We start from the raw sequence: 57,671 nt of genomic DNA, 5'->3' as shown, positions 1-57,671 counted from the left end.
GGCTTGAGACAATTCGGTCTGGATATCGGCGAAATTGTTTTGTGCCGTTTTAGTGGCTTCCTGAGCTGAGATAAACAGTATAACTACAATTGTGATTAGTGCGATGGTCAAAAAAATCCCAGCGGCTACCTTTAATGCCGTTGATGCATTATTCATCTTTTTCTCTCCTCAACTTGTAATATTGGTTAAGCATTATTGAACTTACTTACTGAATTTTTTGTATTTGCTCATAATAGCTATCCATTTGAACAAAGCTCATTCCAATCAGTGGAATTACCAAATATAAAAAGATAAGACCATACATTGGGGCAAAACCAATCATCCTCCCCCAGATCGCCTTGCTGTCTATTATTTTTTCATACTCCTGTTTTCTTTGTTCAAAATAGTAGGACATATGGGATTCCAAATCATCAAATGCCTCTCTAATGGTAATTTTACCCAAAGATAAATGGAGCTTGTCCACCAGACGTTGAAATTCCGGCAAAGGTGCTTCTTCTTTCAACAAATCGAGAGCTGCCTCTGGCCCATGTTCATAATGAAGCAGACATTTTTGCAGAGGTCTTTTGAAGATTACTGAAAATCTATTCAGCCACTCCAATATTTCCTCGACAGACATTCGTTCCATAACCCGTAAAATGGAAATAACCGTTTGAAACTGATAGACCTCATGCTTCATGTCCAAATGACGCATTTTCCGTTGCAAATATAATAAAAGTATGGGCATTTGGTAGGCTACATACCCAGCAATCATACTAATCAGTACTTCCCACCACTTTATATATTCTTCATTCCAATCTTTCAGCTTTTGGAGGATTCGATGAGTATTCCTGGATAGCTGCTCTGGAGTAGCTGTGCCATTAGCATAATGTTCTAAAGAAGCGTACGTTCGCTCGTATGTGCTGTCCGCTTTCATGTTCAACATTTGCATGATTTTGCGGTCAATCTCACTCTGCTTCAAAGCTTCCTTTTCCTCTGTCGGACTTAAACGTCCAAACATTTGCCCCGATTGTACTGGCGCGTGAAGGATATGCGTTTTTTCAGCTCCATGTAAAACAAATATAGTACTAATACTAAGCACTAATCCTAAGATAAAAAGAGCAATTCTGCGTATGTAGAGCCACTCGAGCTTTACCTCCGCACCACTTTCCTTTAAGAGTCGGGTTATCTGGAAATAAGATGACATATGCTGCCGAGGAATTAGAGAATCCACCATATTACGAATGATGGGCATACGATATAACCTCTGCTCCCACACCCTCCGCCCTTTACCCGCACGATATCCTGTCTCGTCGGACTGTTGCAGTTTCTGTAACAGAAAGTAGGATAGGATGATAACAATGTAAACGGTCAATTTTGTGATATAACCCAATTTCCCTTGATAAAACTCATCCATGGATGGAAAGCTGGATCTCGCCCATCTCTCGATTGGGGTAGTAAAGAAAACAGGGGCCAGAGCGATCACGTTTAAACTTTTTAGCAGGTAGTCCAGTTTATTTCTCCTCAGCAACTCCAACTGAATTTCGCGTGCAAGACTGCTTAGCCCCTTTAAATAAATGGAACCACCATCCTCAACCCGATCACCAAACTCCATGACCATATACGAGATACCAGCAAAGGCTTTTAAAAACCGATTTGGAGCTGATTCATAATATCTTTCGAGGGCCTCGTGGGGATCAGCATCTGTCAGCGCCTCATGGATGAGCCGTGCATGTCTTCCAGCCTCTGCCTCTGCTAAATCGCCTGCTTCGGATATGGCTTCTTCCACCATACCGTGCTGATGATAGTGATGACGTACATTGGCGAACAATTCGATCATTTGCCCAAGTAGCCTTTTTTCCATTTGGCTCGTGGTCACGTCTATAATAAGGCTGTTGATTACCACTCCGCATAAAACGGCCAATACAGCAAACTCTATTCCTGGTTTCATCATCAACAGCACAACGCCGCTGCAAGCAAAAGCCCCCCAAATGAACAGTATCATCTTCATGGTCTGCAGACGAAGCTTATACTCATCGTATGCATGCTGACCAGCTAGTCGCTTACGAACACTTGTGATGTATCCAGCTGTGATAGGGACCCTCATAAACAGCGTATACAATTTATGCATTAAAGTTTGAAGTTCCCGTTGAAGTACCGCTTTTCCCTTTCGTGCTTCCTGTACAGAATGAATTCTACCTCTGCGAACTGCATAGCTCTTATGCTTATGCAACCCATACAAAGCTGTATATAGAACTGCAAATCCCCCACCTGATATAAGCAAAACCCACAATAAAATTTCTTTAAGACTCATAGTCTTCCTCCCAATAACGGGTCAAAAAACTGCGGAAATCTGCCGCATCGTTTGCATTCATCTGCTCACACATTTCTTCTACACTTTTAGCTGTTAAGGGCTCCATTGGTATATAGCTTCCATTTCGATATTCCATAACATGGCGATAGCTATAGCTCGATGAAGCATTGGGACCTACATTCGTATGCTCCTCTGAATTACGCGGTACACATTCGGTGATCCGTTCGATATAACGCCGCCCTTGCGCATCACGCTTGAGATGAACATCAAAGTTAATGACATGCACTACCTGTTCTTCAGCAATACCTTCATGCTGAAATACTCCTGTTTTGAGCAGTGAATTACGAAGTGAAAATACAAGATCACGAAATGTTTTAGCATGGTGAGTAAAAATAGTGAACAAACTAGCAACCTGCGACATTTGAATCATCCAAGCAGCTACTTCATCACTCGCTACTTCGCCTAGAATATTAACGGTTCCATCTGTTTTTTTCTGCAAGTCAAGACCTTGTTGCCCTGAAATATGATCTGTTTCTCGAAAAGTAAGAATATTACGGCGACTGTAAATGCTGCGTAGATGCAGTTCAAAGGCCATTTCCTGAACGCGAAGCGTATACGAAGCGTAAATATGCTTGACCATCGCCATTAACAATGTTGTCTTACCTGAACCCTGCGCACCTGTAATTGCAGTAATCCGACTGCCTTTCATTAGATATGATAGTAGCTGGATTGGAACATCAGCGTTTTGTCCCCTAATTAACTGTTCGAGCGAAGCGCTTTGAATATCAAATTTACGAACAAAGAAAGCCCATGATTCAGAGAAAGGCGGGCGCACTACTACTACCCGTGATCCATCCTTCATCTCATTGACCTTATAACCATTCGCTTCAGAAAGCTGTCCTGGGTAATTGTATTTGTAAATATTTTGACATACCCTTTTAAGCTCACGTTCCGATCCAAAGGAGAGGAATGAAAGGTGGATAGTTTTACCTTTGTAGAAAATCCATACACTCTCATATCCATTCATTATGGGCGCAGAGGTTTGTTCAAATGCATACCTATCTGAAGGCCACTGTGGTGATGAAGAAATACTCCCTTCCGGCACACCACTTACACCCCCACTTACACCATCGATCCTCTGGTCACGAATATCATCAATGACAGAAAAACCTTTGTAATGTTGATAAATCCGCTGCACAATAATATCCACTTTCTCCATAAAGGAAAGGGGACGGTATTCACAGTCATAGATATAGCGGATATCCTCTGTCGTTACGAAATAGCTTCCATCCTCTTCACCTTGCTGTGAATACCTCATTTCGGCTAAGTCATAAGTATCCAGCAAACGTGATAGTGCATCCGCGCCAAATTTCTGCTGATATTGGTAAAAAATAATTTCGAATTGATCTTGTGTGCTAAACAACTCAGGTCTGGAGAATGGCATAACAGTATCGGCGATTTTCTCGTTCAATCCGTAACCGTTAATCAGAAGCTCACTCATCAGATTTTTAACAAAACGTTTATCTCCACTGCTGCCATTGGCACAGTCCTTTAACGCCCTTCGTAGTTCTGCCCTTTGATGGATACGCCGCCTATATTCCTCTTCATGTAATCCGGCATCCGCCATCTGGCTATGACTTAGTTCATGAAGCGCATTTTTGATATACTCTATCAATGTTTCGAATGTGGCATCTTCGCTCTTTGGTTCTACCCGAAGAGCTGAATGTTGCGAGTGAAGATTTCCTCGATATTTAAAAATAATCAGTACGATGCACAGTAGCACAATGCAGGTAATAATTAATCCGTTGATCATATGAGCGGACAGCATTAAGCGCCCCTCTCCAAAGCCTTGAGCCGAAGATCGGACTCTGCCGCCTCCAGAATAGCTTTGCTAATCTGCCGTATGCTCTGCGCCCATCCTACAGACATAAAAGGCTTACGTTGCTGCTCTTTTCCACTTCGCACCTCGCGTTGCACATGACCAATCACATCCCTGCGGTTCCATGCATCCATAAAGTCGGTGCTGTAAGGGACTGTAAGCAAAGTACCCTTGTAGCCATATCTCCTGCGGATATTCGCTTCATTCGCTTGTGAATGCACATCATATTTTCCAAGGACAACTAATATGGGTAATGACGAATATGTGGATAATGGAGACACAGATTCAAAATAAGCGTCCAACTCACGCATATTCTGAGTGAGCGAAAGAACGGCCAGTTTGGCTTGTGCACATGCTTCATGCTGTACAGCCCCCCAGCCTACTCCACTCCCTGCATCAATCAGCGTTAAATCATAATATTGATTTGCTGTATCAATTACCACTTTTACAAGATCAGGGGAAAGTAGCGGCGGTGCAGCTCCAAAACCAGAGGTTCCCTCAAGTACATCCAGAGCGTGTTCTAGTACAGGTGTCGTATAGTTACGAATATTTTCTCTAGACAGCGTCCCTCTCAGAACTAAACGTGAAACAGCATCCCAGCCCCCTTCCTGAATCTGTAGACTTGGATCGTCCATGCCATACTCCTGTATAGGAAATCCTGATTCAATACCGGTATGCCTACGGCCCAAATGAGTCAACAAAAGTCTTCCTCTATATAAATTACCTATGGTAATTGCTATTGCTACCGCTAATGAGCTACTTCCACTCGCTCCCTTAGTGGGGCTCCAAAACAAAATGGTGCTCATGCTCTCCTCCTTTCCGCACGCTTTAGCGCACGACGACTTTCTTTTATCTCCCAACTCATCCATTCTCCAATACAACGGCACAATTCTCTCTTATATATTCTGGATAGAGGTTTTAACAGAAGCTGTTTTTTATGCTCATTTTCCAGCTTTAGAGCAAGCTGTCCTTCATCCCATGGCAGTACATACGGCTCTGGTTGCCATAAGGCAGGAAAGCGATTCATGTATTCCCACAAATACGCCTCCTCCACACCGCAATCCACTGCCTGTATAAATAGCTTGTGAAATACAAGATCTTTGGGAAATCCAGGTTGGCCAAACAAATGCTCAAGCCAATTCTGTCCGCTGTGCATTAGCATGTGGCTATAATCACTGACCCAAACCCGGAGTTCCGAAATTTTCCAAACAGAAATTGGACAAAAATCAGGTAGCTCTACATCCAAAATAACAATGTCATAAGTCTGTTCTGCCTTTTGATCAGCCAGCATACCGATATGCAGATCTTCCCATGCTGTAAATCCAATCGCCACATCGAATCCACAAAACTGTGTAATGGGTAGTGGTTTATCGAGCATTCCTATGCTGTACCGATATTGTCCCCGCAGTGTAGCGTCCACAAGCAGTACCTGTTGGCCTGAAGCTGCCAATACGCTGCTGATGTATAATAAAGTATCGCTTTTGTCACAAAGACCGGCAAATATCCATGTTTTCATACTTCCGTTCCTTTTCTCTCATTTATTTGGCATACGGATCAGAGCTACCACCCTGCGTTAGAATCTTCGTTTGTTCTTCGTGGTCCTGTTCCTCACTCCCTGTATCATCAATTCCACTTACTGCATCTTCAATAGTTGTGCCTGCATGCTGAGCTGCAACCTCCTCACTTAGACCTTTTTCCACAGGTGTTGAAATCACATTGTTTGATGAATTAATTGCATTTTCTAGAGAATTTCGTAGCTGCTTGGACAGTTTTTGTTCAGCAACACGGACTAAATTCGGATCACTATTCATTAACGCTAACACCTGTGCATTAGGCGGATAGGTCGGTATGGCCTTGGGCTGAAATTGGGGATCTACATATGTCAGAGCATAGATGGATGCTTTATGCAGAAAGGCATCTACAATAGCACTCGAAAGGGATAGTATTTCCTGCTCATTCATAGTAACCCATACGGTTGGGCCTTCTAGCCGAGAAATCTTCTTTTTGGATAATAGAATGTAATCCTGACCTGTTGGAAATTGAATGCGAATATCTACCTCGTCCCCTGGCTTCAGGCTGCTGGGCAGTACCACCACTTTTAACTCACGGTTGCGTAGATCCTTAGGTGTAGGTTCATCAGCAGTAATCATAGCTGATGTAAGCACAGCTCCTTTTTTTAGTTCTATCTTAGCTGTAGTGCGAGAAACTTCACTTTTATTTGTCAACAAATTAGACGGGGCTTGAGAACCAGGAACCTTAATTCCCTTCAAATCATTAGATGTAATCTGCTCGCCTGGTGAAATGTCACGAACAACCGCCCAGCCTGTTTTCGCAGTCCGTTGCTCTTGTTCATACAGTTTCCATTTCTGCTCTGTCTCCACCTTTGCCTGCTTCCTGATCTCACTCATTTGATGGATATTCGCCATAAGGTAGCCCACAAAGATCATGCCTACAATACCCGCGCCAACACAACCTGCGTATATTTTTTGTTTGCTGCTTTTTCTTAGCTTGGACACACAGCTTCTCCCCTACCTCTTTAGATCTATACCTGCCTATTTAGTGCTGCTGTTTAAGGAATCTGAAACGTCTTTTCCGAGTGTCTGTAATGACTCCACGAAAAAGCTCGTCCAATACCTGATCCATTTCATCATCCCGTTCGAAAGGATCTGAATGGAACGGCAGCGCAAATACTTTATCGTGATCTAGCTCCTTTCGTAACCTGCGGACAGCTCCCGAGGGTGCCAATGGCAAGCAGTAATTCCATTTGTGTTGCGGATGACGCTGAAAAGATCGGGCTAGACCCGTTATATCCTGAACTCTCCATTCGGCCCCTGAGCCGACAACTAGCGGATAATCGGCTCTCAAAAATTCTTCCAGTCGTTCATTGTCCTGCCCATTCCCCAAGTCCAGTACGATAAATCTGTAGGATCCTCCCAGCAAGGAAATGACATCTGCACGAGATGTTTGCCGCCAATAATGAACTCCATCGACTTCAAAACGCCGACTTGAACTTGCTTGTCCAACAGGTATGCCTTCCACGACTTCTTGCAGTCGGGCAAATGCCTTAGCTGTACTATGCAGCTCAACCAAGGCTACGGAGTGGGTCTTTCGAGCCAAGTAGTGGCTCACTGCAATTGCTGTGTGCGTAGCACCGGAGCCGGAAGACACACCCAACACTGCCACTACCCTTGTTCCAGCATAATCCGATGAAGCATTACTAACAGATTTCCCTGGTTGAGCAGACTGAAAATTAGCACTGCGCCTCAGTTCTCCAATGACCTCCTCAGCAGACTGAAATCGTTCCTCAGGATGATGCCGCAGCAGCTTTCGAATTATCGGAATCAAATGTCGAGGCAATTCCCCGCGAATATACCCTTCAACTCCTGCTGTCCACTCGCTATATTTACCACCTGTACATAGATACAATAGTAACGCCCCTAGACTGTACAGGTCCGAGCGAGCATCCGTCTGTCCTGTTCCATATTGCTCTGGGGCAGCAAAGCCCACTGTGCCCAGCTTTATCGTATCCTGATCCAGCTCGGACTTATAACTCCTCGCTATCCCAAAATCGATCAGTTTAAATTCCATTTCCGGTGTCAGCATAATATTCGCCGGCTTGAGGTCCCGATAAATGACTGGCAATTGGCGGGTATGCAAATAATCAAGTACATCCAGTACCTGCAGAGCGAATGGAATGATTTGCTCCTGTGGAATACAGCCTTGGTATCCCCTCATGTATGCTTCCAGTGTAATTCCTTCGATGTAGTCCATAACCAGATATACCGCACCAGATGGAGGATACTCAAAAAAATCAACAATCCTCGGTAAACGTGGATGGCTTAGCGAAATCAACATTTCGGCTTCCGTCCGTACAATCTTCATTATTTTTGGATCGGCAATCGACTCCTTCACTGCCCAATGCTTGCCCGGCAGCTTTAAATCTTCGGCCATGAACACGCGGCTCATGCCTCCCGAACCTAACGTACGAATAATTCGGTAACGTTCACCGACAATTGACCCGAACTCTAATTGTGATGGTTGATTCATCATTCTCTTACCTCCCTTCTACAAGCAGACAACGCAAAAAAGGGAAAGCCACCGCAAAATGAAGTCTTCATAATGACATGAAAACAATTTTCGCGGGATGCTTTCCCTTGATTTAATACAAATATTTTTTAAAGGAACAATTTGGATTTATTATATAGCACACTGCATCTATTGTAAAGAATTATTTTCCATACTTGATCATATACAGGGTAATCTCATCTCGGTTATGGAAAAGCTGTTTGGCTCGCTGAATCTGCATGCCGGACTCCTCAAAGGAAGCAATCACATCATGAATAAGCGCCAAGGGCTTTTTATGCATTAGCTTGACTGTTACGATAGCCGTACCACCACTCCGCAAACTATACAGTAAATCAGTAACGAGCCTTGCCATCTGTTTTGGACTCCAACTCATATCACAAACCAGCAGATCGAACGAATTCTCTTTAAATTTGACTTCACTTGCATTTTTACGCAAAAATGTCAGATTGGCGTACTTCATCAGCGATGGCTCCATCTTGGCCGGATCAACCGCTGTAACTTTCAGTCCACGCTCCAGCAAGAAGGAAGTCCATCCACCCGGTGCTGCCCCAATATCCAGTCCCTGATGGAAAGCGCTAAAATCAATGCCGAACGTTGCTTCTGCTTCCAGTAGCTTGAATTTGGCACGCGAGATCTGTCCGTCTTCCTTCTGAAAACGAACTGCACCTCCGCTCCAATCTGATAGGTTGTCCTGAGGATGTGATACGCCTGCGTACCACGTATCTGTATCTGCAAAAACGGACACAATAACATCGGCGCCTTGTACTACTAATTCCATAGGTAGATCACTTAATTGTTCACTCAAAGCCAGCTTGAGCGCACCTGCGCTTTCAGCCCAACTGCTATTAGATCCTTTGCGTACTTGCAAAGAAACACGTTGATCTATCAATTCCCTGCGGTTACGGATAAATGCAACCAGACGCTCTTGCACTTGAACCAGATCCGTACCTTCCTCCTGAAAATGAACAGGAAACAAGTGACGCAGAAACATCGGTGGCTGGCCTGTAATCGTCTTCACTGCCTCATTTTCTTGCGCAGGTAATGTTGCTAGAAAAATTTCACCAGGTAGAAGCATCGTGCTTTTCACAGAGCCAAATAATCTTCTAAGCTCCTCCTGAGCATAGGGTGCAAAACCATGGTTGGCCGTACAAACAAATCTCGATGTCGACAAAGTGGACTCACTCTGTTCATCTGTATTCACGTATAGTTCCTCCAAAATAACGTTACCCTCCAGCGCACACCCGGATCCAGGGACGTTCTCCATCCCATTCCAGCTCAACTGGAACTTCATAAGTGTGCATAATCAATTCTTTCGTTAAAACTTCTTTTTTCAATCCAGCAGCTGCGACCTTGCCATCCCGAATCAACGCAACATGCGTAAAGAGAGGGACAATCTCCTCAATGTGATGAGTTACATAGACCACTGATAAGTCTCGCTTGCGAAGCCGATCAATCTCGACCAACATCTTTTCCCGTTCAAATAAATCCAATCCGGCACAAGGCTCGTCCATTATCAGTAGGCGAGGTTCAGCCATCAGCGAGCGGGCCAGCATTACCTTTTTACGTTCTCCTTGAGATAAGGTACCTAACGGGTGATGAATCAGATCGCCTAAATTCATACCCTCCAAAAGAGATACGGCTTTTTCTTTTGCCTCCGTCGGAATCTCCTGATAAAAACGCAAAAAAGCATACGCACCTGTAGCTACTACTTCCCAAACGGGATCTTTTAGCGCCAGCTTTTCCAGTAATGTCTGGCTAATGTATCCGATCTGCTTGCGAACTTCCCGCACATCACATTGACCATACGTTTGCCCAAGCACCTCAATCGTACCACGACTTGGAAACATATACCCTGTCATCATTTCCAACAATGTTGTTTTGCCGGAACCATTTCGACCCAGAATAGCCCAATGTTCACCTTCTCGTATTTCTAGGCTTACATCGTCCAAGATACGTCTTTCTTCCCGCTGTAATGTAATGTTCTTCATGGATATCATTCCATCACGCTCCTTATCCTGCTCAGCAAGTGTTCTACAGATTCCATTTTGTAGATGATTTCAGGATTTTTGTTTTCACCATTATATATAAGAAGCGCGGGGACACTGGAAATCCGATACTCCTGAACCAGTTCAGGAATATAGTTAATGTTGCTCTGCACCACTGCTCCTTCGGGGAGCAAATGCTCTGCTACCTCTAACATTCTACGGGCAGCCGCGCATGTTCCGCACATGGGAGTGTATACAAACAAAGCCAGCTTGCATCCCTCCCATATGGCACGGCGTGCTTCTTTTTGTCCGATCTCTTTCATCGCTTAGACTCGTTTATGATCTCTTGCATACGCACCTCAGGAATCGGCCCGTTATGCACAGTGACTCCCTCCGGCTTATTCGCATAAAGCAGTTCATACATGGCTCGGCGCCCCTGCGGACTGGAGGAATGCAAGTAAATTTCACGCGGATATAAATGTTTACTTGCAATAGCAGCAGCTACATCCTTTCCCGTCGGTTGACCCGGACCCAAATCATAATCTAACGATAGTATCGAAATTGGGTATTCATGAAGCAGAAGCAGACACTCATTCGCGTCCCTTGCCAGCTTAAAACCTGGAGGACAAGGTCGATAATCGTCCATAAACAAATACACCAACTTCTCCTCCTTCTTCCCAAAAAAGTAAGCTTACATAAGCCTCTAAGATAACTATTATTTATTTAAAATAATTTACTCCCAGCTTTGAATCATTCGAATGTCCTCCTGATGTGTCCCATCAGGTCCCGCCTCACTCTCCAAAACGACGGGAATACCTCTTACAGCTTCTTGTTCTGTTATCCAGCGTATGCCTTCAATACCAATGTAACCTTGCCCTACGCGCGCATGTCTGTCTTTTTTAGAGCCGTACGGGTGTTTGGAATCATTCAAATGAACTCCGTACAGCGCTGACCAATAACCGAGACGGTCCCCTTTTTCAAACAAAGCCTCGTCCACTCCACCGTTCCACAATCCTGCTGCATACGCATGACAAGTATCCAGGCAAAATCCGATGCTGCCAGGATCTCGACACAATTGGCGAATTTGGACCATTTCCTCGAGCGTGGTTCCCATGGGACCGTGATCCCCAGCTTGATTTTCAATTAATATTTTAGCATTTCCCTGCCAGCCTTCGAGCACATCATTAAGGCAGTTAATAATATTATGATAGCCCTCCAGCGGGTCAGACGAATGCATATGCCCAAAATGAACAACTATCCCCTTCGATCCACAGGCTTCAGCAATATCCAAATCGTTGCGTAATGAAGCAACCATCAACTCATAAAGTTCCTGACCACGTTCGCGACCATGAGCTGGATTAACGGGATATGGCGAATGAGCAATAGATTGAAGCTGGTGCTCTGAGCAGTAATCTTTACAAGCAGCAGCATCTATGGAGTTCCATTCCTTCAGCTTGAGACTACGAGGATTTTTCGGAAAATATTGAAATGAACGTCCTCCCTGCTCTCGTGCACGTATAGCAGCTTTGGAAAAGCCACCCCGCGTACTCACGTGAGAGCCGATAAGCAATTTAGGCATCATGCTGCTGCACCGGGCAATAAAATGCTTTTTTCCCCGCCAGCTCGACTCTTACAATTTTCCCACCGCTTGGAGATTCTTCTCCTTCACGGTCATATACTCGACACTGATGATCAAAGCCACCTGTGAGCGTGTCTCCCTCCATTAGAGGCATTTCCATATAACCGCCCTCCGCAGTAGCTTCACGAAGTACGGATTGAGTAGCATGATATAGCTTCTCCACTTTTTCTGGGGATTGCACAATATTTTGCACCTTGGAACCCGGTGTAAATCCGGCGATATATGCAATTTCGTCCGAATAGCAATTGCCAATCCCCGAAAAAACCTGCTGGTTTACCAGTGTTGTTTTCAAAATTCCCCGTCGCCCTTTTAGACGTGCTGTAAAATTTTCCAATGTCATACGACGGTCTAACGGATCAGGTCCCAGGTCTGACAAAGCTTCATCTGTTTCTTTAGCCGTCAGCAAGTGCAGATAACCTAAGCGCAGTCCGATAAAATAAAGCTTCGCTCCGCTAAAATCCAATTCGATCTGAACCGTACGGTCTGGACGTTGCTCCTCCGTTCCCAGATACAACAATCCTCCCAACATGAGATGAAGCACAAGCCGTTTACCCGTATTTAAATGAAAAATCAAATGCTTGCCCCGACGCTCTAAATATACAACGGTCGCACCCAGCAATTGCTTCTTAAAGGTTTCCACTTCAGTATTAATGGACTTTTCACGGCTAACCGCCACTCCAGTAATCGGAATGTCCAAAATTTGTTTTGATAATAAGATTCTGTAGTTTTCCATTTCAGGAAGTTCCGGCATATCAACATCTTTCCTTTCGTAGCTCATAGCTTTGAATTCTCATATATTTCTAAGTCATATCCTTTTATGATTTCAGCTCTTTTTGCATCCATTCCTGCAGTTCGTCCAAACTTTCAAACATCAGGTCAGGTTTTACTCCAACGGCACGAATATGTTCATCCATATTAGCGCGAGTCGTCACACCCGTCAGAATCAGAGCTGTTTTACAACCTGCTGCTGCACCTGCCGCAATATCTGTAAGCATATTATCGCCCACAACCAGAGCTTCATCCGCTCTAATGTTCAAGCGATTTAGTGCATAATTCATTAGCACGCTTGAAGGCTTGCCGATGACGACCGGTTTGACCTGTGAAGCAGCTTCAATGGCAGCTCCAATGGTACCTGCACCTGGTATAAGCCCGTCATGCGAAGGCAATTGTAGATCCGGATTTGTCAAAATAAATGTAGCTCCCTCACGAATCCAACGCATGGCAGCTGCCAGCGTTTCATATGTAAATTGACGATCTATCCCCTGTACCACATAATCAGGATGATTCTGAACAAGCTGCAAGCCAGCCCCTGTGAGTGCCTCGCGTAATCCCGTTTCACCAATACAATATACATGAGCTCCAGGGCTTTGCTGTGCAACATATTGTGCAGCTGCTAACGCTGAAGTATATACTTCATGACTAGCTGCTTCAATTCCCATACCAATCAAATGCTCGGCCACCGATTCGGGTGTGCGTGAAGCATTGTTGGTGACATATGCATAAGGTATATGCTCTGAACGCAATCGCGAAATGAACAGATCCGCACCCTTGATCATCCGATTTCCATGATAAAGTGTTCCATCCAGATCAATTAGTAACGATTTTATCGCAATCCCCTCCCCCGCTTCATTTCATACATCATAACATTGAAAATAATAATTCACCCCATGAATGGTATTCTCCTTTTTATTTAACCACCTGAATGACTTAGGGCATTAAATAATCGGTCATTTCCATTCCTCTCATCTATCTTAAGTCAAAAATGCTTATGAAGTCCATGTATTGCTGGTAAACCATCCAAAATAGCGTCATCCCTCGCTAAAAGCCGTCGCTTCCACATAGCATAAGATCATTTCTTCGTCGAATCTCATCGAAGATGCTACGTCTTCAAAGGAAATTCCCTGTATTTCCTGGGCGTACTCAAGCAACTAAATCCTTTAAATTCGATATATAGAAGCTCCAATATGACATGCCTCCATATGTGGTAGAACAAATTCGTTCATCCCATACTAATGCCCGTTTCACCTCTTGTCGCATCCTGCGCTTTCCCGGAAAATAATTTCTAGGAAAAAGAAAAGCACCGGAGCAAGCCCCGGCACCTATGCACATATCTTCTCTCCAATCATTTATTGACCGATATCAGGTACCGGTAACAACACATGCTGCTCCGCAAGCAATGAATTGGGGAATAGGCTTCGCGCTTCCTCCAGCAAAGGCTGAAGCTGCTCTTGATCTTTATACCTAGAACTAAAATGCGTCATAATTAACTGCCCTGCGCCTGCGGCTTTGGCAGCTTCCGCTGCCTGAAGCGCCGTACTATGATGATACTCGTACGCCGTATCCGCCAGATCATGCAGAAATGTGGCTTCATGAACGACGACAGTTGCATCTCGTGCCAGCACTACTGTATTCGGACAAGGTCTCGTGTCACCTAAAATAGTGACGATCCGCCCTTTTTTAGGTGAACCCAATACATCCTGAGGATGCAGAATAACTCCACCCTCTACTTCCACACTTTCTCCACGCTTTAATTTACCGTACACTGGGCCAGGCTTGATCCCGTATCGCTCCAACAGTTCTTGGTTAAGCTTACCGGGCTTATCCATCTCTACAATTCGGTAGCCATAACTGTCGATCCGATGATCCAACAAAGCTGATTCCACCCGAAATTGACCGTCATCGAACAGAACCCCGCCCGTATGCTCCACAATATGTAGTGGGTAATTGATACGAGATTGGCTGATCCCTAAAGATAGCTCAATATATTGCTGAAGACCAGGCGGTCCATATACCGTCAGAGGTGCCGTACCTCCCTGATATGCCCTGCTCGACAAAAGACCCGGCAGACCAAAAAGATGATCCCCATGCAAATGAGTGATAAATATTTTTTCAAGTCTGCTCAGCTTGAGCGGCGAACGCAATACCTCCTGTTGAGTGCCTTCACCGCAGTCAAACAACCACATGCTTCTTCGTTCCTCCAGTAAACGAAGAGCAATGGACGTTACATTTCGCTGAATTGTAGGTACCCCTGCATTTGTACCGAGAAAATATAATTCCATGACATTTACCTTCTTCCTGCTGACCAGCAAAAAACCTCCGAAGCTCGGAGGGTTTTTGCTATCCCATCTGATAAAGGTGTTAAACCTTTTCGACGTTAAAATACTGCGCCTGAGGGTGGCTGAACACCATGGCTGATACTGAAGCCTCCGGTTCCATCATAAACCCTTCCGTTAGCTCAACGCCAATGTCCTCAGGTTTTAACAATTGGAACAACGGTCCCTGATCCTCCAGATCCGGACATGCCGGATAGCCAAAGGATACCCGTATACCTTGATATCTGGCGCCGTGCCGCTGTTTCATCGTCATATCGGCAGGGTCCGGGAAACCCCAGCTATCCCTGATAATATGGTGAAGCCGTTCTGCTAACCCTTCTGCCACTTCGAGCGCTACCGCTTGAAGTGCATGTGAGCGCAGATAATCTCCGTTGTCTTTCCATTGGGTAGATAGCTTCTGAATGCCATGACCAGCGGTAACAACCATAAAACCTACATAGTCCATAACCCCTGATTCCACTGATTTCAAAAAATCAGCCAGACATAGATAAGGCTCTACCTGCTGACGTGGAAACGTAAATGTGTGCAGTACCTTGCTTACATCCGATGGATCATAGATTAGAATTTGGTTTCCTTGGGACTGAGCTGGGAAGAACCGATACATAGCACTCGCCTGAATAATTCCGTCTGTAACAGCTTCAAACATGATGCTGTCTACGGTTTCCTTCAACTGAATCGCTTTCGGATCCCCCGAAGCTAGCAGTTGCTCAACATTGCCTTTTAAGCCAAGATGATGCCCCATTAGCATCTGCATATTCACATAAGGCAGAATATAATTCAGTGGGTAGTTACGCAGTACATGGCGATCCGTATCCGGCGGGATATAGACGGGCAAATCCTGAGCAATGTTAGAACGTACAGCCCGAGTTAGCTTAGGGAGCGGCTTGACCTCCACGACCGTTGCCGCTTCCGCCTCCTGCTCAGCCTTCATGTCCTCGGCCATTTTTTTACGGGACTCAGGGTCCATAAGCTTATTGGCAATATCCAGTCCATCCATAGCATCTTTCGCATAGGCTACCAGCCCATCATACTCAGGACGAATACGATTTTTAGTAAACTTACGCGTTAAGGCAGCTCCACCAACCATTATTGGAATATCAATGTTCGCATTTTTCAAATCCTGCGCGGTTAGCACCATTTGTTGTGCCGATTTAACAAGCAAACCGGACAGGCCGATCATGTCAGCCTTTTCTTCACGATAAGCCTCAATGATGCGTTCTGGTGGTACTTTTATACCCAGATTTACAATATGGTAACCATTGTTGGATAGAATAATCTCCACCAAATTCTTACCTATATCATGCACATCACCTTTAACCGTAGCCAACAAAATTTTACCTTTTACTGAGGACTCATTCTTCTCCATGAACGGCTCTAAATAAGCCACGGATGCTTTCATTACTTCAGCGCTTTGTAGAACCTCCGCAACAATCAGTTCGTTGTTGTTAAACAAACGTCCTACTTCTTCCATCCCTTTCATTAGCGGTCCGTTAATAATCTCCAGAGAAGAATATTTAGCGAGCGCTTGCTCCAGATCCGGGATCAGTCCCTCCTTACTTCCCTCCACTACATAGGAAGCCAGCCGTTCTTCGAGCGAAAGGTTTGATATCTTCTCTTTTTTCTCCACTTTCTTGTTACGGAAAGCTGCTACAAATGCAGATAACGTATCGTCATTTGTTTTATAGATCAGGTCTTCCGCCAATTTCCGTTCATGCTCGGGGATCGATGCATAGCGTTCAAGCTTCTCCGTATTTACAATTGCATAATCCAGTCCCGCTTTGGTGCATTCGTACAAATAGACAGAATTGAGCACTTCACGACCCGCTTCCGGTAAGCCAAAGGATACGTTACTAATGCCCAATATAGTATGAACCCCAGGAAGCGCTTCTTTAATGATACGTATGCCCTCAATCGTTTCCTTAGCCGAACCGATATATTGCTCATCCCCTGTTCCTACTGGGAATACGAGCGTATCAAAAATGATATCCTCCGCTGCCAGACCGTAACGGTTCACCAACAGATCATAAGAACGCTTAGCTACCTCGAGCTTATCCTCACGCGCAATTGCCTGTCCACGTTCATCAATCGTTCCGACAACAACAGCAGCGCCGTATTTATGAATAATAGGAGCCATTTTCTCAAATTTCTCTTCACCATCCTCCAAATTAATGGAGTTAATAATTGCCTTACCTTGCGAATATTGAAGTGCTTTATCAATAACTTTAATATCCGTGGTATCAATCACCAATGGTACTTTCACCTTGTTTACAACCAGTTTCAAGAACGCTTCCATATCTATCATTTCATCACGGTCCGGATCTTGCACACAAATATCAATGACATGTGCTCCGCTTTTTACCTGAGCGCGCGCAATTTCAGACGCCTCTTCATATTTGCCTTCCACGATCAAACGCTTGAATTTCCGGGAACCCAGAACGTTTGTTCGCTCACCAACCATATACGGACGATTATCCTGTTCAATATATACTGGCTCAATGCCTGATACGGCAGGAGGATGATGACCTACGAGCTGACGAGGCTCAAACTGCGCCATACTTTCACTCATTACTCTTATATGCTCTGGAGTAGTACCGCAACAGCCTCCCGCAATATTCAACCAGCCTTTTTCAGCGAAAGCAGCCATTTTACGAGCTAATGAATCCGGCGATTCATGGTATTGACCATTTTCATCGGGCAAGCCCGCATTTGGATAACAGCTAATAGCTGCAGAGGACATTTCAGACAAAGAACGAATATGATCACGCATAAACTCTGGACCTGTAGCACAATTCAGTCCAATCGAGATTGGATGTAAATGTTCGAGTGATATGCAGAAGGATTCGATGTTTTGTCCTGCCAACGTTGTTCCCATCGGCTCAATCGTGCCAGAAATCATTAACGGAAGCTCAATCCCTGTCTGCTCAAAAGCCTGACGAATTCCAATGCTACCTGCCTTAACGTTAAGCGTATCCTGTGAGGTCTCCAACAGAAGAACATCTACCCCACCTTCAATAAGCGCCAAAGCCTGCTCCTGATAGCTTTCAATCAGCTCTACAAATGTAACACCGCCTGTGACAGACAAGGTTTTTGTAGTTGGACCCATAGCTCCTACAACAAAACGAGGCTTGTCCGCAGTGCTGTACTTATCCACCGCGTTACGCGCCAGTTTGGCCGCCACCAGATTAATTTCACGGGCACGTTCTGGTATATCGTAATCCGCCAAAACGACGGATGTCGCTCCAAATGTATTCGTTTCAATCAGGTCTGCTCCGGCCTCCAAGTATGCTTCATGAATCCCTTGAATGACATCCGGTCTTGTTAAGACCAACATCTCGTTGCAGCCTTCTAACTCTTCCCCACCAAAATCAGCGGCAGAAAGGTCTTCCTGCTGAATCATAGTGCCCATAGCCCCATCAAGAAGGAGTATTCTTCGTTGTAACGCATCCTGCAAGCTAACTTTATCCAAAATTTCTTCACCCCCGCAAAACGTTAAATCCTAGTTTAGCAGAAACCGTATCATTTAGATAGATTGAAGTAAAAACATACGTTTTATGCAGGCTATTCTTCTTTACAAACGACTTAGCTGATCTATTTTTGTAGTATGCATCGTTATAGACGAACGTCTTTAAACTGTATCGTATTACTATAGTCGTTCCCATATAAATGCTTCAGCCTGTATTGTGCAACTGGTTAAGACATGGTATTCTTTATACAACATTAATCCAAGTGGAAAAGAGGGATTTGTGCATGGCAGAAATTTTTATACGCAATACGAATGAGCGAATTAGTGGTGAAGAGCGAGTACGTGAATTTTTGGAGAGCTACCAGGTATTGTATGAACACTGGGATGCTTCCAAGCTGCCAGGGGAGCTGCAAGAAAACTTTACTTTGACAGATGATCAAAAAGCCGCTGTTCTTAAAACATTTGAACCTGAAATCAAAGATTTAGCTGCACGTCGCGGATATAAAATCTGGGACGTCATCACTTTATCTGAAGCAACGCCGAATTTGGAGGAGCTGCTGGCCAAGTTCGAGCAAATTCACACCCATACCGAGGATGAAATCCGCGCCATTGTTGCTGGTAAAGGGATTTTTATCATTAAAGGCTCTGAAGAGATCGGCTATTTTAATGTAGAGCTTTCACCAGGCGACGTTATTTCTGTTCCTGAAAATACACCGCACTTCTTCACTTTAATGGAAAATCAAAAGATCGTCGCAGTCCGCTTGTTCATCGAAGAAAATGGATGGATTGCTGAACCGTTCGAAGATCCAACATTCACTACAGCATAATTACGATGTATTGTGTCAATAAGAAAACTCCCTCTGCTCTGTAGCATATCGAGCGAAGGGAGTTTTCTTTATACTTGTTTAGAAGACTGTAGATTATTTACTTTAAAGATTGAATAATTCCATGCAACTCAGACAAATGCTTGATTTGGAACTTCGGCTTGATCTCTGTAGTATTGGTTTTATCGTTCCGATTCAACCACACCGAATGTACACCAGCTGACAAAGCCCCTTGAATATCAGTCGTCAGCTTATCTCCTACCATTAAAGCTTGTCCAGGTTCAATTCCTAGAAGTCCCAAAGCATGCTGGAATATAGAAGGATCAGGCTTGCCCCGACCAAAAGAACCTGAAATGACAACATGATCAAAAAAAGGAGCCAATTGAGGAACTCCATCCAGCTTCTCCTGTTGTAGATCAGGGGAACCATTTGTCAGCAATAGCAGCTTGTATTGTCCCTTCAATTGATCCAGAATTTCAAACGTTTCTTCATATACATGTGGACGTGCACGTCTTTCCGAAGCAAATTGGGCAGCCAACTTTTCCGCCAACTCCTCATTATCTATCCCCAGTTGCTGAAGCCCTCTGCGCCATGATTCCTTACGATAAACAGGAGCCAACTGTTCCAATTGGCGGAATTCAGGTTGCTCACCTGCTGTAAAATTCGCCCACAGTCCTTCAAACGGATTAATGCCAATCATTTGAGTAAAACTAAAGGTTTCATAGGATTCATACAAAGCGCGCGCTTCCTTGCGTACGGCTTCTTCCAGCGTTTTCGGATCAGCGCCTGTTTCTCGGGAGCCTGTTTGACATGCTGCATCAAATGCCTCTTCTACACTACGTTCATCCCACAGAAGGGTATCATCAAGATCAAACATTATCGCCTGAATCGTCATACGAATTATCCACTCTCTTTCCACTGTATATGTAAGCTTGTCTGTTTGGTCACGAATCAGATCATTATGTGTGCCCATATTAAGCAAGTGGCCGCACCATGTTATATGAAAAATAACATCATACGGCCTTACTTACAGAGCTACAGGCTAAATCGGTTATTTCTTATCTACCTGTATCTGATTGGATAGTGCAAATTTTTCAAGGCGCTCTGCGATGGCATCTGTATCATAGCGTCCCAGTGATTTTGTGAAAATAAAATTACCGCCCTTCCCTTTTCTTTCAACGGTAACGTAACCCTTTTCAATTTTGATGGCTTTCATGTCCCCTGCCGTCATCGGCCGTTCTCTGCCACCTTTTAACATATAAAGGGTATCTTTTCCCACTTTTAAATAAGGACGGCGAATGAAGAAGATAACAGCCAGCATCAAGTACAAGCCAAATACCAGCCAATCCATTCCCCGCATGCCGGTCTTAGTCAAAAAGTAACTCATAAGCATGTACAATACAGCAAGACCAGCTAGCATGATTGGCACAGTAATATTACGGCCACGGAAAATGTCCATTGCTGAACCTGCGCCGTTAATGGTTTGAATGCCTTGTTTCTTGCGCGTTTTATTTAAATGCGCTGTGTTTTTACGTACTTTTCTTTCAAATGATCGGGCCATCTCTCAATTCCCTTCCCAATAAATATTACATTAAAACAATTGCCTTAAAGCTGATCTATATAGATACCAAGAAAGATACCTAATAACAAAAGGCAAATGATGCAGGCTTTAGCAACATTAATGCTTCAGCCCGCCATTTCCCTTCGACGTATCATCGTCCACAAATTCAATGGTTTCAAGTTGCTGCCGAAAATTACGGCGAATGTTGCCTAAATAAATTTCCCGAAGCTTGGCGCGCTCCGTGGTTTCCTCTTCCGTCAATCCTTCGGCTTTTGCTTTGCGCGCTAATTCATTAATGCGCTGTACCAAACTGTCTATATCCAAATTGTGTCCCCTCCATAAAAGCAAAGATATAATACACTTTGACATGTAGAAAAGAGCTTGTCAAGGCTCCCTCATTGCGCTCCTTGACAAGCTCTATAGTCTTATAGATCAGAAGGGTGGGAGCTTAAGTACCTGACCTGCCTGCACCCCCCGATCCTCCAAATCGTTAATACGTACAATTCCTTCAATATATACCCGTGTATCCATTCGTTCCGGTTTATGATTCACGGCAATCTTCCATAACGTATCTCCAGGTTGTACAGTCAGCTTAATCATTTCTTCATTGGAAACTGGAGGTGCTGCAAAAACCGTAAGTACACCTGCCCCTGCAACCCAAACGATAATTACTAGAATAAGAAGCTTGAGTAAAAGAGTATTGGTAAGAGCCTGTAACAAACGTACCTTACCCTCTTTTCGGGTCTCCTGTAAATTCTCTAAATTCATCGGAAAAATACTTTGATAAGTGCTATATTTCATAATTGGCCGCGTCCTCCAAACGTTTGTTCTTATGTTTTTCACAATATAACACGAACGTTTGTTTTGTTCAATAGAAAAGAGAACAAAAGTTCGTGAATATTTTTAGGGATTATTTAGAACTTATGTTTGTACGAACGGAGGTTCTATGCTATAATTTTCCCAAACGTTACTAAATGGGGTTGATACGGTATGTCTAAGATTTCGAGCCGCCAGCAGGCCATTCTTGAATTTATCCGCAATGAAGTGCGTCTAAAGGGATACCCCCCTTCTGTGCGCGAAATAGGCGAGGCAGTCGGATTGGCCTCCAGTTCTACGGTTCACGGTCATTTGGATCGTTTGGAGAAAAAAGGACTCATTCGCCGCGATCCTACGAAACCACGGGCTATTGAATTACTCGGTCAAGACGAATCGGATAACAGCAACTTGATTAATTACTCCATTAGTCGTGTTCCCGTCGTCGGCAAAGTAACCGCTGGTCTTCCTATTACGGCGACAGAAAATATTGAAGATTACTTTCCTCTTCCCCAACACTTTGTTGGTGAGGATAAAATATTCATGTTATCTGTTGTAGGCGAAAGCATGATTGAAGCTGGTATTGCTAACGGAGACTATGTAATCGTGCGTCAGCAGCAGACCGCTGATAACGGAGACATTGTAGTAGCTATGACAGATGAAGACGAGGCTACAGTTAAAACCTTTTACAAAGAAAAAGATCATATCCGGCTTCAACCTGAAAATCCAGCCTTTGAGCCACTTCGACTGACACACGTCAGCATATTGGGCAAGGTTGTTGGACTCTTCCGGGACTTCCACTGATTTATCGTGCTTTCTTCCCCGTTATACTACCACGAATATAAAACCGGCCGCCTAGGCGAGCCGGTTTTATATTTACTATGTATCTGTCTCCAACTATTCTTTCCTTTTCAGCAACCTATATTGTCTCTACTATTATATCCGCCCCATATCCGAGATAGTTCCACTCTGATCTTAAACTGTTTACTTTTATTAGCTAAACAAATGGAAATTTGACACATATGAACCTACGGTGGCCTTCCTCTATAACGTAAAGTTGGGAAGGCGAACGCAGGCTAGCATGAGCTTTTTTTGTTAAACATTTAGGAACATAGGTACTAGCTTCTTTTTGTCTTTAGTAGATTTATGCTGATACATTACTAGCACAATTGACATATGTATATAGCAGACCTAAAGCAAAGGAGTTATGCAGATGATCAGAAATAGAGTTAAAACGTATAAGCATCGCATCGGGAAAAACAGATATCTGGTCGTTAAAGTCTTTCAAGCCGCAGCTGCTAAAACAGGAAGCGGAAATGCACTCGCAACTAACGCATTAAATATCAAAATTTCCAAGCGTAAGCATAAACATCATTAAGATTTAACCGTACCTTCATTTCTTTGAAGGGAGGTGATATTATGAGCAGAAGACACAGCAACCGTGAATTGAGAAGAAGAAGATTAAACATCCGTTCCAACCAAAGAGCCAATGCGCGTGCAAGAGGTAACGCACTGGCTGTTAATCTGTTTAGCGTGAATGATGGACAACGCAGACGTTAATAATTATTTTCAAGCAAAAAGCAGGAAGAATTCTTCCTGCTTTTTTTGTGTTAAATAATACACCAAACTACCAATCCCGCCAGTTATAGCTTCCTCAAACTTGTATCCGATTTTCATAACTTAAGCATTTCTAGCTGTAAAACCATTCATTAGCTTAACATTGCTGCAATGGATTTGCTCTATTATTTAATTTAATACTTTTTTATAAGGTCCCACTTGCCCGCTTTTCTTTATAAACTTTATAAACAAGGCTCGAACAACAGGACCCATAACCAATAATTGTAATGGATAGGCCACAACAAAGTTCTTTATAAAAATTTCTAAATATGCTTCAAATAATGAATGATCGCCAATACCCTGACTCAGAATTGAAGTTAATAAACCGTAGAAAGACATAGAACAGGCCATTCCGAACACCATACATGTTGAAATCGTGATAATTAAAAATATTTTTTTGGATTTATCAAAAGGTAGACTTAAAGCAACTTTTTTTGCTACAGGACCCACGATATATAAATCTAAAATGAGCGCTATAATAAATCCAATTAGAAATTCAACAGCAATGGTAATCAAGCTAATTTTTCCAATCAATCCGTTAATCAAAAGATTATAGAAGGTCATAATAACGACCATTCCAAAACACATAATAACCCCAAAGTAAAAGCTTTCCTTTTTAGTTGTTGGCATTTAATTCAACCTTTCATTTTTGGATGTGATTATTTTAGCTGCAACCAAATTTTCATGTAAGTGAACTTTTTATGAACATATCGTAACAAACAAAGACAAGTAAGGAATATTCTTCACAACTAATGAACTATGTACAAAATCATTACACATTTATAACATTAAATACAAATAATAAAAAATATCTCTATTACTTTGTATGGCTCCAATGGAGATTATGCTACCGCTACACTCGATGGAAGTTTTGAAGGCCCTACCCGTTGGCTTAGTGATGGCGTTTTTCCAGATTTCGAAACACTTTTCCCTTCTTAAGAACACTACTTTCAACAATTTTCTAAAAGACTCTGTCAATAGTTGATGAAGTCTTATTTTATATTGAAAATCCCCACTACCTTAGCTGGTCGGCGGGGATTTCGCTTATTTATAGTATTTACTTATACTACACATTCTAATATTTGATTATAGCTGATCCTGCTTTAACCCACTCTTTGGATTCTAGTTGAATCCATCCATATACAGGTGAGTCAGAGTTGATTTTTTGTTTTATCAGTGAAAGGTTTTCATAGTTGCTGGAACTGTAAAGCGACCCTGTCTTTGGCGCAACTTTTACTGTCAGAATATTTTTTATATTTGGTTCTTCATCAGTACTAGTCCAGACTAATCGATTGTAATAATTAATGTTAAACGGGTTTTCTAAACCACTAATCGAAAATTTCACTCTTTTCCCGACAATAGATACATCTGTATATGCTGTGTCATCTTTAAAAATTACTAATTGAGATGAAACTAATTCCTGATTTAAAGAGTTTGTATAGGTGTCATGGGTGACGCTTGCTACATCTGCCGAGGCTGATAGCGGGGACAAAACTGAAAATAAGAGAGCAATTGTGGAGAAACATAAAGTAGTTTTCCTTCCTAATTTCATACTCATTATTTTCATCCTTTCCTTCCTATTTATCATCATCCATAAACATACTGCTTATTGATTGTCAAAGTAAGGGGAGCTTTGTCTGACATAAAAAATACACATTCGGGTAGATTTCATTATCCACTTCTACTCTATATCCAAACTGCTTATGAAAAAATAAAAGCCGATATCTTAAAGTGACGATATTGTTTGCAAGTGTTTATATGCGGGTCACTTCTTAAGGTTGTGTTCCGTGGCGATGGAGTCCATTAAATTGCCTAAGCATTTGGTTAAAATTATGAAGCTCAGCATCTTCCCAGTCCGAAATTCGTTCATAGAAAACGGACTCTTTCTCCTTAAGCGCATCAATTAATTTTTGCTGTCCATGCTCAGTAAGAGATAATACAATTCCTCGTCCATCACTTCGGGAGGCCTCTCTGTTCAAATACCCCAAAGACTCAAGCTGTTTGACAAGACGACTCACTGAACTTCGATCCATCGCAGTTGATTCCGCTAAAGTGGCGGCATTTGTTGGGCCATAAGAATACAGCCAACGAACAATATGGAAGGCGGCAGGTTGTAAGGAGGAGTCAAATTTCGCAGCAGCTCTGACATTCAGGGCGTGTGAAGCGCTGATAAGTGCGTTAAGCTGCTCGCCCAACTCAATCTCCAATTTCTCCCTTGGTTCATTTTTTACTTCATTATATTTCATCTTCAATCACCTTTCTCTCGTTCAAAAAACCACAAGTCAAATTTGATTGACATATATCAACCAAATTATTATAGTGGACATATGTCAATCAAATGTACTAACTCACCGAATTGGCTACTCCAATAAAATTGTAACACATGAAGGAGAAATGACGATGTCTAAAAATACTACTGTTGTCATAACAGGTGCCACCAGTGGTCTTGGACAACTAGTCGCAGTTGAATTGGGAAAACGCGGCTGCTTTGACCTTGTTTTGACTGCCAGGAGTAGGGAACGTGCTGAAGCTACAAGAAAACAGATTGAGCTGGTTAGCCCATCAGCGAAGGTTGACTTTTTTTATGGAGATTTATCGGTACTGAAGGATGTTAAACGAATCGGGGATGAGATAGCCGCCGCATACTCTAATATTGATGTGCTGTTAAACAATGCGGGTATCCATGCTTTTGAGCAACGCGTCACTCCCGAGGGGTTTCCTGAAATGGTTGCCATAAATTATTTATCGCCGTGGCTGTTAACATATACACTAAAACCGTGCCTGCAGAACGTAGGCAAGGCCAGAGTTGTCAATGTTGCCTCCGAAGCTTCACGCCGTCATGGAGTTTTGAAGCTCCCCGAGGATTTAACGGATACAACTGCCTTTACCGCTCGTGGCTCATCGCCCATCTATGGAAAGACCAAATTATTGAATATTATGTTCACTGCTGAACTGGCAAGACGATGGTCGGATACGGGAATCAGCGTAAATGCACTAAATCCAGGATTCAATGTTACCGGATTGGGACGAGAACTTTGGTTTGCCCCTCTATTAGAACGATTGTTGAAAATCCTTCATCTTGGAGATCCGCGAAGAGGAGCAGATATCATCACCCGATTAATTGTAGATCCGGAATATCATAAAAAAACAGGTGGATACTTTAACGTCGGAACTGGGAAATCTATTCAACCAGTCTCACCTGGAGGAGATCCCAAGATGCAGCAAAAACTGTGGAAGGTCACAGAGGATTTGCTGGAACAGAAGGGATTCCTTCCATAAGAAATGATTGATGAAGGGATAAGACGGCAATGAATGAAGCATTAATCATCAATAATGCCAACCCCGCACTACATACAAGCATATCTTTTGCTAAATCAATGAACGGAATGAGTCACCAAAAAGCAGCAGCGAACCCATTCAGCTTTGTGATTTCGTTCTTTATAACGTTGATAGCCCACGCGTTATCAGTCACACTGATAAGTTCGTAAATTGGTACACATAAAAATAAGCCTCAGCTTAATCTGAGGCTCAGTGTTCCATACAGTATCTATTTACACTCCAGGCGGCGTAACACGATCTTTTGGGTCACGGCCCCAGCTTCAATATGATTACGGTATGCCCTGTGTCACTCTTGTCGCTTCATACAATATATTATTTTCTCTATAGTAATCTATTTTTTGTAGTCTATTCTCCCGTTTGCTTCTGCAGTTTCATCACCAGTAATAATATCCCCTCTCAGAATATTGGAATGATTACATAATAAATCTACTATTCTAAGTGTGTCGAAGTAACTTTGTGCCATCAAAATATTTATATGTATGCTTGAAAACTGATCACTTCAGCGACTCATTCGGCGCAAAGTGTAACAATTCCTTTAACTAAAAAACTCTGCTAACCATAAGGCTAGCAGAGTTTTGTGCTTAAGCACCTCCAATTTGTACAAGGATCTGAATATGTTGCGTCAGGACGGGACCAGTTATAAAAAATAAAAAGCTACTCGCAACGATTAACAGTGCCATTTTTTTCAACATTGTCTAACCACACCTTTTCTAATAGTTTAAAATACTCTTCTCTGGTCTCTGGAGACGCATATGCTTGGAAATGTGCAAAGAGACCTGTACAGTTTATGAAATATGTTTCATTGTTTAGTATATGTGCTTTTACCATTGCACATAATAATTGTTTAAAACCATCACTGTACTTCTTCCTATTTAAATTATAATAGGCCATTTCATAACAAAACAATGCAATATAGTCAGGTACCACTTGTTGGGTGTACATATCAGTAGATGTCGGGAGTTGAGTAGAGGCATCAATGTCTATTTTAAATTTTGTAAGTACACCATCTATATCCAAATTGTATCGGTTAGCTACTATAATAATGTTCAACAATTTTGAGAGCTTCTCACTTTCATTGGCGGTTGTTCCTATATATTCAACAAAGTCTAGAAGCACACTAGTGTTTCCGGACATAAGTTTATTAACATAAGTATTACCTTCTGCCCAATGCTGAAACAAGCTAATCCAGTATTGGGTATCTTCGTCAGTCTCTTTGACCCAATCCAAATCTGTGTAGGCGTATGTATATTGTAAAGCTTGTTGATAGTCGCCTCGGGCTTCACAGACACTTGCACACAATAAATCGGCATAGGTAATGTACACAAACATGGGGCGAGTTAGCTTCTTAGTAGACTCAGTGCGTTCTCGGCTGCTCTGTTGATGTTTCAAAGTGTATTGGATTTCCGCTTTAGCTCTCATTTTTCTCGCTATTTCATCAACCTTATCCCATTTACGCAAAGACCTATACACATTAGCTAAGTCCTTTAATGCATCAAGTTGTTCTATTTCGTCTAGGCGCTCGACATAAGGCTCAAAAAGTATGGCTGCCCTAAGATTGCGGCTTTGATCGTCATCAATCTGAATCGTGAAAATCCGATATTGACAGATGGCCAAACGTTCAGAATGTTGATATTTCTCCACTTCTGCTACACTCTCATAGAGCAATAGTGCAGCATCATGTCGTTCCTGCGCTAATAATTCTTCTGCAATGTCAAATAGTTTGGGTGAGTAGAGTAGATTGTCCATGATAGCTCCCACCACTCGACGGATCGCATCCAGCTTGTCCAACTCTGCACAGCGATACAAAAATGGTTCGATTCTCCTCATATTGGGGGGAATGTCGATAATATAGTTTTCTACATATAAGTCGTAAAAATAGCCTTCTGGTAAACCCATAGCCTCTGTAATTCTATCAATTTGGTTAACAGACATAGAACTATTGCCTGTTACAATGCCACTAACTATTCCCCTATTAATGCCTGCAATATGCCCGAATTGCGTTAGGTTCAGACCCTCTTGTTTTAGGTATCTTTCTAGTTCCGCCCGAATCGTAGGTGTATGCTTCATGCCATATCCACCCTTCACATAAAAATTCCAAAATTTTTATATTGTTGTAGTCTATTTTTCTCTAAAATTGACCATATGTCAATATATTATGCGAATAATGTAAGATTTCAATGTATAGTCCATGCTGTTCACTGACAGCAGAACCCAATAAGCGCAACAACCTATTATGGCAGGGTCCCCTAAGTACGCTGTAAAAACTTAGTTAACCAAAAGGAAGAGATTACTATGGCTACTGCCAAATAACCTATGCGCCATTGGGTTCAACTTTTACCATCTAAAAAAAGTGAAGTGTGTTGCCTAACAGTTTTTTCATAAAATTAAATCCAAAATGCTTTAGTAATTATAACCAAGAGGATAAAAACTTCTAATATATGTATAGCTGCGTTTTGTGACAGGGCATACAGACAAACAAAACAAAGGCTCAACCAGCTAAACCGGCAGAGCCTAATCACCTTTTTGCAAAAACTTCAAAAGCTTGTGCTATTAGAGTATCTTCTTTCCAACCGGATCACTTGCTTAACTCTCTGTTAATAAGGAATATGGGATATGCACCGTGAAAACGCCATGTTTAATAGTTCCTGGTTATAAACTAAATACTTACTGTTTTGGTCCAGCACCCAGTTGGCAAAACCTAAAGCTCTGGTGTAACTATCATAATCGTAGGGATTAATTTTAAACTCAAGAATATCCAGCATAATCTGGTTCTCTTCATCTGATAATTCCAAGCCTAACTTACTAAACTGTCTTTGACGAATTCTCCGAGCAGTAGCATCTTGTATAGCTCTATGCTGATTGGACACTTGTCCATTATGTTGACGATAATACAATACGTTTATGGGGATGTTCGCCATTTGTACTTGGAAAGCTAGTCGGTTCCACAACTCGTAATCTTCGGCATGGGGATAATTACTATCATATTGAATGCCAAGCCGACGGATCATGCTATTGCGCATGATTATAGCAGGATGGCAGATACAACAATGAAATAACAACCATGTTTTTATTTCGTCATGACTGGCCGGATTTACCTTTATTGATCCCCCACTAGATGAAGTAAAAGCAGCACCGCATACATCAATCAATGGATTTTGATCCATAAATGCGATTTGTACAGCTAGTCGATCTGGCGTAGAAATATCATCGCTATCCATACGAACGATATATTCACCATTGGCCTTTTTTAATCCTTCGTTTAAAGAAGCGATCAACCCTCGATTGGTATTATGGAAGATTTTTATCACTCTAGGGTCTGATATTTGTGAAATAAGAAAGGTAGATCCATCTGTCGAACCATCATCAATAACAATTAATTCAAAATCCGAATAAGTTTGAGCTAAAATACTGTGTATTGCCTCCAAGACAAAAGCTGCATTATTGTAAACTGGCAGTATGACCGAAGCTCGTGGCACAATATTCCCTCCATTTCATATTTTTCAAATGGAATCAGTATTAAAATCACAAAGCAGCTTCCCTATTTTTTTGATAATGGTTCCCTCTATATTCTCATGTTCTAAGATATGTTCTGAAATATATTTCGAAGCGGCTTCCCGGTAATATAATATGCCCTTTTGAAAATTTAGAAGCTTCCAGTCCTAGAAGCTAGTGCCATCAAAGATTGATTGGTTTGAATATCCCTGCTTCAAAGTCGGGCTAATTACTTCTTAGACGAAGTTGACAATATAAGTAATAAATTTGTACAATTAGGAAAAATATTTCACTTAGATTCCATTCTTCATCGGTAACAAACAAATATATCTAAGTGGAAAACGGACTGTGAGATTCAGCCTAAGATAATATCTGCATCTTAAAAAGGGAGATAGAATGATGGAACGAAATGTAACATCCGTAGAACACTACACTCCAATTTTGATTGTTGGTACGGGTATATCGGGGCTTGCTGTTGCTTATTATTTATCAAAAAACAATATCAAGTACACGATTACAACAAAAAAGAATGCGCCCAAACAGAGCAACTCCTTTCTTGCAGCCGCAAATACACGTGTTCCATCAGAGAATGATATTAATAATATTATTAATCTTACGGTTGATAAATGTGGAGCAGATCGATCGGTTATTGAAACGCTATATAGAAACTCCAACATAGTCATAAATTTTTTCGAGGAATTAGGAATCTCTTATGAGAAAACATCCTTTGGTATCATGCCTGAATGTTTGATTAAATCACAGGGAGGAAAGAAATTAATTAATTGTTTGTTACAACATATTGAACAACCGCTGTGTAATAAAATTTTGATTCATTTGGAAAAGTATAATGAAGGAATTATCGCATTATTTTATGACATCCAATTAGATCAATTTATCAGGATATATACTAATTATTTGGTATTAGCTACGGGAGGATATGCGGGGCAATTTAACTACAATGATAATTCACCGGGTTCGACTGGAGAAACGCTTATCTTAGCTAAAAAAATGGGTGCAAGATTAAAGGGAATGTCTACAGTGATGTCTCATCCTTGGTCAATATACAATGGAAGACAAATTTTATTGGGCGGAGTTGTTTCTTTAAGTCAAGGGAAAATAGTAGATGAGGAAGGAATTCAACTATTAAAAGATGAGTATATATGTGATGCCATTGCTCGAGATGATTACCATGAAATGATTGACGAGATTTTACATTTTGAACTCGATTGCATCAAGCAAAAAAAGGATATGTACTTGGATATGAGCCATGCTGATGAAAATATATTGAATGAAAGATTTAAAAAATATGGATTTAGCACTAATGTGGTTAAAAATAAAAGAATCAAAATTACACCAACAATGCACTATTCTTCAGGAGGAATCGAAATCAATGCGAATGCTGAAGTTATAAACTTGAATCGTGTTTTTGCTACTGGAGAAGCTCAATTTAATGGTGTTCTTGGTATGGGAAGAATCCCTGGGCAAGCATTTGCAGCGGGTATCGTTTTCGGTAAATTAATTGCTGACAAAATAGCTAATGAAGGTGTCTTCAATACTCAATACCCGATTACATTTAAAGATCCACCTGAAACTATGCAGCTGTACTCAAAAGAAAATAATGACTTTCCAATTGAAGAGTTTCAGAAAAAGTTGTCCACTCTAATGGTGGATCTGATCGCTCCCGATTCATCTGTGGTTTCTCGATCACTCCATAAAAGAGAAATACAAGAAAGTCAAAACATAATATTAAGTAGAGCAAGAGGATCAGGAAAACGATATGAGGATATTTTAACATTATTTTTTGGATATTTTGTTGCGTTAGAAATTATAGAAGATCTTGAAGAAAAGGCATTCGGTATAGGCTAATAAACCCTTCAGATGAGACAATCTCCCTTCCGATAAAACCCAATAAGCGCAAAACTATTATGGCAGAAATTCAGCGAGCACCCACCAAAAGAACAGCGAATGCTGTGGCTATTGCCAAATAGTTTATGCGCTTATTGGGATCAACCTTTTACAATCCATGAGTGAAGTGAAATTACCCAGCAGTTCTTTTCACAAATTAAACCCAAAGTGATTTAGTGATGATAACTAAGAGAATAAAGAGCACTAGAATTGCCGCTGTAGAAGTCCATACACCGCCGCCGCCATTACCTTCATATGCACCCATGCCTTTTAACCTCCTTTATCTGTCGTCACTTTAATATATGTAAAAATACATTCTGTGGTAGGGCATACTGGTAAATAAAAAACACCACACTAGCAGGACCAGCTAGAAGCTAGGGAAGGAAAGCATTGCTAGTTCACAGAAACATTTTTCCCCTATTTTGAATATATCCACTCTTATTCTCGTTTTCATTAATATTGGACGCAACCTCTCCGTTAGAGCAGGCACCAATGAGAATAGGTGCTTTATCCGGCTCGGTCGCTGCCTACTGTAGTTCCAATCCCCATAACGATCGTACCAATTAAAATCTTATGGACAACTTTAATTTTAAGACTCAGCATTCTGTGACTAAATTTCCACATACCCAACATCAATTAACCCCTCATTTTAAAATATTAGATTGCACTATACTTTGGTAATTGTAACTAGAATATAAAGTGGATATCATAGCGCATCTGAGTTGTTAAAGCTAGTCGAGAAGATGTTCAAATAAAACAAGCTCTACTGACCTTAATCGGTCGGCAGAGCTTGTTATCTAATCTGATTTCGGGCAGATTACTAAAGAAATAAGGGCATTGAACTTGAATGATGGGGTCTATATAATTTTCTTCGCAATATTAAACCCAGCACGATTTAAGGATGATAACCAAAAGGATATAGAGCACCAAAATTGCCGCTGTAGAAGTCCACACACCACCTGCACATCCACTCATAGCTTAGCCCTCCTTTAATTGTTTTCACCTTAATATATGTATAGCTACGACTCTGTGACCGGGCATTCAGTTAAACAGAAAATATACCCAACCAGGCGAATCCAGTGAAAATGAAGTTGTAGACTAGGCATCGGCGTCAAAGTAACTGGCAAGTTAGTAGGTGAATTGTAAATTGACTCACGTTACATCGCGTGTTAGTATGTTTTTAGCCAATAACTGAATAAAAACGTTTTCTAGGGTTCCGCAATCACAAGATTGGTCTGGTCCGAGAGAAAACGCACAGCCATATGGCTGTGACACGGAGGGATAAAAGCCTGGGAGATAAACGCATTGTGCGGTTTATTTCCCAGGCTTTTATCTTTTTTCTTTTATGGCCCAATTTTTAATAAAAAGTTTAAGGAGGAGTGTGTTATGAACAAAACGTGGATTTCAGTCATTGTGGCGGCTATATTCGAGGTTGCTTGGGTTAGTGGGTTAAAGCATGCGGATAGTTTTTGGGAATGGAGTGGTACAGTAGTCGCTATTTACATCAGCTTTTATTTGATGATCAAGGCGGCTCGTTCATTAGCGGTTGGAACTGTATACGCTGTATTTGTCGGACTAGGAACGGCAGGAACTGTAGTAGCTGAAATCCTATTGTTTGGCGCAGACATAAGTGTTTCGAAAGTAGCTTTGATCGGGCTGCTGCTTATTGGAGTGATTGGTCTGAAAATGCTTAGTAAGAAGAAAGAGGAGGTAAGTGGACTATGAATTGGGTGTATTTGATCTTAGCAGGGATTTTTGAAATGATCGGGGTTTTGCTTATAAACAAGTTCAATCAAGCCCGCAGTTGGAAATCGCTGACTCTTTTGATTACTGGTTTTGGCCTAAGTTTTATATTTTTGTCGTTGGCAATGCAAACACTCCCGATGGGAACGGCTTACGCTGTATGGACTGGAATTGGCGCTTCTGGAGGTGCTATCCTCGGCATGATCTTTTATAACGAGCCACGCGGATTAATGCGTATTTTGTGTATAGGGTTGGTCCTTAGCTCTGCTGTAGGGCTGAAACTAGCCAGTTAAAAATATATATTGGTGTAGCTCTAAAGGTCGTTTCCTGAGCAAACTAACGATGAATGTTAACTTTGAAAAAGCTACGGCAGTCTGGGACTTTATTTCCTTGTCCATGGCTGCCGTTGAAATAAAATTCTACCATATTTGCTTATGCTCCCCTCTACTTTTCCATTAATTTATTGAATATCTCTCTATCTTTGGAAGTAAATTCGGAAATCCATTGCTTTTGCTCATACGTGTTGGTACTTGAATCCAATTTAATGAAGCTATTTTCACCAACCACATATACAATATTTTTTCTATTTTATAAGACCGAACGTTATCAACAGTATTTTCCAGTGGGTCCCATAATCCATTACCTTCGAGTCTTATTGACATGACATGTATGTAGCCTCCTGATGTGTTATGCGGAAATTATATTTTGAGTACAAAAAATAAACTCTGGATCATTGGAGGTTTAATTCCGTATAATGCCTATTTTCAGACGAGGAAATGTAATGATCTTTTGGTCACCATCCCAGCCCTCCATGATTACAATATAGAGCGTATCCGTATACTATACAGATCAGAACAATGAACGACGAAAGCGGACACAACTATTATGCGGCAATAGCGGAATAGACGGTTGCCAAAGTTACACTAAACTTTTGCAGAAGTTTACGATGGCGCACGATAAGCCATGGAAAGAATATGGGGGCGATATTCCTGAGCCAGTAGAATAAGACAAGAAAAGCAGTAAATTTAATGTGTTTATTCCTAAAAGCCTACGTCGTCATTGCCAAAAGAAATTACCGAAAATTCTCTCTTGAACCAGGATTGCCAGTTCGATCCCCCCATTAACCCAGCCTAAACAGACGCATCGCAGTTCGCTCCAACCTCAAACGGCAGGTCATTAATCGCATTGGTGCCCAGATGCCAAAGGCTGAGAGTAGCTGCGAGTTCCCAAAAAACAGTTATCAATAAAGCGTACAATCGCAACACGTTAGATCCATTTAAACTAATCAGGAAATTATCCAAGTAGGAGGAAATAACCATGGCATTTGAAGGTTATGGAGAAGACAAGCGCGAACATTGGTTTGACTGGCCGTTCCCCTTATCGGTATCAATACTGTATGTGGATGCAGATGTAGATGAAACAGAAACGAAATGGTACCTCATTGACGAACAAGAAAAACACTTGATCCGAATTAGGGATGAAAAGCAAATTGAACTGCTTCATCATTGCATGTATGGAGTCTTGTTAAATGACGAGAAGATCAACTGGATTATTAATAAAAATGGTGGTAGATTTACCTATCACGATAGTGTGCAAGATTTTATCAAATTCCAGAAAGACTACCTTGATACACTATAAGAGGCGTGAACAGTTAAAGCTCTACCGACCCATTAAGGTTAGCAGAGCTTTCTTTTACTTTAGAATCCACCTATTTGTACAAAGGTCTGAATAAGCTGATCATGAGTGTGAGCGGGTACGATTATAAGAAACAAAAAGCTACTCGCAACGATTAACAATGCCATTCTTTTCAACATTACTTAACCACACCTTTTCAATAAGATTGTGAAACTCCGTTTTGACTTCAGGAGTTGCATGGACTTGAAAACGCACAAACAGGCCCATACAATTTATAAAGTAAGTTTCATTATTTATTATATGTGACTTTAGCATTGCATACATCAAGTGTTTGAAGCCATCATTGTAGTTTCCTTGCTGTAAATAATAATGAGCAATTTCGTAACCAAACCACGCGAAATAGTCTGGCATTACTTGTTGAGTATACATATCATCAGATGTGGGCTGCTCAGAAAACGAATGAATCTCCGTTTCAAAACGAGAAATGACATCATTCACATCTATTCCATATCGGTTAGCCGCTATCATAACGTTCAACAGCTTTGAGAGCTTCTCATTTTCGTTATTGGTTGATGTGGCTACTATATATTCAACATAGTCCGGTAGCACGCTAATATCTCCAGACAGAAGCATATTTACATACGTATTACCTTCCGCCCACTGACTGAACAAGTTTACCCAGTATTGAGTGTCTTCGTCAGTCTCTTTGACCCAGTCTAATTCCGCATAGGCGTATGTATATTGTAGAGCTTGTTGATAATCGCCTTGGGCTTCACAAACACTTGCACACAACAAATCGGCGTAAGCAATATATCCAAATAGTGGGCTCTTTGTCTCCTTTTCATGCTCTTGAGACTTTCGTTTTGCCTGATGTTTTATGGAATATTGAACTTCCGCTTTCCCTCTCATTTGCCGTGCCATTTCCTCAACCTTGTCCCATTTACGTAAAGACCTGTACACGTTTGCCAAATCCTTCAATGCGTCAAGCTGCTCTATTTCGTCCAGACGCTCAATATAAGGTTCAAATAGTATGGCTGCTCTTAGATTACGGTTTTGGTCCTCACCAATTTGAATCGTGAAAATACGATATTGGCAAACTGCCAAACGCTCAGAATGTTGGTATTTCTCCGCTTCAGCTACACTCTCATAGAGCAGCAGTGCAGCCGCATGTCGTCCCTGTGCCAATAATTCCTCCGCAATGTCAAAAAGTTTGGGCGAGTAGAGTAGATTGTCCATGATGGTTCCCACTACTCGACGGATCGCACCCAACTTGTCCAACTCTGCACAACGATACAAAAATGGCTCGATTCGTCTCATATTCGGGGACGTGTCGATGATGTAGTTTTCTATAAATAAGTCGTAAAAGCAGCCCGCTGTTAAACCCATAGCCTCAGTCATTAGGTCAAGCTGATTAACAGACATAGACTTATTACCTGTCACAATGGCACTTACTATTCCCCTATTAATGCCTGCGATATGCCCAAATTGCGCTATGCTCAAACCTTCTTGTTGCAGGTATCTGTCTAATTCCGCCCGAATCGTAGGTGTATGCTTCATGCCATAGCCACCCTTCGCTTGAATATTCCATATTTTTTAAAAACATACTTCATTTTTCACCATAATTAACCATATGTCAATATATTATTCGACTAATATAAACATTCAATTTTTCGCATGAAATGAAATAAAAAACTCATCGCATGTCTCAAATAATAGCATTCCACCAACTATAGATGAGAATAATTAGCATATTAACAGATGGAATTAAATCAAAAGCCACAATAATATCTCACTAAACGTAAAAGTACCCCACTGGCTTTGGCTAGTAGGGTTTCACCGATACTTTCGGATTGCACAACGGGATTCTGTAAATACAATACATTAAATTATCATGATGCATTAGAATTTTGAATAGAAAAATACCGCATTTTCATCTTTGTATTTTGAGTTTGAATAAAGCATAGTGTCCACTGCTCCAATATCAAACCCATTTTTCAAATAAAATCGGCAAGCGAGTAAATTAACATCCTGCGTCTCAAGCGTAAATCCCTGCATTCCTTTTTGTAATGCCCACTCCCTTGCCTTGTTTAACAAGGCAGTTCCTATTCCTTTTCCTCTGCTACTTTCTAATACAATAAGCCTGTCAATAGAAGCAAATTTAGTTTCCTCTACCGTCCCCAGTCTTATATGTCCCAAGCATTTCCTTCCGGAATAGTATAAGAAAGCAATACTGTCATTGCTATTAATATATTCATCAAGATCTTCGTGTTCCGGGTATTTTGACTCATAAGGTTGTTCATAAAGTTCTTCATGATAACTCCATATGCCATTTTCTAGTTTGGGGATAAGTCTCCCTATGACCATGAATGGTTGATCTTTGCATTCGTAATCATCCTTGTTATCAAATGTCATTTCAACAATTTCAATTCCTCTAATTTGCTCCAAAATATCTCTCCTTATTGCTGGACTTTAATACTTGATTGGATTCAATTATAGCATGTTTGTCTCGAATATAATTTCAGTTTACTTCATTCCTTTCGCCTGTTCATATTCCCTCCTGCTAGACATTATGATACTTCCCCAAACGCAAAAAACACCCACCGGCTTGAGCCATAGGGTGTCATCGATGCTGTCGGGTTTGCTCTGCATCCGTCGCGTCAAGTATAATCCGATTGGACTATTTTGTGAATATTAATAGAAGATCTTCTCCTGGTCATATATACTTTTGATAAATTTCCTGATTGCCTGCTAATTGAGTTTGAAGTTTTCTACAAGGAAACAGAATTACTACCTGGTCACAAAGTCCAGACATTTGAATTCCGTGATCATGGTTTACTATTTGAATAGGCTAAAATGAAAACCATCCAGCTTAACAAAAAAGGAGCGATGATTATGAATTTAGAAAGATTCCTAGAAATACATCGCAGGAACATACAAGACAAATTACAAGAGGAACGGCCACGAACTGATGAACAAAAGCAAATAGTGGTAGCATTGTATATCGCCGAAGCGCTGAATCACCTTCGTAATAACCTGACAATGGAAGAAGTCTTGGGACTAACGGAGATATATAGAGATTACCGCCAAACCAGTGCAATGAAGTGATGACATTAAAAAGCTCTGCTAACCTTAATGGGTCGGCAGAGCTTTTAATTTATTTAGAGTATTCACTTACTTCAAACATTAGGATACGATCATACAGCATGTAGTCCTTACGGCTACTGAATGGACCTTTATTGTTATCATGTTTATTGATTGCATAGGATGCTGATCCAGAACCAGCTTGTTTGCCTTCGTACCATGCAATAAAGTCATTGACTTCTTTCATGCTTAGGTCGAATTCTTTCTCCAAGCCAGTTGTCATGGTGACTACTAAAATTGCACGATCCCCGTTTGGAGTCGGTTCCTCTGTTCCTGGGTTAGGAGTGGAACTTGATGCTTTAGACATCATTTCTAATTCGCTAAGAGCTAAATACTGACTTCCATTATTACCTGTAATATTAATTCTATAATCCTTGTATAAATTAGAATTAGAGAAAGTGAATTTTTTGGGAGTACTATCCACCCATCCAGTGATATTTGACTGAGTATCTAGCACATTCCAAGTAATCCCATCATTTGAGCCTTCAAAAGTCCAATCTTTAGGAGCTCGGTCGGTTGCCGTTGTCTGTGGATATATAACGTATTGTTCAATAACTTCAGGTTTAAGAAAGTCATATCTTAACCATGCAGTAGTTTCATTAGATCCCCAAGCACTAGAGATAGTAGCAAAATCTCCGTCAAAAGATCTATATGCGTATGAAAATTCATTGCTCGCACTAGCTACTCCAGATGGCAAAGTGTTAGATGTCATTTTGGGAATTAAATTTTCTGAATACTCTACTTCAGCTGCAAAGACATTTGACAAGGGAAGCGATAAAAGAACTAAAAATAGAATTGTTATACATGCTTTCTTCATTAAATAATCCTCCAATATGTTTAATAGAACTAAGAATAATTTAATTGAGGAAATGTGTCTAAACATAAACTTGCTTATCTATAAATATGTTCTATATTTTTGCATATTTTTTTTTTATTGGGTATTAAAAAAACTCATGCCAGTGCTATACTGGTTGAGTCCTTGTTTTTATTTCACGATAAACCTTACTTTAGTTCCATCAGCACCTGCGTCACCTTCTGCACACATGCCATTGGCGATACTTACCTACCGTTTAGATACATTTGCTTCGCTAAGGGACGAACTTACTCCCACCGCTTTGGAAGAGATTATTTATTAGTATCTGGGCTTAATAGTGAAAAAAGAATACTGGATGCCCGTATTCAAGAAGTGCTCGATATCCTTGTAGAACAGTAAACTGAAGATCACCAAATCAAGGATTTGGCTCGTGGAGTCCGCCTTTCCCTTTCAAGAATTTCCCATCTATTTAAGCAACAATCTGGAAAACTTCTGCAATATACTTTTCGCCCCATCACGAAAATGCGCTGGATGTGGGTTGTCAATCCCCTGATTATTTCTCAAAACAGTTTGCATCTTTTTATGGTCTATCCCTTCAAACTACCGCAAATTGCATCGGGATAACTACTAATCTTCGTGCAATTCTTTCACACAGTAAATAAAGATACACCCCTTAGAGTGGAGATTAGAAGCATCATTGCTCACTCTAAGAGATGTGGAATACATGATGGGCTCACTTGAAGAAGGCGGAATATAATTTTAGTTTCACCCTAGTCAGTCCATTTTATATTTATTTAGTAACAATAGGAGTTCCAGTGCTACTGCTCATTTTTTAAAATAGTAAGATGGCAAGAAGTAAAGCAATGCTTACAGCGGCAAAACCCAGCCAATTCAAAAACAGGACAGATGTACGACTAATGACAATCCCGCCTAATCCAGATCCCAGTGCAAAACCAAATTGGATGAACGAAGTATTTACGCTAAGGGTAATGTCCGGATTTCGAGGCGCTAGAGTAACTAGATATAGTTGCTGGGCGGGGGAAATACTCCACGTTGCTAACATAAAAATCATTAAAACCAAGATTAATACCAAGATATTGACACCCGCTAGAGCGAATAAAAGAAGAGTCGCCCCTTGTAACAGGAGTCCGAAACAAATTGTAAATTTCGATCCTTTTGCATCTGCCAATTGTCCGCCCACTCTTGATCCAACAAAGCTGCAAATTCCCGCCAGGAATAGAACACCGCTAATTTCGGTTATGGAAAGAGAGGATGTGGCTTGCAAGAAAGGCGTAATATAAGTGAACAGTGTAGAATAGCCGCCGATATAAAGTAAAGTAATAACCAAAGCAGTCAGAATTGTTGAATTCCTTAAAATGGAGAGCTGCATTCTGAGGGTAACCTTTTCTTTTTCTTTGATTGCCGGCACCTTTTTATAGATGATAAGTAAAGGAAGAACACTTAACAAACCGATTAAAATAAATAGAACTCTCCATCCAAACATCTCACTAAAAAATGTGCCAATGGGAACCCCGAGCACTAGCGAACTGCTAAGCCCCATCAAAATGATACCGATGGCATTCCCCCTTTTTTCTTTTTCAACGAGTCGTGTCGCTACTGCCATGGCTACCACCGTAGTAATTCCTCCGCTAGCTCCTTGAATCATTCGTACCCATAGTACTGTTTCGTAAGCAAGATCTACAAACATAAGTCCGTTGCTGGCAATAAACACACTAAGGGTGGCCATCAGTAGCTTCTTGCGATCTGCATTTATCGTTAATGCAATCAAAATCGGAGCGATAATAGCTGCTGCGAGAGCAAACACAGTCACCAGTAACCCAGCTTCGGAAGTAGATACTCCTAAGTCCATAGCAATCATTTCAATGACTCCTGTGATAATGTATTCAATGGTTCCGATCAGAAAAACAGCCAGTGCCAGGACATAGATGATCAGTTTATTTTTCAATTCACTCCACTCCTTCTCCAGTTATTTATTTATAATTGGAATTTGTATTTCCATGAATTGTGCATCTTGTTCTGGAGATAATGGTAAATATATTTCCCTACCAGATTCGTTTTCCTTGATCTGATAGTTATTTTTCTCAATCCACGTAGCTAAATGGACACAGGCTGTACAAGCAAAGTTAGAATTTGAACGAAAAGCCATTGTGGCCATCATCGGCTCAGGAGGAAGAGTCCGTAGCCGAAATGGGTCTGGAGATAATAGCAACTCACAGGTTAAAAAGTAACCGACTTCAAACTCGAACTCATCCTCTTTTCCGTCTATTTCTTTCCACAAAACAACCTGCGGACCTTGAGTCAACTGGCGAATTTCCTTTGTTAATAACTGATTAAATTTACGAAACAGGTCTGGAATGTCCTCTTCTCTCCCGCATGCTTTCTGAAAAAGAAACTGCCTGGCACCTTCTGCTTTGACTCTGATTTCTTGCCCTGTTTCGACTTGCCCCTCTTTTTCTATAAGCTGCATACGTTCCTCAATCCTGACAAGTTTGGCTTGTTCCGTATCGATGATTTGCTGGATTTCGCTTCTTTTCAGCTTAAACATCCCTTGAATATTCTCCAATGTAATATCTTCGTGGAGCAACTGTGTAATTTGTGGCAAAGTGAAACCCAATTCCTTATAGAATAGGATTCGGTTGAGCTCAAGAAGCTGATCTGCGGAATAGAAACGGTAGCCAGTATCGCGATCCACCTTTCTCGGCTTCAGTATGCCAATCTGGTCATAATAGCGAAGAGTTTTTAAAGAGACCTTGCTTAGCCTGGAAAACTCACTGATTTTAAACAAAATATCATCTCCAATCTATAACATAATGGGAGTATACAGTTTCCCGTGCAGGGGAAAGTCAAGGGTGTGAATGTTTCTCCTTTTCATATCTAAGATCGATTGCCTTCCTTGTCTCAACCTATGTTGGTGTAAAAGGTCGGAACCACCGTGGACCTGCACCACCTGAAAACCTTTTATACACTTGCTTCCACTCTTTTAAAAATACAATTAATCCTCTTGCGATTTCTTTTATCATACGATACCTTCATAGTATTTAAACACAACACCTGATCCATCAACAAAGCCCGATCCGTCTACAATACCTGGATCATCGGATACAGATAGATCATCGCAACCAACTGGTGATCGCGCTATTTTGACTGTAACAATGGATAATGGATTTGATAAAGAATTCGAATTGAGTAAAAAAGAATTGAACACCTTCATCGCTTGGTATGACGCTAAAGATGCAGGTAGAGGCCCTTCATTCTTTGCCATTGATAAGCACAATAATAACAAAGGACTCCATACTGGTTACATACCAGCGGAATCCTTTCTCACATTTGCTCTAAATTCAAATTGATTAACGAAAAAAGCTCTCCCACCAATTAAGGGGATTAATTCACTTGCTGGCTTGAACAAACACATATTTAACCTTCCGCATCAAATGGCCAGAAGGACAAGTTGTATTCCTAGAGTAATTTAGAGGTTTCCAGGCTGTGAATCAGCTACTCCCCATGTTTCTCCGTCAACTTTATAATCGCTGCCTCTCCACTGAAGTATGTAGTCTCCAGAACGCAATCCGTCGCTAAAACCTTGGTCTGTAGATTTCCAAGTCACTGTGTCGTGAGGAACGATTATTAAACTTTCAATATATAGTTTGTTTGAACCGCTGTGAGTTAAACTTACTCTTACTGGATGATCAGAGTGATTCTTCATACAAAGTTTAACATGACCCCATCCTTTAGGGACACTAAAGGCTTCTTTTACAGTTGCGCTTCCACCCGATCTTTGAGAAATTATATTGTTTCCACTAGTTTTACTGGGTGAAGCTGGAACTGCACCTACCGTAGTTGCTATAGATAAAGATAAAATCAAGAACTGAAATATTCTTTTTTTCATCATTTTCCCCTCCTATTTTTGATATGGTCTACCTTAAAGTGACGACACCATCTACAATCTGGTAGGTCCTTTCACTTCTACTCTAAATTCAAACTATTACGAAAGAAACACGATCCATTAATCTTAACCGACTCCAGTGTAAACTTCTCCACCGTAGTCCACAATATTTATCAAACCCTCTCCCAACGGCTGTACTACACATACTCTTACTATCCTAATGCAGCTGTAAATAGTTCTATACCCGGCTTTAACATTTTATATGTATGGTTCATACTGATCACCTCAGATAGTTATTCTGCCGTATGTGTGGTAATTCCTGCACTAAAGAAAGCTCTACCAACCATAAGGTTAGCAGAGCTTTAGCTTTAAAATCCTCCAATGGTAACGTTAGGCTGAATACTACGGTGATGGTTAAAGGCTTGATCCGGCACAGTAACAATCAACAAAAAGCTAGCCGCAATGATTAGAAGTACCACTTTTTTGAACATTGTTTTCCCACACCCTTTCAATAAGATTGAAATACTCAGCTTTAGTTTCAGGAACCGCATGGGCTTGAAAACGAACAAACAACCCCATGCAGTTTATAAAGTAAGTTTCATTATTTATTATATGTGACTTTACCATTGCATTCATCAAATATTTAAAGCCATCAATGTACTTCCCTCGATGTAAAAAATAAAAACCTAACTCATAACCAAACCACGCGATATAATCCGGTATCACTTGTCTGGTGTACATATCATCTGATGATAGTTGTTGTGAAAAGTCCCGATAAGGGTTTCAAATCGTTTTAGTATATCGTCTACATCTATGCTATATTGGTTTGCGGCAATTATAACATTAAGCAGTTTTGATATCTTTTCATTTTCGTTAGTCTCTGATGTCGCTACAATATATTCAACATAATCATGCAGCACATTTATATCTCCAGATAAAAGCTTATATACGTAAGTATTACCTTCTGCCCACTGACTGAACAAGTTCATCCAGTGCTTAGTATCCTCGTCGTCCTCTTTAACCCAGTCTAAATCAGCATAGGCATATGTATATTGTAAAGCTTGCTGATAATCGCCCCGGGCTTCACAAACACTGGCACACAATAGATCAGCATAAGCAATATCCAAATAACGGTCCTCTTGTTTTCTTTTCTAGCGTTCCATCTTTGTGTTGCTCGTTATGGACAAACGAGTATTGGATTTCAGCTTTAGCTCTCATTTGCCTTGCCATTTCGTCTACCTTGTCCCATTTACGCAAAGACCTGTACACGTTAGCTAAATCCTTCAGCGCGTCAAGCTGTTCTATTTCATCTAAGCGTTCGACAAAAGCCTCAAAAACGGCTGCTACCCTAACATTTTGGCTTTGATCGTTCCCAATCTGAATCGTAAATATACGATATTGGCAGACTGCCAAACGTTCAGAATGTTGATATCTCTCCGCTTCAGCTACCCCTTCATAGAGCAGCAATGCAGCCTTATGTCGTCCCTGTACCAATAATTCCTCTGCAATTTCAAATAGCTTGGGTGAATAAAGTAGATTGTCCATGATGGCTCCCACCACTCGACGGATCGCATCCAACCTGTCCAACTCCGCACAACGAAACAAAAACGGTTCGATTCGCCTCATATTGGGTGGATGGTCGATGATGTAGTTTTCTATAAATAGATCATAAAAGTGACCTTCTGGTAAACCCATAGCCTCAGTGATTAAGTCAAGCTGGTTAACAGACATAGACTTATTCCCTGAAACAATGGCGCTTACCACTCCCCTATTCATGCCTGCTATATGTCCAAACTCCGTCATGCTCAAACCTTCTTGTTGTAGGTATCTGTCTAATTCTGCTCTAATCGTAGGTGTATGCTTCATGTCATATCCACTCTTCATACATAAATTCCAAAACTTATATATTATTGCATTCTATTGTTGTTCATAATTTAACAGTTGTCAATAAGTTTTGAAATATTTGTCATGCAATACTTAAAAGAATTATATATTTCCGAATATTAATTTTTTTTACCATTTTGTTAATGAAAATGTACATTTTATTCCTTTTTATGTGCTATGATTGGTCAGTAGTACAAATTATACCATTCGGGAGGACGGTTTTTGATGAAGCTTAAAAACACAGCAATCATTCTTACAGGTCTATTGGCTCTTACGGCAGTAGCTCCGCTGGCTGCTTCCGCCACACCAGTTATGGGGGTTGAATTACCAAAGAGGCATGGAGGTATAGTTATCCAGTCAACTGGTCAAGAAGTACATGAGGTTCTTGGCGGGACAAGTCCGACGATGGAGTTTACTGTCAAAAAAGGTTATGGACATGTAAAGATTAAAGTGAAGAATACAGGAAGCAACACAATTTCGTGGAGCTTGCAGGGTAACGGGAGAGAATACCTTAATAAAACTGTTGGCAAAGGTGATACATTAACGTGGACTAGTCTTAATTCATACCCTAACGGGATGCCATCAGGGGAATACGTAATTCAATTCCGAGCTGGCGGTAACAGAGTTGAAGGCGAAGCTTGGGGTACTACCGGTCAGTACCCATCAGACATTAACTAACCAACCTCAAGCAGGGGAGTATCTTTGGAGTTATATCCGAGACACTTTATGAATTCAATTTTGCTATACTTAGTGTCTACTAAGCCCAGCTAACCTTAATAGGTCGGCCGGGCTTTTTACTATTTAACGATAAATTCAACTTTTGTTCCGTTAGCATAGTCGTCCAGCTTGTGACCGACCCACGATTCTGCTCCACGATTATCCTTTGGACTTATGTACTTAATGTCTGCACCTTCGGAACACATCGCCATAGGCCATTCATCACGATCCTTGCCCCTCTTGGTAGGTACACACTTTAGGAACAGGTCGCGTTTATGATCAGCTCTATCACGTTCAATGGTACAAGGGTGTCACTGATGCTTCTATATAATACCGATTCTTTCTAAAATGCACATAATAAAATGCTAAATAGGGCCTTTTCTACTATATGAAATTTACCTTTCATTCTTTATAATTACAAATATAGTTAATATATTACAGGAGGTGACCTCTCTAATAAGGAATTAATTAGATTTAGTAACATAGTCAGTAACCATCGAGACACTGCTTTGACGCTTCAGACAGTGACATGGCTCACTACACTTATCTGTTCAGTTGCGATGTTTTAGAGTAATAATAACCCGGTTGATAAATAGACTTACCTTTTAAAAATAGGATAAAAAAACTAGATATCTAATGCGGGAACAACTTGAGAGGATGAAATTTAATGAGAAATAAATGGTTTTCAATTTTATTAATGGCAATGATTACTTTAGTCACCATTCTTCCTAGTTATCCTGAAACAGTTTCAGCAGATACCTACCATGTAGGCCAAACCTGGGAAGTTAAAGATGGAGGTATGTCTTACACCTTTGACCTAGGAAATCCTGGAGTTCCAAGAAATATGTATAGCATAAAGAGTGTTTTCAATGCAAAAACGGAAGATCGTGGAGCTAGTCCTGAATGGGTTTATCTGTATTATTCTCAGGATGGAGTAAAATGGTACTTAGAGGATTCGACCCCGTTGCATTATGACAGATATGATGGTGTTTACACTATTCCTTGGACAATATTCAAGAGTAAACACCCAGAAGTGAGCCATATCCGGTACGTTAAGATAGAAACTGAACATACGCTGGTATCCATTAAAAACATTCGCTTAGAAGTAGTGGACAGATCGGTTGCTTACTAGTACGCGTTTAATTGTCTGATGACGAAAAGGAGCGTTTAGTGTTTCAAAGTATACTACTGAAAAACGGTTGCTGAGAGGATTTGTTACAGGCCCGAGTTGGCTAGTCAACAACAATGAAAAAAGTAACAATAACATAATAGGTAGTTGTACTGTTAATTATAAAAAATGTAAATATAAAGCGCCTCTTTGAATTCATTGTAAATGATCAGGAGGCGCTATATTCTTAAGGAAAGCTGCCAGCTGATTCAGCAAATTAACTGACCCTACTAATGGTTACGATTATTCAAGCTAGTCAGTCCCCGTAACTCCAGCCGACTTCCCATCCACACAAGCCTCGACCAAGATGTACGAAATCACCGCCTCAAATACACCAATTACACCAGTTACTTAGATAACCATATTGCTATCCACTCCAAAAATAATGTGCACAGTAGCTTCTTCACATTTCAGATTATGCAACAGTTCTATTGCTCTATTCAGTGGATGGGTGCACTTGAACATCTCCTATCGATGTTGGAATAACCTCAGCTTCATATTGCACCTTAACAGGAACGGTATTGGATACCTCCGCCGTAGCCTGTGCCAAGAAATCATTAAGCTTTGCAGCAAGACCCGATACAGCTTCCTTAGCTGCGGCCTGTGCTGCCTCCTCGTTTGGCTGTGCTTCAGTAGCCAGTACCGCTTTTGTTTTGGCCTTATACTCCAGATATGCCTTCTCAATCGCTGCTTGAAGCTCCACAACTGACACTGTAATGCCTTGTTCTGCCAAACGGAGTGTAGCATACTGTAAAGCCTCCTGAAGCTTACGCTCTCCCCCTGCCTGCTTGAATGCTGTCTGAGCAAAAAGCAAATCCTTCCCCTGCTATCTTATGAATTACCTCTCTCTGTGCCGCCGAAGTACGGGCTTCCAGCCACACGTTAACCTTAGTCTTGAGTTTGTTCAGACCTCCTAAAACAAATGCTGTAAGCACACCCGCAGCGGCTGTGACGATGGTATTTACGTAAGGTTGTACATTTTCAATAATGGTTTGTGTTTGCATGATTATTTATCCCCTTTCAATTTCAAAGCAGCGATTTTATTTTTGGCATCCCATGAAACCTCAGCTCCGTAAGATTCTGCAATTGGCCGGAGTTGCACGTAAGCTGCACCTTCTACAAGTTGCACAGACTGCAATTTACGGCCGTCCAAATACGCCACCTTATTGGAGTTATCTCAATTGCAAGATACCCCAAGAGCCGTAGCCAAGGCCCGCAGGGGCACATGAGTTTTCGAACCAAACAGCAGCGCCTTTCCCAGCGTCTTACCACCCACCTGGAATACAGCATCTTTTACGAACTCCTTCTTAGGTGCAGCAGTTCCCTTACCGAACCGCGCCCGCATCTCGTCTACCGTACCATTGTACTCATTCAGATCCACCGGGCCAGCGATGCCAGCCACCTTACGCTTGCTGGACGGCAACATGCCTCCGTTTTCCCCATCGCTGTACTGCCAAAAATCCCAACGTGACCAGCCGGATGCATCCGCTGGAGCCTTTGTGGCATGGTATCGCGCAATCCATAGCGGGTAATTGCTCAAACCCGAAAAGTTACCGATAAATGACGGATATGTGTATATGATAGGCTTCACGCCAGTCATGCGCTCTACTTCCTCCAGAAACGCCTTAGCGACCGCCGTGACAGCCGTTTTGCTAAGGTTGGATTGGACTCATAATCCATAACAGGCGGCAAATCGAACGTGGACACGCCTTCAGCGGCCTTGATGGCAGAAACAAAGTTTGCTGCCTCTTGTCGGGCCAGATCTGGCGTGGTTGCATAATCATCAACGTAGTGATACGCCCCGATCATCAAGCCAGCGGCCTTCGCATCCTTCACAAACCGCAGAAATGTTTTGGATCGAAACGACTTGCCCTGAGTTGCCTTTATAAAAACGAACGATATGCCATCTGCGGCAACCTTTTTAAAGTCGATGTTTCCCTTGCGCGTTACCTTTTTTCCTTGCTTGCATCTTCTCTATCCCCTTCCTGACTTCCACTTTTACTTTTTAGAACCTCAACCGCTTGCCGTACCACTGGTGGAATTGGCGCTCCAAGCCTGCCCCCGTTTTCTAGAATCGAAAGCAGCTCATTTGCCATATAAAAATAGGCGATTGCATCCCGGAATAGGTGCGAATCGCCTAAGACTCCATCAATCAGATGGGATACTGCTACCATTGCAAAGATAAATACCTCCAATAAGACCAATCTTACTTTTTAAACCAGGTCCAGTACCCTTCTCACCTTCTGCACCAGCAGCAAATAATCCAATCACATAATCAATAGCGACCAGAGCAAGCACCACCCCAATACTCCCGACCACCCATAGTAAAAATACGCCACCGTGCTACCTAAAGTGGCGCTAAATTTAAAAATCTCCCACTTATCCAGCCTTCTTCCCCCATCTCTGCTCAGGAAAATTATCCTGCCCCCTCTTCGTTTGGTTTCTTTTCCTTCAATTCCTGTGCATTTATCTCTGCTAATGCATTTCCTACCACCATATTCAAAATTTTAAGTATTTCTTTCTGGCGTGCTGGTTGCAAAGCAATGACAGCAGAAGATTGTTGAATAACAGTAATCAATCTAAATAGCATGTCGATCTACGCGAGGCTTCAGCCTAAACGGAACTAACACAGGTTGTAGTTAAATTACTATTGTGATAAACTGGATGTAATTTGATGATGGGAGTTGAACGGATACATGTAGAACTTTCTTGCTTCGAGATCATGAAAAGAACGGACGCAGCGATTGGCTGTGGTCGTTTTATTTCATCTCTGCAAGAAAGCTCTGCGTTTCGTTTGCGCTCCCTCTCCGGACAGTCATACGGCCCCTTAGACCGGGGTCTTATTTCCTCGTATGGATTAGAGCCGCAAGAAAGCACCTTTCTTGCGGCTCTTTTTATTTCCAAACGAAAGGATGATTGCCATGCCCGCCATTCAGGTAACCAATCTTACTTTTGCCTATCCAGGCAGCTATGACCCTATATTCGAAAATGTTCATTTTCAAATTGATACAGACTGGAAGCTGGGCTTTACGGGGCGAAACGGTCGAGGTAAAACGACGTTCTTAAACCTGCTGCAGGGGAAGTACGAATACAACGGTACGATCTCCACACCAGTTGCCTTTGATTATTTTCCATTTCCCGTCGAACACCCGGAGTATTTGACCTTAGATGTCGTCGAAGAGATCGTACCAAGCTTTGAGAACTGGAAGCTGATGCGTGAACTGAACCTGCTTAAGGTTTCAGAAGACGTGTTGTACCGACCATTCGAATCGCTGTCCCAAGGAGAACAGACGAAGGTATTACTAGCCGTGCTCTTCATCCAAGACAATCGATTTCTGCTCATCGACGAGCCGACCAATCATCTCGACTTGCACGCACGCAAGCTAATTGCCGATTATCTGAATACGAAGCGCGGTTTCATTCTTGTTTCACACGACCGGGCTTTTCTCGACCGCTGTGTGGATCATATTCTAGCGATCAACAAAACGAATATCGAAATCCAAAAAGGCAACTTCTCCAGCTGGTGGACGAACAAAACTCGCCAAGATACATTCGAAATGGCACAAAACGAAAAGTTGTACAAAGACATAAAGCGTTTATCAGCTTCCGCTAAACGTACTAGTAGCTGGTCTTTCGAGACCGAAAAATCTAAAAACGGCACACGAAATTCCGGTTCCAAACTTGACAAGGGGTACGTCGGGCATAAGGCAGCCAAAATGATGAAACGCTCAAAATCCATTGAACAGCGGCAACACACTGCTTTAGAGGAAAAATCAAAACTGCTCCGAAATATCGAACAGTCAGAAAGCCTTGCGATCTCTCAGCTCGTGTATCCCAAATCGGAACTGGCGATGCTGGATCACGTCACGATTTACTACGGGGAAAGAGCAGTTTGCAAGAACGTTAGTCTGACGATTGAACCAGGAGATCGGATTGCAATTTCAGGCCCAAATGGTTCAGGTAAGTCTAGCTTGCTTCACCTGCTCAACGCTGAGGAGCTGCACTATACAGGTACGTTTCAACGGGATCCGCAGCTTCGTGTTTCCTATGTATCCCAGAATACTTCTCATTTGCGAGGTACGCTTTCCGATTATGCAGCAGAGCACAGAATTGACGAAAGCTTATTTAAAGCCGTGTTGCGTAAGCTAGATTTCGCCCGCATCCAATTCGAGAAGGATATATCGGCGTTCAGCGGCGGGCAGAAAAAGAAGGTTCTGATCGCGAGAAGCCTATGTGAGGAGGCTCATCTGCATATTTGGGACGAACCGCTCAACTTTGTCGACGTGATTTCCCGGATGCAAATTGAGGAGCTGCTGCTTGAGTACACGCCAACCATTGTATTCGTGGAGCATGATCGGGAATTTCATGACCGTGTCGCCACGAAAACGATTGAACTCGGTGGGGATTAGAATTTTACAAAGTGACTTGGAGTAAGACATAATTTTAATGGCAGAAAGCTTAGCACCATAACTTTTATAAAAAGAGAAAAGATTGAACTAAAGGCACGCAATAGTTAAATCAAACATCGGCAGTCTAGGATTTTATTTTTTCGTCCACGGCTGCCGATGTTTTTATTGAAGACAGTTTAATAGGCTTATATTATTCTACAGCGGGCTCGCTTCTTCTGCTCTACTCTCCCTGTCAATCCTATAAGATTTTTAAGACATCCACTTATCTCTTTTATTATATTAGTTTGACAATTTGGTTGGGTTAATCTCTTGTGGGAAAGTATCTTCAAAACAATCCTTTTTCTCATATAAATTGTACCAAGCCTCAGCAATAAGATCTGGATCTCCAGCCGTACCTGCTTGTATGACAGTGCCAATTGAAAGATGACCGACATATATGCCTTTTTCTTTCAACTCAAAATGCAAATTTGTAGCATAATTACGAACACCACTCATTACCATACCAACATTTCCAACAGACGGGTAGGAAACCATTGCAGATATTCCGGTGGTCAATAGAATTGCACCCGAAGCATTATTTATCATACCTGGTATTACTTCATTCACAGAAAGAACGGCAGGGAGTAAGTAACCTTTTACCTGTTCTAACACATCTTCTGCTGTTGTTTCTAACACATGCTTGAAATGCGTAGGTCCTGCATAGGGGCTGAATTCCAAAACATCAATATGACCAAAGTCTTGTTTAACAGCATCTAATGCTTGTTTTAGTGCTGGCAAATCCCTGACATCCGCTTCATAAGATTTCGCTTCAATATTTAGCTTCTTTAGTTCGTTCACGATTATGGCCAATTTCTTAGGGTTACGCGAAATGACAGCAACCCTAAATCCTTTCTCCCCAAATTTTTTTGCAAGGGACAACCCCAATCCAGGTCCTGCACCGATAATTGCTATAGTCTTCATTTTATACAAACTCCTTTTTTTGTGGTATACATATAACAACACGTGTTGTTTTAACATCTTAAATTCAATACACAAAACGAACAACCAACAATATAGTTACCAATGTTGCTATAGCAACAATATTAAAGAATTATTGGGTTAGGAGTGAATCAATTGGGGACAAAAGTAAGAAATTTACGAACAACTTATACTAAGGAATCTTTAGTTAACGCTTTTTTTAATTTAGCAACTAAGAAGGATTTTGAAAAAATAACAGTGGCAGATTTAACAGAGGGAGCGCAAGTAAATCGAGCTACTTTCTACGCACATTTTAACGATAAGTACGATTTATTGAATTACATTATGGGAAATTCCGCTTCAAATGCTATTGCAAAACGGACAACAGGATCAAGAAAGTATAAGCCAACTTGTTTTAGCTGTTTGTGATTTTTACCAACAACCGAGATTACAATGTCGCCAAAGTAATATAAGTTTAGTAATATCCCAATTAAAAGAAAAAATATTGAGTGAATTGAAATTGTATTTGCTTAAGAGCATAGAAAACTTATATACCGATATGGAAAAAGATCTATTCGTATCTATTTATGCAAATGTAATCCATGAAGCTGGTTTTTTATGGGCTTCTGGAAAAGCAAAATTGAACAAAGAAGAAATAGCTAAGAAAATTTCGTTATTCGTATTAGGTGGGCAGAACTCTCTCTAATGCTGGCTTTTACCCACTTGCTTGATTTTTTTCATCCTCTCTCCTACCAGATAAGAAGCAATAAAAAAACACAAGCATTGCGCTTGTGTTTTTTTGATGCAGCCCATATCAGATTACTCTCGAATTTTCGTAGCAATTTTCATCAAATCGTCAAAAGTGGTTTTTAAACTGCGCTCTTCATCCACTGTTGTTTTATGCGAGCTCCCTGCGCTAAAATTGAGTACATTCCTCGTTAATCGAGTTATGCTGGTTAAGCGCTGTCCGCGATCAGGCGAAAACGCCTTTGAATGGTGTGCGTAGCCTGTGACGAAAGTTGAATTAATAGTGATTAGGGTTTAAGCCTCCTCTAATCACTTAATTTTCTTATTAAATATATACGGTAGCACCTCTAGCAACCGTCCTCGCGTAATGGGATCATCATAATTCCATGTAGTGTCCACAAAATGAGTGTTACCGTTACTTAAATCGGCTAAAGCCGCGATATGTGAACAGTGAGCAACCGTTTGCAATTCCTGGCGAGGAGCCAAGACGAAATTGCGATCGCCAGCATAGTGATTTATTTGATGCTGCTGAATTTCTATCCATGCTTGCCCTTGCTCGATTAGGTGCATCACATTGGCAGAAGGACGAAAGGCAAGAGATTCATACAAGGTGGCAGCCAATCCGCTCTGGCCCATAATATAAAGTTTTGTACCAAACTTGAGATAAACAGCAGCCGTCTCTCCAGCAACATAAGCATCTGCTAATTGCCTACGTAACCATCTTACTTTGTCCTCATATCTGGTAATCCATTTCTCCGCAGCGTTACTACGTTCAACTAGTTTAGCGATATACCGTAACCGTTCAAACAGTCTAAACTTACTGTTAAGTATAACAGTAGGAGCGATCGTATCTAGTTTCTGCAAATCTTGTTCAGGATGCACATAGCTAAGCAATAATAACTCCGGCTGTAGTTGTGCAATTTTATCTGGATCTGCCCAATACCCAAGATTATGAATATTTCGCAACTTATTGTGATAAATCACGTTATCTTTCATGATCGAGATGGCCGCCCCTATAGGGGGCATGGCTAAAACGAGTAATTCTCCAAGCGTAAATTTGCCATCTGTCACAATACGTGTTGTATCTTTGGGAACATGAATCTTTCTGCCAAATGAATCGATAACTGTTCTTTGCCGAGTACGAAGATGAATATTCGAATATTCACGCGGAGTGTGTCCAGTTAATTTATGAAAGCACCGGCTGAAATAATATTCATCCTTAAACCCAATTTGCCGAGATATTTTGCCCAATGTCTCGGTCGAATTACGCAGAAGTCCTTTGGCATGGTTTATGCGTAATTGGACCAAATAATCATTTGGTTTTTTGCCAGTCATTATTTTAAACTTCTGACTATATTGCCATCTGACCATTCCAGCCATGGAAGCAAGTTTTTCAACGGTTAAGTCCTCATCATAATGCTGTTCCATATAATGCACAGTTTGTTGAACCAAGTTTATCTTTTCATTGTTCTGCGAATGGGGAACTTGCTCATCGAACTGAACCATCAACCCCAGAATGAGCTGAAGTCTACCTTGCATCATAGCCATTTCTGATGTGGATGGAGAGGAACAGCATTGGTTACTTATCCATGCTTCTTTCCCTAATACTCGATTGACTTGAGAAATTAACAGATTATAGGGAGAACCACAAAGCAAAGGTGGATGAGCAACCGGATTCAAAGTCATTCCTTCTACTTCAAAGGTTTCAAAGATAAAGCGTACAAGCTGTGCCTCTTTGTTGCTTGATTCCATAGTATAGCGCTGTACAGGCAAAATCAGAATGCAGCTTCCTTGTCGCAGATCGATTGCAATGTTGTCTACATACAGCCGTATGCCGTGACTGAGTGCTATCAATAATGTGCATAAATTTGTTTCATTGTCATTCATTCCCTCATTGTGGCTGTTCGCTAGAATTATCTGGTCAACTTGAAACCTATCATAGTGTTGCAGCCTAATATACAGGGGTGCTAGATTCATAAGCAACTCTCCAACAATTGAAAATGAGAATCATTATCGTTATTGTAACATATAAAGACCTGCTTTCAACTATAAACTATAGTTCAGCTTTTAATAGTTGGAGTATGTACTATTTTAGAAAACTAGCGATATAAAGAACTGAATGTGCCAAAATAATTTCTTACTGTTGGTCCATCCATTGTGGCATCTGTTTAAACAATTGCTCCAAAGCTAACAAATTATCTGTATTCCATTCACTAGGAATAACATGAACATTTCCCTTTTGAACTGCAGGCAAAGTTGCCCATATCGGTCTTTGGAGCAGTCGGTCAGCTTCTGTTTTACTTTCACCATCATCTTGTACAACTACAAACAAATGATCACCAGCAAATTCTGAAAGCACTTCTTCTGAAATATTAACGAAAGACACGCCTTCTTTATCAAGAATATTCTTCTTTACAGCTGGTGGGACGGCAAAACCGTTCTCCCCATAAATAATAGCACCCAGGCTACGATCGCCCATAACATAAAGAGTTTTACCCAACTGGTAGAAAATTGTTGCTGTCTCCCCGTCTGCTAATTGAAATTTATCAAACATTTCTTTCGACTGTTCTTTATACTTAGCAATCAATTGAGCTGCCTCTTCCTGTTTGCCAAAGATATTTCCCATCTCCTTTACACGTTCTGTATAAGGAAGAGCTGGGTTAAAGGGGATAGTAGTAGCAATTTTCGACAATGCCTCATTATGATCTGCTTCTGCTTTGTAATAACCATTAATAATCAGATCGGGTTTTAAACTCAGAATCGTCTCTAAGTCACCCGGGTTTCCAACATCAACGATTCCTTCAAGTCTACCTTCATAGTAACTAGGAATATCTTGGGGAAGGTTATTACCAACAACCGGGATGCCCATCGCCAAGAAATCACCAATTGTCTGGCCAATATAAACCACTCGTTTGGGATCTGCAGGTATTTCAACCTGTTTACCTGTTATCGTTGTATATTGAACAGTTTTCTCACTTTCCTCTTTCTGTTCATCAGACACGCTGCTATTAGCATTAGAAGTACTGCATGCCGATATTATCAACAACAGGAGGAAACTCCCTACCCAGAGTATAATTTGCTTTCCATGTTGTTTCTTCACACTTGTTGCCCCTTTCCTTCTCTCTAATAATTGAAAATGATTATCATTTAAGGCATTATTATAGGTTGTGTGAAAAGGGGAAACAATGAAAAAAACGCAACGGTTTATTTGGAAAAATGTCAATGATCGTCCCACACAAAACATCTGTTCTTTTATTTCATTTATAACTAAACAGATACGAATGAGATATATTTTAACAAATCCTCATGGTTTAGTTTATTGAGCTACCTCAACAAAGCCTCTTCTTTTGCTTCCCGTTTTACGGTAACTTTCCCCTCTAAGCCTTCCTATCATGGTCCGTTCCTCTTCCAACATGAGATCCTTTCTAAAGGAAGTCTTTATGCATAGGTATACTCCGGTCCCAATCGTTCGATAACTCGATCCAACTGTCTGGTTAAATAAGGCGAAACGTCACCAATGCCAGCTACTGCTTCTAACAAGGGAAAGGGTTGTCCACCCCACGGGCCTTGTGGATCAAAGACTTGTCTACCGATTTGCAAGCCTCCTGTTTCCTTGAAGATGTTCAATCGTTCCAATCCTTCAATAAGCAGCCCGACCGGCAGCGTTTTGTTCCTACGTTGGGACCATTCTGCCAAGAAGGACATACCGCGTAATATATCATATTCAAAAAACCTCGGAAAGCAAGGCTTCAGCCATTCCAAATCGATGACGCTTCTATTTTGTTTAGAACATACAAGACGATGCTCAATTAAATAACGTGCTCCTTCATCTAAGAAAACGGCTTCCTGTTCAGTAAATTCACGGTCTATATGCCATAAGATAGCTTCAAGCGGAGGAAGTGTTGAAACAATAGAGCTCTTTTTAGAATGAGTATAAGCTTCAGGGTCGCAGTTCAGCCCGCCATCAGGTAACTGATGCTTTAAGAGCCATTCGCGAATCCAAGGCAGTTCCTTGTCCAAATCACAGCCATACGCCATTAGAATCATATAGTATACGGCAAGTTCACAATGGCAGCAATCCAACTTCATCTTATCACTTTCACTTGTTGGATGGTCATCGGCGGATATGATGAAGGTCGGCCAGACCTGAGTTTCGAGTAAATATTTTGCTCCGACAATAGCAGACTCGGGAATTAGTTTCACCTCTCCCATTTCATAAAGAGCAGCCATATGCCACCAAGCTCCATCCCATTTTCGACGGCTGCACTCGCCGTGAGTCATCCCCAAATGCGAAGTAGATTCAAGGAACTGTATAGATTCTTCGATTGCTAAACGAATATTTTGATTTGTTTCCATCTGGGTACCTCCTTTTTGATTATCTCTACTTCACGCTTCAGTTAAGCAACGCCTTACTTCGTATAACCATCCACTTTTAAAAAATTCGATATGTTATTAAACTATCCTGCCCGTTCGTATTATGAGATCAACCAGTTCTTTCTGGTTGATCCTTTTTTCATTTGCATAGAGGATTAAGGTAGCCTGGTCG

58 protein-coding genes, 5 pseudogenes and 1 riboswitch (1 of these 64 running past the window's edge) are annotated in these 57,671 nt (G+C 41.3%); of the genes and pseudogenes, 16 read left to right on the top strand and 47 right to left on the bottom strand.

The genetic code is table 11. The annotated features are described in order from the left end of the window. The 16 genes from G9G57_RS20190 to metH all read right to left on the bottom strand — a co-directional run. Positions 1-156, bottom strand: partial view of a hypothetical protein gene (locus G9G57_RS20190; RefSeq protein ID WP_016821930.1) — the start only. 324 nt of this gene lie to the left of the window's left edge; 156 of the gene's 480 nt are visible here — the first part of the coding sequence; its start codon is at positions 154-156; its stop codon lies beyond the left edge, outside the window. 49 nt (positions 157-205) lie between these two features. Further along, positions 206-2,290: a hypothetical protein gene (locus tag G9G57_RS20185; RefSeq protein ID WP_113050713.1), complete on the bottom strand. Its 2,085-nt coding sequence runs from the start codon at positions 2,288-2,290 to the stop codon at positions 206-208. Beyond that, positions 2,280-4,118 carry an ATPase, T2SS/T4P/T4SS family gene (locus tag G9G57_RS20180; RefSeq protein WP_113050714.1) on the bottom strand — a complete coding sequence of 613 codons (1,839 nt, stop codon included), beginning with the start codon at positions 4,116-4,118 and terminating at the stop codon, positions 2,280-2,282. Before G9G57_RS20180 ends, G9G57_RS20185 begins: the two co-directional genes overlap by 11 nt. Further along, positions 4,118-4,975, bottom strand: a complete 858-nt coding sequence (locus G9G57_RS20175) for a hypothetical protein (RefSeq protein WP_164965476.1) — start codon at positions 4,973-4,975, stop codon at positions 4,118-4,120. The genes G9G57_RS20180 and G9G57_RS20175 overlap by 1 nt, the downstream gene beginning before the upstream one ends. Continuing rightward, positions 4,972-5,685, bottom strand: coding sequence for a hypothetical protein (locus G9G57_RS20170; protein WP_016821935.1), 714 nt, complete (start codon positions 5,683-5,685; stop codon positions 4,972-4,974). The genes G9G57_RS20175 and G9G57_RS20170 overlap by 4 nt, the downstream gene beginning before the upstream one ends. Positions 5,686-5,707: 22 nt before the next feature. Beyond that, the gene (locus G9G57_RS20165; RefSeq protein ID WP_164965475.1) at positions 5,708-6,685 is read right to left on the bottom strand and encodes an SAF domain-containing protein; all 978 of its coding nucleotides are present in this window, start codon (positions 6,683-6,685) and stop codon (positions 5,708-5,710) included. A 40-nt stretch (positions 6,686-6,725) separates the two neighbouring features. Further along, on the bottom strand, positions 6,726-8,219 hold the full coding sequence (locus tag G9G57_RS20160; RefSeq protein ID WP_045244489.1) for a serine/threonine protein kinase: 1,494 nt from the start codon (positions 8,217-8,219) through the stop codon (positions 6,726-6,728). 178 nt (positions 8,220-8,397) lie between these two features. Further along, the gene (locus tag G9G57_RS20155) at positions 8,398-9,456 is read right to left on the bottom strand and encodes an SAM-dependent methyltransferase (protein WP_026065469.1); all 1,059 of its coding nucleotides are present in this window, start codon (positions 9,454-9,456) and stop codon (positions 8,398-8,400) included. A 22-nt stretch (positions 9,457-9,478) separates the two neighbouring features. Further along, the gene (locus G9G57_RS20150; RefSeq protein ID WP_017427705.1) at positions 9,479-10,252 is read right to left on the bottom strand and encodes an ABC transporter ATP-binding protein; all 774 of its coding nucleotides are present in this window, start codon (positions 10,250-10,252) and stop codon (positions 9,479-9,481) included. Then, positions 10,249-10,563 (bottom strand): thioredoxin family protein, encoded by a 315-nt coding sequence (locus tag G9G57_RS20145; RefSeq protein ID WP_016821940.1) that lies wholly within the window; start codon positions 10,561-10,563, stop codon positions 10,249-10,251. The genes G9G57_RS20150 and G9G57_RS20145 overlap by 4 nt, the downstream gene beginning before the upstream one ends. Continuing rightward, positions 10,560-10,898: a cyclic-phosphate processing receiver domain-containing protein gene (locus G9G57_RS20140; RefSeq protein WP_164965474.1), complete on the bottom strand. Its 339-nt coding sequence runs from the start codon at positions 10,896-10,898 to the stop codon at positions 10,560-10,562. Before G9G57_RS20140 ends, G9G57_RS20145 begins: the two co-directional genes overlap by 4 nt. Positions 10,899-10,973: 75 nt before the next feature. After that, on the bottom strand, positions 10,974-11,822 hold the full coding sequence (locus G9G57_RS20135; protein WP_185156693.1) for a deoxyribonuclease IV: 849 nt from the start codon (positions 11,820-11,822) through the stop codon (positions 10,974-10,976). Continuing rightward, positions 11,812-12,630 carry an Fpg/Nei family DNA glycosylase gene (locus G9G57_RS20130; protein ID WP_026065468.1) on the bottom strand — a complete coding sequence of 273 codons (819 nt, stop codon included), beginning with the start codon at positions 12,628-12,630 and terminating at the stop codon, positions 11,812-11,814. The genes G9G57_RS20135 and G9G57_RS20130 overlap by 11 nt, the downstream gene beginning before the upstream one ends. A gap of 64 nt (positions 12,631-12,694) precedes the next feature. Then, positions 12,695-13,435, bottom strand: coding sequence for an HAD-IIA family hydrolase (locus tag G9G57_RS20125; RefSeq protein ID WP_238799329.1), 741 nt, complete (start codon positions 13,433-13,435; stop codon positions 12,695-12,697). A gap of 570 nt (positions 13,436-14,005) precedes the next feature. Next, entirely contained in the window at positions 14,006-14,938 is a 933-nt protein-coding gene (rnz, locus tag G9G57_RS20120) for a ribonuclease Z (RefSeq protein WP_016821944.1), read from the bottom strand. Positions 14,939-15,017: 79 nt separating this feature from the next. After that, positions 15,018-18,458 carry a methionine synthase gene (metH, locus tag G9G57_RS20115; protein ID WP_123797283.1) on the bottom strand — a complete coding sequence of 1,147 codons (3,441 nt, stop codon included), beginning with the start codon at positions 18,456-18,458 and terminating at the stop codon, positions 15,018-15,020. Between the two features lie 281 nt (positions 18,459-18,739). Here metH and G9G57_RS20110 point away from each other — a divergent pair, with 281 nt between their 5' ends. Next, entirely contained in the window at positions 18,740-19,282 is a 543-nt protein-coding gene (locus tag G9G57_RS20110; protein ID WP_019687427.1) for a 1,2-dihydroxy-3-keto-5-methylthiopentene dioxygenase, read from the top strand. Between the two features lie 97 nt (positions 19,283-19,379). Here the strand turns inward: G9G57_RS20110 and G9G57_RS20105 are convergent, their stop codons facing one another. From G9G57_RS20105 to G9G57_RS20090, 4 genes are all read right to left on the bottom strand, one after another. Next, positions 19,380-20,174 carry an HAD family hydrolase gene (locus tag G9G57_RS20105; RefSeq protein ID WP_180986866.1) on the bottom strand — a complete coding sequence of 265 codons (795 nt, stop codon included), beginning with the start codon at positions 20,172-20,174 and terminating at the stop codon, positions 19,380-19,382. Between the two features lie 156 nt (positions 20,175-20,330). Next, positions 20,331-20,840 (bottom strand): hypothetical protein, encoded by a 510-nt coding sequence (locus G9G57_RS20100; protein ID WP_013371492.1) that lies wholly within the window; start codon positions 20,838-20,840, stop codon positions 20,331-20,333. Positions 20,841-20,957: 117 nt separating this feature from the next. Then, positions 20,958-21,164 carry a DUF896 domain-containing protein gene (locus G9G57_RS20095; RefSeq protein WP_164965473.1) on the bottom strand — a complete coding sequence of 69 codons (207 nt, stop codon included), beginning with the start codon at positions 21,162-21,164 and terminating at the stop codon, positions 20,958-20,960. 108 nt (positions 21,165-21,272) lie between these two features. Further along, a complete protein-coding gene (locus G9G57_RS20090; RefSeq protein WP_164965472.1) occupies positions 21,273-21,641 on the bottom strand; it encodes a LysM peptidoglycan-binding domain-containing protein in 369 nt (122 codons plus the stop codon). A gap of 189 nt (positions 21,642-21,830) precedes the next feature. On the opposite strand from G9G57_RS20090, the gene lexA reads away from it, so the two are divergent. From lexA to G9G57_RS20075, 3 genes are all read left to right on the top strand, one after another. Next, positions 21,831-22,457, top strand: coding sequence for a transcriptional repressor LexA (gene lexA / locus G9G57_RS20085; protein WP_013310545.1), 627 nt, complete (start codon positions 21,831-21,833; stop codon positions 22,455-22,457). Between the two features lie 409 nt (positions 22,458-22,866). Then, positions 22,867-23,031 (top strand): hypothetical protein, encoded by a 165-nt coding sequence (locus G9G57_RS20080; protein WP_016821950.1) that lies wholly within the window; start codon positions 22,867-22,869, stop codon positions 23,029-23,031. Positions 23,032-23,072: 41 nt separating this feature from the next. Further along, a complete protein-coding gene (locus G9G57_RS20075; RefSeq protein WP_162835279.1) occupies positions 23,073-23,213 on the top strand; it encodes a hypothetical protein in 141 nt (46 codons plus the stop codon). Between the two features lie 186 nt (positions 23,214-23,399). On the opposite strand, the gene G9G57_RS20070 is transcribed toward G9G57_RS20075, so the two are convergent. The 3 genes from G9G57_RS20070 to G9G57_RS20060 form a co-directional block, all read right to left on the bottom strand. Next, complete coding sequence (locus tag G9G57_RS20070; protein ID WP_016821952.1) at positions 23,400-23,900, bottom strand: DUF2798 domain-containing protein; 501 nt, start codon at positions 23,898-23,900, stop codon at positions 23,400-23,402. A gap of 445 nt (positions 23,901-24,345) precedes the next feature. Continuing rightward, complete coding sequence (locus G9G57_RS20065; RefSeq protein ID WP_226888587.1) at positions 24,346-24,828, bottom strand: hypothetical protein; 483 nt, start codon at positions 24,826-24,828, stop codon at positions 24,346-24,348. A 214-nt stretch (positions 24,829-25,042) separates the two neighbouring features. Next, positions 25,043-25,516, bottom strand: a complete 474-nt coding sequence (locus G9G57_RS20060; RefSeq protein WP_016821954.1) for a MarR family winged helix-turn-helix transcriptional regulator — start codon at positions 25,514-25,516, stop codon at positions 25,043-25,045. Between the two features lie 154 nt (positions 25,517-25,670). On the opposite strand from G9G57_RS20060, the gene G9G57_RS20055 reads away from it, so the two are divergent. Continuing rightward, positions 25,671-26,549, top strand: a complete 879-nt coding sequence (locus G9G57_RS20055; protein WP_017427697.1) for an SDR family NAD(P)-dependent oxidoreductase — start codon at positions 25,671-25,673, stop codon at positions 26,547-26,549. A 714-nt stretch (positions 26,550-27,263) separates the two neighbouring features. Here G9G57_RS20055 and G9G57_RS20050 read toward each other — a convergent pair. Beyond that, positions 27,264-28,676: a helix-turn-helix transcriptional regulator gene (locus G9G57_RS20050; protein ID WP_044788166.1), complete on the bottom strand. Its 1,413-nt coding sequence runs from the start codon at positions 28,674-28,676 to the stop codon at positions 27,264-27,266. 527 nt (positions 28,677-29,203) lie between these two features. Next, complete coding sequence (locus tag G9G57_RS20045) at positions 29,204-30,085, bottom strand: glycosyltransferase family 2 protein (protein ID WP_044788167.1); 882 nt, start codon at positions 30,083-30,085, stop codon at positions 29,204-29,206. A 415-nt stretch (positions 30,086-30,500) separates the two neighbouring features. Here G9G57_RS20045 and G9G57_RS20040 point away from each other — a divergent pair, with 415 nt between their 5' ends. Beyond that, positions 30,501-31,967 carry an FAD-binding protein gene (locus G9G57_RS20040; RefSeq protein WP_102999072.1) on the top strand — a complete coding sequence of 489 codons (1,467 nt, stop codon included), beginning with the start codon at positions 30,501-30,503 and terminating at the stop codon, positions 31,965-31,967. Positions 31,968-32,163: 196 nt separating this feature from the next. Here the strand turns inward: G9G57_RS20040 and G9G57_RS20035 are convergent, their stop codons facing one another. The 3 genes from G9G57_RS20035 to G9G57_RS25680 all read right to left on the bottom strand — a co-directional run bounded on the left by G9G57_RS20035 (position 32,164) and on the right by G9G57_RS25680 (position 32,981). Next, entirely contained in the window at positions 32,164-32,271 is a 108-nt protein-coding gene (locus G9G57_RS20035; RefSeq protein ID WP_016821960.1) for a hypothetical protein, read from the bottom strand. A gap of 242 nt (positions 32,272-32,513) precedes the next feature. Beyond that, complete coding sequence (locus G9G57_RS26255) at positions 32,514-32,639, bottom strand: hypothetical protein (RefSeq protein WP_257125939.1); 126 nt, start codon at positions 32,637-32,639, stop codon at positions 32,514-32,516. Positions 32,640-32,885: 246 nt separating this feature from the next. Next, positions 32,886-32,981, bottom strand: a complete 96-nt coding sequence (locus tag G9G57_RS25680) for a hypothetical protein (RefSeq protein ID WP_016821962.1) — start codon at positions 32,979-32,981, stop codon at positions 32,886-32,888. Positions 32,982-33,203: 222 nt separating this feature from the next. After that, positions 33,204-33,304: riboswitch (guanidine-I (ykkC/yxkD leader) on the top strand. A gap of 88 nt (positions 33,305-33,392) precedes the next feature. Here G9G57_RS25680 and G9G57_RS20030 point away from each other — a divergent pair. The 3 genes from G9G57_RS20030 to G9G57_RS20015 all read left to right on the top strand — a co-directional run bounded on the left by G9G57_RS20030 (position 33,393) and on the right by G9G57_RS20015 (position 35,387). Beyond that, positions 33,393-33,731 (top strand): DMT family transporter, encoded by a 339-nt coding sequence (locus tag G9G57_RS20030; RefSeq protein WP_016821963.1) that lies wholly within the window; start codon positions 33,393-33,395, stop codon positions 33,729-33,731. Then, complete coding sequence (locus tag G9G57_RS20025; RefSeq protein WP_031461602.1) at positions 33,728-34,042, top strand: DMT family transporter; 315 nt, start codon at positions 33,728-33,730, stop codon at positions 34,040-34,042. Before G9G57_RS20030 ends, G9G57_RS20025 begins: the two co-directional genes overlap by 4 nt. Positions 34,043-35,066: 1,024 nt before the next feature. Next, a complete protein-coding gene (locus G9G57_RS20015) occupies positions 35,067-35,387 on the top strand; it encodes a hypothetical protein (RefSeq protein ID WP_016821966.1) in 321 nt (106 codons plus the stop codon). 138 nt (positions 35,388-35,525) lie between these two features. On the opposite strand, the gene G9G57_RS20010 is transcribed toward G9G57_RS20015, so the two are convergent. Both G9G57_RS20010 and G9G57_RS20005 read right to left on the bottom strand, forming a co-directional pair. After that, positions 35,526-36,941: a helix-turn-helix domain-containing protein gene (locus G9G57_RS20010; protein WP_164965471.1), complete on the bottom strand. Its 1,416-nt coding sequence runs from the start codon at positions 36,939-36,941 to the stop codon at positions 35,526-35,528. A 342-nt stretch (positions 36,942-37,283) separates the two neighbouring features. Then, on the bottom strand, positions 37,284-37,829 hold the full coding sequence (locus G9G57_RS20005) for a GNAT family N-acetyltransferase (RefSeq protein WP_052132611.1): 546 nt from the start codon (positions 37,827-37,829) through the stop codon (positions 37,284-37,286). Between the two features lie 447 nt (positions 37,830-38,276). Between G9G57_RS20005 and G9G57_RS20000 the strand changes: the two genes are divergently transcribed. Continuing rightward, positions 38,277-38,489, top strand: a complete 213-nt coding sequence (locus tag G9G57_RS20000) for a hypothetical protein (RefSeq protein WP_017427690.1) — start codon at positions 38,277-38,279, stop codon at positions 38,487-38,489. Positions 38,490-38,538: 49 nt separating this feature from the next. Here G9G57_RS20000 and G9G57_RS19995 read toward each other — a convergent pair whose 3' ends face one another. From G9G57_RS19995 to G9G57_RS19985, 3 genes are all read right to left on the bottom strand, one after another. Then, a complete protein-coding gene (locus G9G57_RS19995) occupies positions 38,539-39,342 on the bottom strand; it encodes a discoidin domain-containing protein (RefSeq protein WP_164965470.1) in 804 nt (267 codons plus the stop codon). An 829-nt stretch (positions 39,343-40,171) separates the two neighbouring features. Next, positions 40,172-41,305, bottom strand: coding sequence for an MFS transporter (locus G9G57_RS19990; RefSeq protein ID WP_044788169.1), 1,134 nt, complete (start codon positions 41,303-41,305; stop codon positions 40,172-40,174). Positions 41,306-41,326: 21 nt separating this feature from the next. Then, positions 41,327-42,145: a MerR family transcriptional regulator gene (locus G9G57_RS19985; RefSeq protein WP_017427687.1), complete on the bottom strand. Its 819-nt coding sequence runs from the start codon at positions 42,143-42,145 to the stop codon at positions 41,327-41,329. A 256-nt stretch (positions 42,146-42,401) separates the two neighbouring features. On the opposite strand from G9G57_RS19985, the pseudogene G9G57_RS26040 reads away from it, so the two are divergent. Continuing rightward, positions 42,402-42,707: pseudogene (locus G9G57_RS26040) on the top strand (SPRY domain-containing protein); the annotation flags it as partial. A 119-nt stretch (positions 42,708-42,826) separates the two neighbouring features. On the opposite strand, the gene G9G57_RS19975 reads toward G9G57_RS26040, so the two are convergent. From G9G57_RS19975 to G9G57_RS19970, 3 genes and pseudogenes are all read right to left on the bottom strand, one after another. After that, positions 42,827-43,249 (bottom strand): hypothetical protein, encoded by a 423-nt coding sequence (locus G9G57_RS19975; protein ID WP_044788171.1) that lies wholly within the window; start codon positions 43,247-43,249, stop codon positions 42,827-42,829. Positions 43,250-43,611: 362 nt separating this feature from the next. Next, the gene (locus G9G57_RS26250; RefSeq protein WP_258529546.1) at positions 43,612-43,734 is read right to left on the bottom strand and encodes a hypothetical protein; all 123 of its coding nucleotides are present in this window, start codon (positions 43,732-43,734) and stop codon (positions 43,612-43,614) included. Next, positions 43,697-45,109 (bottom strand): annotated as a pseudogene (locus G9G57_RS19970) (transcriptional regulator). The gene G9G57_RS26250 and the pseudogene G9G57_RS19970 overlap by 38 nt, the downstream one beginning before the upstream one ends. 243 nt (positions 45,110-45,352) lie before the next feature. Here G9G57_RS19970 and G9G57_RS19965 point away from each other — a divergent pair. After that, positions 45,353-45,805, top strand: a complete 453-nt coding sequence (locus tag G9G57_RS19965; RefSeq protein WP_044788172.1) for a hypothetical protein — start codon at positions 45,353-45,355, stop codon at positions 45,803-45,805. Positions 45,806-45,924: 119 nt separating this feature from the next. Here G9G57_RS19965 and G9G57_RS19960 read toward each other — a convergent pair. Further along, positions 45,925-46,149 (bottom strand): annotated as a pseudogene (locus G9G57_RS19960) (NucA/NucB deoxyribonuclease domain-containing protein); the annotation flags it as partial. 362 nt (positions 46,150-46,511) lie between these two features. Here G9G57_RS19960 and G9G57_RS19955 point away from each other — a divergent pair. Further along, positions 46,512-46,976, top strand: a complete 465-nt coding sequence (locus G9G57_RS19955; RefSeq protein ID WP_017427681.1) for a hypothetical protein — start codon at positions 46,512-46,514, stop codon at positions 46,974-46,976. Positions 46,977-47,448: 472 nt separating this feature from the next. Here the strand turns inward: G9G57_RS19955 and G9G57_RS19950 are convergent, their stop codons facing one another. From G9G57_RS19950 to G9G57_RS19935, 6 genes and pseudogenes are all read right to left on the bottom strand, one after another. Then, positions 47,449-47,826 (bottom strand): hypothetical protein, encoded by a 378-nt coding sequence (locus G9G57_RS19950; protein ID WP_226888586.1) that lies wholly within the window; start codon positions 47,824-47,826, stop codon positions 47,449-47,451. Further along, entirely contained in the window at positions 47,780-48,016 is a 237-nt protein-coding gene (locus G9G57_RS26030) for a hypothetical protein (protein WP_226888585.1), read from the bottom strand. The genes G9G57_RS19950 and G9G57_RS26030 overlap by 47 nt, the downstream gene beginning before the upstream one ends. Before the next feature lie 2 nt (positions 48,017-48,018). After that, positions 48,019-48,165 carry a stalk domain-containing protein gene (locus G9G57_RS26025; RefSeq protein ID WP_226888584.1) on the bottom strand — a complete coding sequence of 49 codons (147 nt, stop codon included), beginning with the start codon at positions 48,163-48,165 and terminating at the stop codon, positions 48,019-48,021. Positions 48,166-48,189: 24 nt separating this feature from the next. After that, positions 48,190-48,899, bottom strand: a pseudogene (locus G9G57_RS19945) (glycoside hydrolase family 25 protein). Between the two features lie 59 nt (positions 48,900-48,958). Then, positions 48,959-49,436 (bottom strand): annotated as a pseudogene (locus G9G57_RS19940) (phage holin family protein); the annotation flags it as partial. Further along, positions 49,429-49,602, bottom strand: a complete 174-nt coding sequence (locus G9G57_RS19935) for a hypothetical protein (RefSeq protein WP_164965469.1) — start codon at positions 49,600-49,602, stop codon at positions 49,429-49,431. The gene G9G57_RS19935 and the pseudogene G9G57_RS19940, both read right to left, overlap by 8 nt. A gap of 331 nt (positions 49,603-49,933) precedes the next feature. Here G9G57_RS19935 and abc-f point away from each other — a divergent pair, with 331 nt between their 5' ends. Continuing rightward, positions 49,934-51,421: a ribosomal protection-like ABC-F family protein gene (gene abc-f / locus G9G57_RS19930; RefSeq protein ID WP_164965468.1), complete on the top strand. Its 1,488-nt coding sequence runs from the start codon at positions 49,934-49,936 to the stop codon at positions 51,419-51,421. Between the two features lie 279 nt (positions 51,422-51,700). Here the strand turns inward: abc-f and G9G57_RS19925 are convergent, their stop codons facing one another. Beyond that, on the bottom strand, positions 51,701-52,381 hold the full coding sequence (locus G9G57_RS19925; protein ID WP_025365059.1) for an SDR family NAD(P)-dependent oxidoreductase: 681 nt from the start codon (positions 52,379-52,381) through the stop codon (positions 51,701-51,703). Between the two features lie 153 nt (positions 52,382-52,534). Here G9G57_RS19925 and G9G57_RS26020 point away from each other — a divergent pair, with 153 nt between their 5' ends. Next, positions 52,535-52,807 (top strand): TetR/AcrR family transcriptional regulator, encoded by a 273-nt coding sequence (locus G9G57_RS26020; RefSeq protein WP_238799328.1) that lies wholly within the window; start codon positions 52,535-52,537, stop codon positions 52,805-52,807. After that, a complete protein-coding gene (locus tag G9G57_RS26015; RefSeq protein ID WP_238799327.1) occupies positions 52,743-53,084 on the top strand; it encodes a hypothetical protein in 342 nt (113 codons plus the stop codon). Before G9G57_RS26020 ends, G9G57_RS26015 begins: the two co-directional genes overlap by 65 nt. A 350-nt stretch (positions 53,085-53,434) precedes the next feature. Here G9G57_RS26015 and G9G57_RS19915 read toward each other — a convergent pair whose 3' ends face one another. From G9G57_RS19915 to G9G57_RS19905, 3 genes are all read right to left on the bottom strand, one after another. Further along, complete coding sequence (locus G9G57_RS19915; RefSeq protein WP_164965467.1) at positions 53,435-55,102, bottom strand: AraC family transcriptional regulator; 1,668 nt, start codon at positions 55,100-55,102, stop codon at positions 53,435-53,437. Between the two features lie 160 nt (positions 55,103-55,262). Beyond that, the gene (locus tag G9G57_RS19910) at positions 55,263-56,225 is read right to left on the bottom strand and encodes an ABC transporter substrate-binding protein (protein WP_080902362.1); all 963 of its coding nucleotides are present in this window, start codon (positions 56,223-56,225) and stop codon (positions 55,263-55,265) included. A gap of 338 nt (positions 56,226-56,563) precedes the next feature. Beyond that, positions 56,564-57,481 carry a hypothetical protein gene (locus tag G9G57_RS19905; protein WP_164965466.1) on the bottom strand — a complete coding sequence of 306 codons (918 nt, stop codon included), beginning with the start codon at positions 57,479-57,481 and terminating at the stop codon, positions 56,564-56,566. Positions 57,482-57,671 lie beyond the last annotated feature (190 nt).

The organism is Paenibacillus sp. EKM211P (assembly GCF_011066175.1).
Lineage (GTDB): Bacteria > Bacillota > Bacilli > Paenibacillales > Paenibacillaceae > Paenibacillus > Paenibacillus polymyxa.
The sequence above is the reverse complement of the archived record's forward strand: the minus strand, read 5'-3'. Positions and strand labels throughout refer to the sequence as shown.

What these genes read in the sequence shown, in the direction of transcription:
- G9G57_RS20185 (WP_113050713.1), bottom strand. Translation starts at nt 2,290, where the DNA reads ATGAGTCTTAAAGAAATTTTATTGTGGGTTTTGCTTATATCAGGTGGG.
- G9G57_RS20180 (WP_113050714.1), bottom strand. Translation starts at nt 4,118, where the DNA reads ATGCTGTCCGCTCATATGATCAACGGATTAATTATTACCTGCATTGTG.
- G9G57_RS20175 (WP_164965476.1), bottom strand. Translation starts at nt 4,975, where the DNA reads ATGAGCACCATTTTGTTTTGGAGCCCCACTAAGGGAGCGAGTGGAAGT.
- G9G57_RS20170 (WP_016821935.1), bottom strand. Translation starts at nt 5,685, where the DNA reads ATGAAAACATGGATATTTGCCGGTCTTTGTGACAAAAGCGATACTTTA.
- G9G57_RS20160 (WP_045244489.1), bottom strand. Translation starts at nt 8,219, where the DNA reads ATGATGAATCAACCATCACAATTAGAGTTCGGGTCAATTGTCGGTGAA.
- G9G57_RS20150 (WP_017427705.1), bottom strand. Translation starts at nt 10,252, where the DNA reads ATGATATCCATGAAGAACATTACATTACAGCGGGAAGAAAGACGTATC.
- G9G57_RS20145 (WP_016821940.1), bottom strand. Translation starts at nt 10,563, where the DNA reads ATGAAAGAGATCGGACAAAAAGAAGCACGCCGTGCCATATGGGAGGGA.
- G9G57_RS20135 (WP_185156693.1), bottom strand. Translation starts at nt 11,822, where the DNA reads ATGATGCCTAAATTGCTTATCGGCTCTCACGTGAGTACGCGGGGTGGC.
- G9G57_RS20130 (WP_026065468.1), bottom strand. Translation starts at nt 12,630, where the DNA reads ATGCCGGAACTTCCTGAAATGGAAAACTACAGAATCTTATTATCAAAA.
- G9G57_RS20125 (WP_238799329.1), bottom strand. Translation starts at nt 13,435, where the DNA reads ATGATCAAGGGTGCGGATCTGTTCATTTCGCGATTGCGTTCAGAGCAT.
- rnz (WP_016821944.1), bottom strand. Translation starts at nt 14,938, where the DNA reads ATGGAATTATATTTTCTCGGTACAAATGCAGGGGTACCTACAATTCAG.
- G9G57_RS20110 (WP_019687427.1), top strand. Translation starts at nt 18,740, where the DNA reads ATGGCAGAAATTTTTATACGCAATACGAATGAGCGAATTAGTGGTGAA.
- G9G57_RS20105 (WP_180986866.1), bottom strand. Translation starts at nt 20,174, where the DNA reads ATGACGATTCAGGCGATAATGTTTGATCTTGATGATACCCTTCTGTGG.
- G9G57_RS20100 (WP_013371492.1), bottom strand. Translation starts at nt 20,840, where the DNA reads ATGGCCCGATCATTTGAAAGAAAAGTACGTAAAAACACAGCGCATTTA.
- G9G57_RS20090 (WP_164965472.1), bottom strand. Translation starts at nt 21,641, where the DNA reads ATGAAATATAGCACTTATCAAAGTATTTTTCCGATGAATTTAGAGAAT.
- lexA (WP_013310545.1), top strand. Translation starts at nt 21,831, where the DNA reads ATGTCTAAGATTTCGAGCCGCCAGCAGGCCATTCTTGAATTTATCCGC.
- G9G57_RS20080 (WP_016821950.1), top strand. Translation starts at nt 22,867, where the DNA reads ATGATCAGAAATAGAGTTAAAACGTATAAGCATCGCATCGGGAAAAAC.
- G9G57_RS20075 (WP_162835279.1), top strand. Translation starts at nt 23,073, where the DNA reads ATGAGCAGAAGACACAGCAACCGTGAATTGAGAAGAAGAAGATTAAAC.
- G9G57_RS20070 (WP_016821952.1), bottom strand. Translation starts at nt 23,900, where the DNA reads ATGCCAACAACTAAAAAGGAAAGCTTTTACTTTGGGGTTATTATGTGT.
- G9G57_RS20065 (WP_226888587.1), bottom strand. Translation starts at nt 24,828, where the DNA reads ATGAGTATGAAATTAGGAAGGAAAACTACTTTATGTTTCTCCACAATT.
- G9G57_RS20060 (WP_016821954.1), bottom strand. Translation starts at nt 25,516, where the DNA reads ATGAAATATAATGAAGTAAAAAATGAACCAAGGGAGAAATTGGAGATT.
- G9G57_RS20055 (WP_017427697.1), top strand. Translation starts at nt 25,671, where the DNA reads ATGTCTAAAAATACTACTGTTGTCATAACAGGTGCCACCAGTGGTCTT.
- G9G57_RS20050 (WP_044788166.1), bottom strand. Translation starts at nt 28,676, where the DNA reads ATGAAGCATACACCTACGATTCGGGCGGAACTAGAAAGATACCTAAAA.
- G9G57_RS20040 (WP_102999072.1), top strand. Translation starts at nt 30,501, where the DNA reads ATGGAACGAAATGTAACATCCGTAGAACACTACACTCCAATTTTGATT.
- G9G57_RS20035 (WP_016821960.1), bottom strand. Translation starts at nt 32,271, where the DNA reads ATGGGTGCATATGAAGGTAATGGCGGCGGCGGTGTATGGACTTCTACA.
- G9G57_RS26255 (WP_257125939.1), bottom strand. Translation starts at nt 32,639, where the DNA reads ATGTTGGGTATGTGGAAATTTAGTCACAGAATGCTGAGTCTTAAAATT.
- G9G57_RS25680 (WP_016821962.1), bottom strand. Translation starts at nt 32,981, where the DNA reads ATGAGTGGATGTGCAGGTGGTGTGTGGACTTCTACAGCGGCAATTTTG.
- G9G57_RS20030 (WP_016821963.1), top strand. Translation starts at nt 33,393, where the DNA reads ATGAACAAAACGTGGATTTCAGTCATTGTGGCGGCTATATTCGAGGTT.
- G9G57_RS20025 (WP_031461602.1), top strand. Translation starts at nt 33,728, where the DNA reads ATGAATTGGGTGTATTTGATCTTAGCAGGGATTTTTGAAATGATCGGG.
- G9G57_RS20015 (WP_016821966.1), top strand. Translation starts at nt 35,067, where the DNA reads ATGGCATTTGAAGGTTATGGAGAAGACAAGCGCGAACATTGGTTTGAC.
- G9G57_RS20010 (WP_164965471.1), bottom strand. Translation starts at nt 36,941, where the DNA reads ATGAAGCATACACCTACGATTCGGGCGGAATTAGACAGATACCTGCAA.
- G9G57_RS20000 (WP_017427690.1), top strand. Translation starts at nt 38,277, where the DNA reads ATGAATTTAGAAAGATTCCTAGAAATACATCGCAGGAACATACAAGAC.
- G9G57_RS19995 (WP_164965470.1), bottom strand. Translation starts at nt 39,342, where the DNA reads ATGAAGAAAGCATGTATAACAATTCTATTTTTAGTTCTTTTATCGCTT.
- G9G57_RS19975 (WP_044788171.1), bottom strand. Translation starts at nt 43,249, where the DNA reads ATGATGAAAAAAAGAATATTTCAGTTCTTGATTTTATCTTTATCTATA.
- G9G57_RS26250 (WP_258529546.1), bottom strand. Translation starts at nt 43,734, where the DNA reads ATGTTCAAAAAAGTGGTACTTCTAATCATTGCGGCTAGCTTTTTGTTG.
- G9G57_RS19965 (WP_044788172.1), top strand. Translation starts at nt 45,353, where the DNA reads ATGAAGCTTAAAAACACAGCAATCATTCTTACAGGTCTATTGGCTCTT.
- G9G57_RS19955 (WP_017427681.1), top strand. Translation starts at nt 46,512, where the DNA reads ATGAGAAATAAATGGTTTTCAATTTTATTAATGGCAATGATTACTTTA.
- G9G57_RS26030 (WP_226888585.1), bottom strand. Translation starts at nt 48,016, where the DNA reads ATGCAAACACAAACCATTATTGAAAATGTACAACCTTACGTAAATACC.
- G9G57_RS19935 (WP_164965469.1), bottom strand. Translation starts at nt 49,602, where the DNA reads ATGCTATTTAGATTGATTACTGTTATTCAACAATCTTCTGCTGTCATT.
- abc-f (WP_164965468.1), top strand. Translation starts at nt 49,934, where the DNA reads ATGCCCGCCATTCAGGTAACCAATCTTACTTTTGCCTATCCAGGCAGC.
- G9G57_RS19925 (WP_025365059.1), bottom strand. Translation starts at nt 52,381, where the DNA reads ATGAAGACTATAGCAATTATCGGTGCAGGACCTGGATTGGGGTTGTCC.
- G9G57_RS26015 (WP_238799327.1), top strand. Translation starts at nt 52,743, where the DNA reads ATGCTATTGCAAAACGGACAACAGGATCAAGAAAGTATAAGCCAACTT.
- G9G57_RS19915 (WP_164965467.1), bottom strand. Translation starts at nt 55,102, where the DNA reads ATGAATCTAGCACCCCTGTATATTAGGCTGCAACACTATGATAGGTTT.
- G9G57_RS19905 (WP_164965466.1), bottom strand. Translation starts at nt 57,481, where the DNA reads ATGGAAACAAATCAAAATATTCGTTTAGCAATCGAAGAATCTATACAG.